The sequence below is a fragment of the Demequina sediminis genome (assembly GCF_039545075.1).
In the GTDB taxonomy this organism is placed as follows: Bacteria; Actinomycetota; Actinomycetes; order Actinomycetales; family Demequinaceae; genus Demequina; species Demequina sediminis.
In genome coordinates this window covers 171,372-215,023 of the sequence record NZ_BAABRR010000004.1, presented here as the reverse complement: position 1 = coordinate 215,023, position 43,652 = coordinate 171,372, and the positions used below count along the sequence as shown (strand labels likewise).

The window sequence follows — 43,652 nt, the reverse complement described above, 5'->3', positions numbered from 1 at the left end:
TCGTCGCCGCGGACGCGCTGACGATGAAGGTCCGCGAGGGCGGCCGCGTCATCAACGCCGTGTGCCTGGTCGCCACGGGCGTCAACGGCGACGGCCACCGCGAAGTCCTCGGACTCCAGGTCGCCACGTCAGAGACCGGCGCGGCGTGGAACACGTTCTTCGCCGACCTCGTCGCCCGCGGCCTGGCCGGCGTCCGCCTCGTCACGTCCGACGCCCACGCGGGCCTCGTGGAGGCGATCGCGGCGAACCTGCCCGGAGCGGTGTGGCAACGCTGCCGCACCCACTACGCGGCGAACCTGATGGCGGTCACGCCCAAGCACGCGTGGCCGGCCGTGAAGTCCATGCTGCACTCCGTGTACGACCAGCCCGACGCGGCATCCGTGCACGCTTGAGTATCGACCGCCTGCTGGACTACGTCGAGGACAAACTCCCCGCCGTGTTCGCCCACCTCGAGGCAGCCCGCGACGACCTCCTCGCGTTCACCACTTCACCTAAGGACGTGTGGACTTAAGAATCTGGTCCAACAACCCCGCCGAGCGCTTGAACAAGGAGATCCGTCGTCGTACCGACGCCGTTGGGATCTTCCCCAACAGGGACGCCATCATCCGGCTCGTCGGCGCAGTCCTGGCCGAGCAGACCGACGAGTGGGTCGAGACCAAGCGCTACCTCGGACTCGAAGTCCTCGCCCGCTGCCGCCTCACCGCCGTGCCCAACACCGGCATCGAGGAGGTGACCGAAACCCTCGCACTCACCGCCTGACGAAGGAACCCGCTACACCACTCCACGGGACTTGACCCCGCCCGCCGCTGCCACGACGACGCTTCGCGCCGCCGTGACTCTGACGCACAGCCTCCGCATCAGCCCGACCGGTGTTCACCTGGCAGTCGGTCTGCTGCTCCACCTGTACGCCAGAGTGGCCAGCCCGAGCACGTGGGTGCGGGCCGTCGTGCGCGATGCCCTCCACGCCTCTCGGAGCGAGGAGCTGGACGCCGCCGTGGCCGCGCACCTGCTCGGCGTCGAGGCGCGCGCGCAGGTGTCGGCGGACGCGCGCGAGCTGGCCGCGCAGATCCGCCCGCTGGCGATCAACGTCAACGACCTGGACCACCGAGCACGTGCCGGTGAGGCGGTGGCGCTGTCGTCGGAGGTGCCCGAGCTGATCGAGCTGCTGCGCGAGGTCCGCGCCCTGCTCGGTGATCGGACGGCGTCATGAGCACGACGCACTACAGCCCGAGCGCCAGCGCCGCCGACACGGAGCGCTATATCCGGGGCAAGGAGGACGAGCGGGGCGTCGCGATCACGTGCGATGTGCCGGGAGGCCCCGGCGCGTTCTCGGCGCGCTCGGGCGCTCACGCAGAACACGACGCGCGAGGTCGAGGCGCTGCACTACCGCCAGTCGTTCAGCGACGAGGAGTTCGACCCGAAGAACCCCGAACACGTGCAGCGGGTGAACGACCTGGGCTACCAGCTCGCCAAGAAGATGCACCCGGATTCCGACTGCCTCGTCGTCAGTCATGTGGATGGGCGGGGAAAGAAGCCGCACAACCATATTTTGGTTCTCAATCACAACAACCGCACGGGAAAGGCGCTCTCGGACTATCGCACGTTCCACGACCGCAAGGCCGGGAATCAGAAGGGCGTGCAGTCGGCGAACGACGAGCTGATGCGCGAGCACGGGCTCTCGGTCGTGAAGCGGCTGGAGCACGCGCCGAAGGACTGGGAGCTGCGCCGCGAAGACTTCGCCGAGGGGTCGCTCGACCGCGAGATGGGCGACCGGATGAGTGCGGCGCTGGCCGATCCCCGCGCGGTGGACAAGGCCGGTCTGGTCTCGGTGATCGAGGAGCAGAACCAGCAGCTCGGTGATGACGGGGATCGGGTGCCACGGATGCGGCTGCACAGCCCCGTCAGCAAGAAGGGCAAACGCGCCGGGCAGGAGACCTGGACGCTCTACATCGAGGACCGCCGCGGCGAGTCCGGGCGTGCCGAGCGCCGCAAGCGCACGAGCGCACTCTCGGCGGACTTCACCCCGGAGGGCGCGCAGGCGTTCTTCGACTACCACCAGCAGCAGAAGGAGCAGGAACATGAGCGCAGCACTCGACAGGCTGAAGCAGCAGAACGGGCCCGTGCAGTCGCCGCAACCGCTCGGCAGTCCGGAGACGATGGAGCTGTTGACCTCGATCCTCGCCGCCGTCGAGGCGCAGAATACGAGGATCGCCACTCTGACCGAGCAGCAGAAGAAGCTCGCGGGGTTCGTGAAGGTGGACAGCGAGGAGCAGGAGAAGCAGCTCTCCGCGATCTCGCATCAGCTGACCTCAACGTCGCCGCCGCCGGAGTCGAACGAGAACAGCGAACTGCTCGCCGGAATCGCGTCCACTCTCGCGGGTATGAGCGTGAACCTCAACGGGGAGCGTCTGAAGGGCTCAGCCTCTAAGTCCGAGGCTGCCGCCAAGCATCTCGATGAGAGCCGGGCTAAGTTCGAGCGGGCCGCGAACGGTGCGCAGAAGGCCTGGCGGGAGTCGATCACCCAAGCCAGCGCCGAGGCGACGAGCGCGATCAGCACGGCCCGGGATCAGGCTGTGCAGTCGATCGAGAGGGCCGCTGCCGACGCCGGGGCCGTGGCAACAGCCAAGATTGACGCCGCGAACGAGCGGGCCGAAAAGATCATCGCCACAACGGCCAAGCTGGAGGCCCGTCAGCTTTGGTCTGTCGCCGCGTCGATGTGCCTCGCGCTGCTGCCGGTCGCAGTGATCGTCGCGGGTGTTTGGATGGCCGTCGCCGGGCTTATCACGGGCGCTCAGTGGGCCCTCGACGTGGACGGGAGCGTGTGGCTCGGGATCGGTCGCTGGCTCGTGGTCTCCATGGGCCTCGCCGGGGCCGGCTACGGACTCTTCGCGTCCGTCCGCTGGGTCGCCGGTCTCGTGGAGACCTGGAAGGGCCGCGGGATGCCGAGGTGGCCCCGTTGGCGGTGATGGCTGGATCCGATCGAGCTACCGGTTCCGATCAGCAGTCGAAGGATTTTCGCAGCAGCCAGTCCTGCGGCCTCGGTGCCGCCGCCGTAGCCTGACGAGCATCCCGGCCGTGACGGCCATCGCGACGGCGATCCCGGCACCGATGATCCAGGGATTGCCGAGGAGCCCTCCGACGCCTGCGAGTGCTCCGCCCGCCGCGATGAGCGGCAGGCCGCAGCAGAGCAGCAACGGAAGCGCGCAGCATGCCAGTAGGAGCAGCCCGGTCCCTGCGGCGACGATGGGACCGGCGCGCCGTTCGTCGCGGTCGTGATCGGCGCTCATCGTCTGCACCTCTTCCGGATGAGATCTCCCCGATTGCATGCGTTGCCGTTCATGCGCAGCACGAGAGCAGTGACGGGTCGGTGGTGAAGGACTTCGCGGCGATCCGGATGCCTTCGGTCATGGTCAGGTAGGGGGCCCAGGCGTCGGCGACTTCGGCGATGGTCTTGCCGAGCACGTGGACGCCTGCGGCGGCGAGTTCACCGGCGTCCTTGGCGACGGCGGTGAGGCCGAGGATCTCGCTCGTATCGGCGTTCACGACGATCTTGATGAACCCGCGGGTGTCGCGGTTGATCACCGCCCGGGGCACATACTCCAGGGGCAGCACGCGGCAGTCACAGCGGATCCCCGCGGCGACGACCTCCTTCTCGGTCATCCCGACCGCGCCGATCGCCGGTCCGGTGAACGTCACCCGCGGCAGATGGGAGTAGTCGACGGACCGGTCGGCGTCGGCGAACGCGTTCTCGGCAACGAGGGTGCCGTGGTGGGCCGCGACGTAGACGAACTCCGGGTGCCCGGTCACGTCGCCCGCGGCCCAGATCCGCGGGTTCGACGACTGCAGATGGTCGGAGACGACCACCTCGCCGGAGTCCCCGGTCTTCACCCCGACCGCATCGAGGTTCAAGCCGTCGGTGACGGGACGGCGTCCGAGGGCGACGAGCACCTGGTCGGCGCGGAACTCCTGCGAGCCGCCGGACACGTCCGCGGTAACCACGACCTGCCCGGTCGCCGCGTCCCGGGACACCCGGGTCGGCACCGCGCGGCGGACCACCCGGATGCCCTCGTCGGCGAACACCTCCTGCAGTGTCCGGGACACCTCCGGCTCCTCCTTCGACGCGAGCCGGGACCGCACCAGCACGGTGACCTGGGAGCCGAGGCGGGCGAACAGCTGCGCCTGCTCCAGGGCAACGTAGCCGCCGCCGAGCACCAGCATCGACTCGGGGACCTCGGTCAGGTCCATCGCCGTGGTCGAGGTCAGGTACCCGGCCTCGTCCAGGCCGTCGATCGGCGGAGCCCACGGCCGCGCACCGGTGGCGACCAGGTAGTGCTCGGCCTCGATCGTCTCGACCGCTCCGTCTGCGGCGGTGACCTCCAACACCGGCGCGTCCGGGGTGCCCGCGAACCCGGCGTCTCCCCGCCGGACGTGCCACCCGTATGAATCGGCGACGTCGGCGTACTTCTCGCCCCGCATCGTCTCGACCAACGCCTGCTTCCCGGCGATCAGCGCGGGCATGTCCACTGGGCCTGCCGTCGTCGCGATCCCCGGGAACCGGTCGGCGGCGTCGGCGGCGACGTGCCGTGCATCGGCGGCGGCGATGAGGGCCTTCGACGGCACGCAGCCCGTGTTCACGCAGGTGCCGCCGAGCGTGCCACGCTCGATCATCACCACCGACTTCCCGAGCATGGTCGCGCGAATCGCGGCGGCGAACGCTCCGCCGCCCGATCCGATGATGGCGAGATCGTACTTCGTAGGCATCGCTGCTCCCGTCAAGGCTTGGACTTCTGTTCCGTTTCAGCCATACTGGACCTTCCAGTGCAAGGGAAGGTCAAGCGTGGCCCCTGCCGAATGATCGGAGGCCGCAATGCGCATCGGAGAACTCGCCGAACGCGCGGGCACCACCTCGAAGACGCTCCGGTTCTACGAAGAGCAGGGACTGCTGCCCCCGGCCGACCGGACGCCATCCGGGTACCGCGACTACGCGCCCGACGCCGTCGCCCGGATCGACTTCGTTCACCGTGGCCAGGCCGCAGGCCTCACCCTCGCCCAGATCCGCCAAATCCTCGACATCCGCGACAGCGGCCACGCGCCCTGCGAGCACGTGCGAGACCTCCTCGACGCGCGCCTGGCCGAGATCGAGCAGCAGATCGCCCAGCTCACCGCCCTGCACGGCACCATCGCCGACCTCCGGCACGACGCCGCGCACCCGGACCCCGACACATGCAGCCCAGACCAGGTCTGCCGGTACCTGTAGAGGGACGCGGACCGAGAAAACGAGAGCCATAACACGAACATGCGCTACGAGAACCCGTTGTACATGGCGGAGGCCGCCGCGACCGCCGACCTCATCGCGGGCGGACGGCTGCAGCTGGGCGTGAGCCGCGGCAGCCCCGAGCCCGCGGCGGACGGCCCGGCGGAGTTTGGCTATCCCCTCGCCTTCGGGATGAGCCCCGCCGAGGAGGCCGCACGTCGGATCGCGCGCTTCCGCGAGGCGATCTCGGGCGCGGGCATCGCGGAGCCCGGCTCGCACGCCCACGTGCGCGCGGGCGAGCTGCTGCCCATCCAGCCGCAGTCCCCCGGACTGAGCGAGCGGATCTGGTACGGCGCGGGCGGCATCGACTCCGCCCGTCGCGTGGGAGAGCTGGGCATGCATCTCATGTCCTCGACGCTGGTGCTCGAGGCCACCGGGGAGCCGCTCGGCACCGTGCAGTCGCGCCAGATCGAGGCCTTCAGGTCGGCGTGGCGCGAGGCGGGTCACGCGGGCGAGCCGCGCGTGTCCGTGTCGCGCAGCATCATGCCCATCACCGATGACCTCTCGCGCACCTACTTCACCCCCTACCTCGAGCGCGACCTCATGGGCGCCAACAATGACCAGATCGGCGAGATCGACAACACGCTGTCGACCTTCGGGAAGACCTACGTGGGCGACCTCGACAAGCTCGAGCGCGAGCTCCGTGAGGATGAGGCGGTGATGACCTCCGACACGTTGCTGGTCACGATCCCCAACCAGCTGGGCGCGGACTTCAACCACGGCACGTTCCGGGCGCTCGCCGAGCTGAGGGACCGTCTCGCGGCCTGACCGGCCGTCAGCGACCGCCCGCCACGCGGTTGAATGGCTCCCGTGATCGAGATCCGCACCGGCCTGCTTCCCGACGACACCGAGACCTGCGCGCGCCTGTGGGTGCGCGCGATCGAGGCCCGCGACGGCACGGTCGATGCCGCGCCCATGGCCCGGCGCGTGCGCTCCGCACTCGCCGGACCCCTCATCAGGCTCGCCGTCGCGACCGCACCCCGCGCCGGCTTCGCCCTGACGGTGCCCTCCGGGTCCGTTCGCGACGAGGCCTTCCTGCACTTCTTGGCGGTCGATCCCGGCGGCACGGGCGGAGGGGTCGGCACCGCGCTCATGACCGATGCCATCGACCATGCCAGCGCGGCGGGCTTCGCGGCGTACGGCGTCGCCCGTCCCCACGGAATCGGCGACTACGCGATGCAGCCCTACCGGCTCGCGCTCGCCTCCGCCACGCCCTCCTCCGTATAGACCAGCCGGAAACGCTCGCACACGACGGGCATGTCGGGCTCGAAGCCGCGGTCATTCCCCGAGTGCTCGCGCCAGTAGCGCTCGTGCACGGCGCGCCAGTACGCGAGCGTGAGGTCTCCCTCGCCCTCCGCGGCGGCGTGCGCGGCGTCAACCTCACCGAACGGCACGACGCGGACGCTCGTGGTCTCGATCACCGCGCGCGGCAGGCCGGCGCCGTCGAGGATGATGCTGAACTCACCCTCGCGCGGCAGCGGGTCACCCGCGGCGTCGTCGTCCCACAGGGACGATGCCGTGCCCGTCTTGATGCCGTCCAGCACCAAGGCGAGGAGCCCGTCCGCGTGGGCGGGCGTCGCGCCGAAGGCCCACGCCTCCGGCAGGGCCTCGGGCAGCCCGGGAACCCGTGCCCGGCATCGTTCCCAGAAGGCGCCAATCGTGGCGCCGGACGCGCCGACCGCATCGAGGTCGCGATAGTGGGGAACCGGGGGCACCGCGACGTAGAAGTCGTGCAGCAGCGCCCGCCACTCCTGGTAGTCCGCGGATCCTCGGAAGCCCTCGGTGTGGTCCTCGAGCGTCTCCCACTCGACAGTGAGCAGATACGTCGAGGGGTCCTCGACTCCGCGGCGCAGCGAGTGGCCCAGGTAGCCGCGCTGGCGGGCCAGCAGCGGCTCGGCAACACGGAAGGCCGCCTCGAAGTCGTCCTCGCGGCCCGCGACGACGGGCAGCACCACGCTCTCGACGATCACGGCGCACCGAGACTCAGGCGGAGGCGAGCAGGCCCTTGATCGCGGACGTGAAGAACGCGAGGCCGTCAGTGCCGGTGCGTCCCGACTCGCGTGAGTCGGGGCCAAAGCCAGCCTCGACCGCGTGCTCGGGGTGGGGCATGAGGCCCACGACGTTGCCGCGCTCGTTGGTGATGCCCGCGATGTCGCGGCGCGAGCCGTTGGGGTTCCACCCCACGTAGCGGAACGCCACGCGGCCCTCGGCCTCGAGCATGTCGAGGGTGCGCTCGTCCGCGACGTACTGGCCGTCCTGGTTCTTGAGCGGCACCACGATCTCCTCGCCCTCGCGGTACTCGGAGGTCCACGCGGTCTCGGCGTTCTCGACGCGCAGCGTCTGGTCACGGCACACGAAGTGCAGGTGCTCGTTCTTGATCATCGAGCCGGGCAGCAGGTGGACCTCGGTGAGCACCTGGAAGCCGTTGCAGATGCCCAGCACGGGCAGGCCGCCGTGAGCGGCATCCACCAGGGTGTCCATCACGGGGGCGAAGCGCGCGATCGCACCGGCACGCAGGTAGTCGCCGTAACTGAAGCCACCCGGCAGGACCACGGCGTCGACGTTCTTGAGGTCGGCGTCGTTGTGCCACAGCGGCACGGCCTCCGCCCCGGCGAGGCGCACGGCGCGCGACGCGTCGCGGTCGTCGAGCGTGCCGGGGAACGTCACGACCCCAATGCGAGCGGTCATCCGAGCAGGTCCTTGGCGCCGTTCTCGGGGGCCGGGCGGTGACCCTTGCCGCCGCCGTTGCCGCCGCAGCCGCAGCCGCCCTCGCGCACCACCTTGACCTGGACGACGTCCTCGATCACGGGGTTGCTCAGGAGCGTCTCGGCGGCCTTGCGGACGTTCGCGAGGACCTCGTCGGTCACCTCGCCGTCGACAGTGAGCTCGAAGCGCTTGCCCTGGCGGACCTGGGCGATGCCGTCGAAGCCCAGCCGCGGCAGGGCGGCACCGACGGCCTTGCCCTGAGGGTCGAGGATCTCGGGCTTGGGCATGACGTGAACGAGGATCGTGGCCATGGCGGCAGTCTACCGGCGCGCGCGGGCAGCACCGGTCGGGCGCCGACCGGGCTCCGGGCGGGCGGGGACGGCTAGGCGGCCGCGCCCTTGAGCGAGCCCGTGAGCTGCTCGCCCTCTTCGCCCACGAGGATGCACGCGAGCTGGCGGTCGCCCAGATCCCACGACGACTGGGTCGGGGTCATGGTCGTGTAGTAGTAGACGCTCTCCTCGTAGGGGACGCCCACGTAGGCCTCGTATTGCGCGTAGCAGGTCTCGTCCCCGGCCAAGAGGGCCTCCTCCGTGAGCTCGGTCATCTCCTCGACGTAGAACACCTCGCCGTCGTGCGCCTCGGCGCAGTCGACGCGCGGGAGCGAGTTCACCTCGGTCTCGCCCTCGGCAGAGACCGCGGTGTTGAGGATGCACTCGCCCACGGCGAGCTGCAGCTCCTCGACGGTCGCGCCGCCCAGCAGCGCGCAGCCACCCAGGGCGGGGAGCATCAGGATCGACGACAGGGCGAGGGCACGGCGCATGACAGACCTTCCACGAGGGCGCGAGGTTGGCGCCGCAGTGGCGCCCGCGCGCACAATCTAGCAGGAGGGACGATGCCCGTGCCGGGACCCTCGCGACGCGGCGGTATCGTGGTGCGCCGCCGCGAAGGAGACCCTCATGCAGGAGTTGCTGACGAGCGTCGACTCGGACGCGATCATCGACTACGCGTTGTCGACCCTGAGGATCGTGCTCGAGTACGTGGGCACCGTCGCCTTCGCGATCTCGGGGGCCGTGGCCGCGAGCAGGCGGCGCATGGACCTCGTGGGAGCGGTGGTGCTCGCGGGACTGGTCGCGGTGGGCGGCGGAACCCTCCGCGATCTCTTGCTGCGCCAGGACGTGTTCTGGATCGAGAACCCCACGCTCGTGCTGGTCGCGATCGCGACCGCGCTGGTGATCGCTCCGCTCGCGCGCAGACGTGACCTCGACGCGCTCGCGCGCCATCGCATCGTGGAGGCCTCCGACGCGCTCGGTCTCGCGATCTTCGTGGTGATCGGCACGGGTCTCGCGCTCGACCTGGGCGCAAGCCCCGCGGCCGCGATGATCGTGGGCGTTGCGAATGGCGTGGGGGGCGGCATCCTGCGTGACCTCTTCGCGGCGCAGGTGCCCGAGGTGTTCTGGAACGGTCAGCTGTACGCGACCGCCGCGCTGGGCGGCGCGCTCGTGTACTGGGCGCTGTGGGCGCTGGGACTGCCGCCCGAGGTGATCTTCTGGATGCCGCTGCTGGTGATCCTCGCGCTGCGCGGCCTGTCGCTCACGCTCGGCTGGGGCGTCCCCACCGTGGCCGTGGTCGAAAAGCGCGACCGCCAGACCGAGGACCACGCCTGACCCCACAAGGTCAGCAGACCCAGCTGTACTCGAGCTCCTGATCGGTCAGCCACGTCGTGAGGGCTCCGCTGTCGGAGACCCAGAACGCGAGGCCGCCTTCGTAGACGGTGAGCGTGCCGGAGTCGTCGCCCGGTCCCGGCGCTGCCACGGCGGGAAGCGCCGCCACGGCCGAAAGCGCCGCACGCATCGTCCCCCCGCCCATCCCGCCCTCACCCGCGGGCGTTGCGAGCGCCGCCACCTCGGGGAACTCGAGGAGATTCGCCGGCACGAACGGGTACCAGGTGACGCCGTCCACCGTGACGGGCTCGTTGCCGCACGCGGGGTAGAACTGCACGTCCGTCACGGTGTCGACCACGTCGCCCGGCACGCCCAGGTCGAGCGAGGACTCGGGGCCATACGGCCGCGGCGCGCAGGCGGTGAGCAGCGTCCCGACCACGATCGCGGTCACCAGCGTCAGCACTGCGGTGAGCTGAAGTCTCCCCATGCAGGTAGGACGCACCCACGCGAACAAACGTTGGGGCCGCGCACCTGGCATCGGGGCGCGTCGAGTACTCGTCAGGCGCGCGCCAGGCGATCGAAGGCCTCGACGTAGCGTGCGCGAGTGCGCTCGACCACGTCGGCGGGCAGCGCGGGCGGCGGGACGTCCGAGGACTTGTCCCAGCCCGAGTCGGGCGAGCTCAGCCAGTCGCGCACGAACTGCTTGTCGAAGCTGGGCTGGGCGCGGCCGGGCTCCCAGTCATCGGCGGGCCAGAAACGCGAACTGTCCGGCGTGAGCACCTCATCACCAAGCACGATGTCGCCCGCCGCGTCCCTGCCGAACTCGAGCTTGGTGTCCGCGAGGATGATCCCCTTCGCCGCGGCGATCGCGTGCGCACGGGCGTAGACAGCGAGCGTGAGGTCGCGCAGCGCGGCCGCGTCCTCCTCGCCGATCATGTCGACCACGGCCTCGAAGCTCACGTTCTCGTCGTGCTCCCCGACCGCGGCCTTGGTCGCGGGCGTGAAGATCGGCGACGGCAGCCGTGAGCCGTCCTCGAGACCCGGCGGCAACTCGATCCCGCACACCGTTCCCGACGCGCGGTACTCCGCCAGGCCGGAGCCGGTGAGGTAGCCGCGCGCGACGCACTCGACGGGGAACATGACGAGGCGGCTGCACACCATGGCGCGGCCCTGCACCTCGGCGGGGACGGGCGCCTCGACCGTGTGATTGGGCACGATGTCGACCAGCTGGTCGAACCACCACAGGCTCAGGCCCGTGAGGATGCCGCCCTTGCCCGGGATCTCGGTGGGCAGCACCCAGTCGTACGCACTGATGCGATCTGACGCGACCACCAGCACCACGTCTCCGCGCGGGTGCGGGGCGACCGGCTCATAGAGGTCGCGCACCTTGCCCGAGTAGACGTGACGCCACCCCTCGAGCTCGAGGTGCGTGGGTGGCGTGGCGTGGCCGGGCATCAGCGCGCGTCCTCCGCGGCGGCCGCCGCGATATCGCGGCGGTGGTGGCTGCCCTCGAGGACGATGCGGTCGACGCCCGCGTACGCGCGTTCCCTTGCCTCGGCAAGGGTCGCGCCCCGCGCCGTGACGCTGAGGACGCGGCCGCCGTTGCTCAGCAGAGTGCCGCGGTGGTCGAGCGACGTGCCGGCGTGGAGGACATGGACGGTGTCGACCGACTCGGCCGCGTCGATGCCCGTGATGGAGTCGCCCTTGCGGGGCTCCGCCGGATATCCGTGGGCCGCGACGACGACGGTGACCGCGGCATCGTTCCTCCACTCGAGGGGAGTGAGGTCGCCCAGGCGGCCCTCCGCGGCGGCGAGCAGCACCCCGGCGAGCGGGGTCGCGAGGCGCGCGAGCACCACCTGCGTCTCGGGGTCGCCGAACCTCGCGTTGAACTCGACCACGCGCACGCCCTTCGACGTGAGCGCGAGGCCGCAGTAGAGGACGCCCACGAACGGGGTGCCGCGGCGCGCCATCTCGTCGACGGTGGGCTGTGCGACCGTGCGCACGACCTCGTCGACAAGGTCCGCGGGGGCCCACGGCAGCGGCGAGTACGCGCCCATGCCGCCGGTGTTGGGACCGGCGTCGCCGTCGTACGCGCGCTTGAAGTCCTGCGCGGGCTGGAGCGGCACCACCGTCTCGCCGTCGCACAGGCAGAAGAGGCTGACCTCGGGCCCATCGAGGAAGTCCTCGACCACCACGACTCCGCCTGCATCGAGGATCGCCTCGCCGTGAGCGAGCGCCGCCGCGCGATCGTCCGTGACCACCACGCCCTTGCCTGCCGCCAGGCCGTCGTCCTTCACCACGTGCGGTGCGCCGAACGCGTCGAGCGCGTCCTCGAGGTCAGACGAGGTGCGGCACACGCGCGGCTCGGCCGTGGGCACGTCGGCGGCGAGCATGACTTCCTTGGCGAAGGCCTTCGAGCCCTCGAGCATGGCCGCGCGGCCACTGGGACCGAAGACGGGGATGCCCACACCGCGCACGGCGTCCGCGACACCCGCGACCAACGGCGCCTCGGGACCCACCACGACGAGGTCGGCCTTCACGGCCGCGGCGAGCGCCGCGACCGCCACGGGGTCGAGCGCGTCCACCCCATGGAGGACGACGGGTGTGCCGTCGACGGTCGACAGCGTGCCGATGCCGGGGTTGCCCGGGGCGGCGTGGAGCTGGCTGACGGCGGGGTCGGCGCACAGGGCGCGGGCGAGGGCGTGCTCACGCGCGCCGGTGCCGACAAGAAGGATGATCACGGGCGCGAGTCTACCGAGCCGCCGCGCGCGCACGCTGTGCCCGATAGGGTGCGAATCGGGGGCCAGGACCACGACCGGTGCGAGGGGGTCACGCGACATGGCACGCACGGTGATTCTCCGCGCGCTCGCCGCGCTCGCGCTCACCGGCGCCGTGGCCGTGCTGGGTCTCGGGGCGGGAGCGTGGCCCGCGCACGCGACGCCCACGCCGACCGCGAGCGCGACTCCCGCAGCGACCTCCACGCCGTCACCGACCGCCGAGCCCACGCCCACCACGACCCCGGCGCCGACCGCGACTCCGCTCCCCACAGCAACCGCCACCGCGACACCCACCGCTGAACCCACCGCGTCGCCCACGGCGAGCGCGAGCCCGTCCGCCGGCGCGACCCCCACGGCGTCCGCGAGCCCGACCGCCTCCCCCACGCCTTCGCCCACCGCGTCGCAGCCCACCGTGGTGGTGCCGGCTCGACAGCCGGGAATCGTGACGTCGGAGGTGTCGACGACCACGCTCGTGATCGCCCTCGCGGTGCTCGCGGCGAGCATCCTGCTGCTGTGGTACCTGGTTCGCACCCAGCGCACGCCGGACGGGGAGGACGGATGGGCGGCCGCGGCGTCGCGCTCGCGTCCCGCCCGCACCGGTCACGTGCCCGCGGGTGCGGCGCTCGAGGCGCTCACCGCGATGGGCCGCGCGATGATCGGCTCGGGCTATCCCGTCGGACTCGTCCAGGACGCACTCGAGGAGATCGCCACGGTCAACGGCCTCCCCGGCACGCACGCCGTGGTGCTGCCAACCTCGATCATCGTGTCCACGGCCGAGCGCGGTCGCACCAAGACCCGTGCGGTCTCGGCGGGCGGCGGCGCCTACACGCTCGCGCAGATCGACGCGATCGATACCTTGCAGACCCAGGCTCGCCGCGGCGACATCTCCGCGGCGGCGATTCCGCACCGCCTCACGGAGATCACCGCCGCCGATCCACCCTTCGGCCGCGCGCTGCGACTCGCGGCGTACCCCGTGCTGTCGGCGTCGATCGCGGTGCTGCTGGGTGCGTCGTGGGCCGGAGTGTTGGTCGCCGGGCTGCTGGGAGTCGGGGTCGGGCTGTTGCTCGTGTTCGCGGAGACGGTGCGGCCCAGCTATTCGGCGCTCGTGATCGTCGGCGCCGCACTGGGCGTGTCGATCGTGGGGCTGCTCGTCGCGCGCACCTCGGTCGATCCCGGCGTGCTCCCCTCGGTGGTCGCTCCCCTGGTCATGTTCCTGCCGGGAGGGCTGCTTACGACCGCGGTCATCGAGCTCGCGACGGGGCACATCGTGTCGGGAGCGGCGCGCGCCGCGGCCGGCGCGATGAGGCTGGTCCTGCTCGCGGCGGGCATCGTCGCCGCGGGCGCGCTCGTGGGCGTGCCGGAGGTCGAGCTCAGTGCGGCCGCGGATCCGCTCGGTCCGGTGGCCCCGTGGATTGCGGTCGCGCTGTTCGGGCTCGCGATCGGGGTTTTCCAGAGCGCGCGTCGCGGAGCGATCGGGTGGATCCTCATCGTTCTCTATGTCGCGTACGGAGCGCAGGTGATCGGAGACCTGTTCCTCGACGGGGTGTTGTCAGCCCTCGTGGGTGCGGCGGCGATGACCCCCGTCGCGATCCTCGTCGCGCGCCAGCGCTCGGGACCCCCGGCGATCGTGAGCTTCCTGCCCGCGTTCTGGCTGCTGGTCCCCGGCGCCCTGGGCCTCGTGGGGGTAACGGGCGTGATCGATGGCAGCGACTCGGGCGCCGCCACGCTGGTTACGACCGCGGCGACCATGGTCGCGATCGCATTGGGCGTGCTGATCGGACTCGCGGCGACGAGCTCCCTGCGTGCGGCGGGCTCGCGCAAGGCCGAGGGCGCGCAACCACCGCCGACCTAAGGGGGCGGGGCCGCCCGTCGCCCCGTCGCCCCGTCGCCCCGTCGCCCCGTCGCCCCCGAAGGCTCCCCTCCTCCTCGTCCCCTCCGGACCCCTCTCCACGCTGTTTCAGCCTTTGCTCACACAGCTCCGGCATGGCGCTCCTTCGCGACCACGAGAAGCACGACACCGCAGGTAGATGGCACCCCGCCCCGACCAACGATGGACAATGGCGGCACTGTTCGAGGAATCGCTGAAACAGCCGCGAGACAACCTCGGACGCGCGCAGCCTGACGGACGGGGAGTGGGCTGGACGGGGTCTGGGCACGACGGGGAGTGGGCTGGACGGGGTCTGGGCACGACGAGGTCTGGGCAAGACGAGGTCTGGGCACGACGGGGTCTGGGAAAGGGGGGAGAGTCGGCCGGATGGATGGGGCGCCCGTCCCCGTCCCCGTCCCCGTCCCCGTCGCCGCCCCCCGGAAGGCTCGCTCCTCCGGACCCCTCTCCGCGACATTTCAGCAATCGCTCACACAGCTCCGGCACGGCGCTCCCTCGCGACCAGGAGAAATGCGACACCCCAGGTAGATCTCTACCCACTCCCGGCGAGAGCCGACCATGGGCGCGCTGTTTGAGGAATCACTGAAACAGCCACGAGACAACCCCGGACGGACGGCGCCTGCCGGACGGAGGCTGGGCCGCACGGAAGAACCGGGGCAGCGCGCCACAGGGAGGCCGGAGCATCGGCTCTCCACAGAATCACGCGAGGCCGCCCGTCCCGGAGCTCCCCGACCTACGATGCGCAGATGCGGGACACGGACCTCTTCGACGACGCCTTCGAACTGGACGCGACGTTCCACGCCCTCGCGAGCCCCGTGCGCCGCTTCATCCTCGAGCTCCTCGAGCCCGAGTCGGCTGCGGCGGGTGACCTCGCGGCTTCGGCCGCGTCAATGTTCGGGATCTCCGCATCACGCGTCTCGCAGCACCTGACAGTCCTCGATCGCGCCGGACTGGTGGTCGTCGAGACCGAGGGCACGTGGCGGTACTACGACGTCGAGCGGGGCTCCGCCGCGGCAGCCGTCGAGTGGCTACACCGGCGGGGCCTCGCCAGTCGCTAGCAGGCCCCCGACCCGCCCGCGCCTACGCGCGGGTGTGCAGGAGGTCGTTGATCTGGATGATCTCGTCGCGGCCGGGGCCCACGCCGATCGTCGAGATGCGGCAGTCGCTCAGCTCCTCGACGGCCTTGACGTAGTCCTGGGCGTTGCGCGGCAGGTCCGAGAACTCGCGGCATCCCGAGATGTCCTCGTCCCAACCGGGGAACGTCTCGTAGACCGGCTCCGCGGCCGCGAAGGCAGCCTGGTCGAGAGGCAGATCCTGGTGGCGCACGCCGTCAACGTCGTAGCTCACGCACACGGGGATCTCCTGGATTCCGGTGAGCACGTCGAGCTTCGTGAGCACGATGTCGGTGAGGCCGTTGATGCGCGACGCGTAGCGCGTGATCACAGAGTCGTACCAGCCACAACGGCGCGGACGTCCCGTCGTGGTGCCAAACTCGTAGCCCACGTCGCGCAGGCGGTCGCCCCACTTGTCGAGCAGCTCGGTGGGCATCGGTCCCTCGCCCACGCGCGTGGTGTACGCCTTGGCGATGCCGATCACCGAGTCGATTCGGGTGGGGCCCACGCCGGAGCCGGTGCACGCACCGCCCGCGGTCGCGTTCGAGGACGTGACAAACGGGTACGTGCCGTGGTCGACGTCCAGCATCGTCGCCTGACCGCCCTCGAAGAGCACGGTCTCGCCCGCGTCGAGGGCGTTGTTGAGCACGAGTGAGGTGTCGGTGACGTGCGGCGCGATCCGGTCGCGGTACGCGAGCAGCTCGTCGGCGACCTCGTCGACCGAGATCGCGCGGCGGTTGTAGACCTTCACGAGCAGGTGGTTCTTCGCCACGAGCGCGCCCTCGATCTTGTCGCGGAGCAGCGACTCGTCGAAGAGGTCACCCATGCGCAGGCCCAGGCGGTTGATCTTGTCCGCATAGGCCGGACCGATTCCGCGTCCCGTCGTGCCGATCTTGCGCTTGCCGAGGAAGCGCTCCGTCACGTTGTCGAGCGTGCGCGCATAGGGGGCGATGATGTGGGCGGCGTTCGAGACGAGGAGGTCCGAGGTGTCGACACCGCGCTCATTGAGCGCGTCGAGCTCCTCGAACAGCACGCGCAGGTCCACGACGACGCCGTTGCCGATCACGGGCGTGCAGCCCGGCGTGAGGATTCCCGACGGGAGCAGGTGCAGCGCGAACTTCTGGTCACCGATGACGACCGTGTGGCCGGCGTTGTTGCCGCCGTTGAACTTCACCACGTAGTCGACGCGCGAGCCCAGGAGGTCCGTCGCCTTCCCCTTGCCCTCGTCGCCCCACTGCGCGCCAACGATCACTGCTCCGGGCATCGTGCCCCTCCCCTAATGTCTGTGGAAACGTGCGAAGGCCTCCGCAGTCAAACGACCGCGGAGGCCTCCCTCACGAGTCGGTCGTTCAGATCTTCTTGCCGGCCGAGCCGAGCTGCTGGCAGGCCTCGACGACGCGAGCGGCCATGCCAGCCTCGGCGAGCTTGCCCCACGCGCGCGGGTCGTAGGCCTTCTTGTTGCCCCACTCGCCGTCGACCTTGAGGACGCCGTCGTAGTTCTTCATCATGTGGTCGACCACGGGGCGCGTGTAGGCGTACTGCGTGTCCGTGTCGATGTTCATCTTGATCACACCGTGCGAGACGGCCGTGGCGATCTCCTCGGCGGTCGAGCCCGAGCCACCGTGGAACACGAGGTCGAACGGCTTCTCCTTGCCGAACTTCGCGGCGGCGGCGGCCTGGATGTCACCGAGGATCTCGGGACGCAGCTTGACGGCACCCGGCTTGTACGCGCCGTGCACGTTGCCGAACGTCATGGCGGTCAGGTAGCGGCCCTTCTCGCCGAGGCCGAGGCGCTCGATCGTGGCGATGCCGTCCTCGGGGGTCGAGTAGAGCTTGTCGTTGACCTCGGCCGAGTGGCCGTCCTCCTCGCCGCCGACGACGCCGATCTCGATCTCGAGGATCGTGTCAGCAGCCTGCGAGAGCTCGAGGAGCTCCTCGGCGATCGCGAGGTTCTCCTCCATCGGCACGGACGAGCCGTCCCACATGTGCGAGTTAAAGATCGGGCCCTTGCCCGCGGCGATCGACTCGGCCTCAAGCTTCAGCAGCGGCTTCAGCCACTCGTCGAGGTAGACCTTGTGGCAGTGGTCGGTGTGCAGCGCGATGGTGACGCCGTACTTCTCCGCGACGACGCGGGCGTACGCGGCGAGCGCGAGCGAACCCACAACCGCGTCCTTGATGGTCGAGCCGGAGGCGTACTGGCCACCGCCCACCGAAACCTGGATGATGCCGTCGGACTCGGCCTCCGCGAAGCCCTGGATGGCTGCGGTGACGGACGACGACGACGTGATGTTGATCGCGGGGAACGCGTAGCCGCCGGCCTTGGCGGCGTCCAGCATCGCGGCGTACGACTCGGTGGTGGCGATAGCCATGGGTAACTCCTGAGCTTGTGCGGATGGAACCGCGGTCCATTCTGTCAGATAACGCAGGTGTCGGGGTGGCGAAGGTCCTAGGGCGAGCGGTCAGCCGTGACCCGCGTCGACGTCACCGTGGAGGCGCACCCACGCGTGCATCGCGATGGCCGCGGCGGCCCCGGCGTTGATGGATCGCGTCGACCCGTATTGCGCGATCGCCAGCGTCGCGACCGCGCGCTCCCTCATCGCCTCGGAGAGGCCGACGGACTCCTGGCCGAAGACCAGAACGCACTCGCGAGGAAGCTCATACGTCTCAAGCGGCACCGAGCCGGGCAGGTTGTCCACGCCGACCACAGGCAACCCCGCGGCGTCGGCCCATGCGGCGAAGTCCTCGACCGTCGGATGGTGGCGAATGTGCTGGTAGCGGTCCGTCACCATGGCACCACGCCGGTTCCACCGACGGTGGCCCACGATGTGCACCTCACGCGCGAGGAACGCGTTGGCGGTGCGGACCACGGAGCCGATGTTGAGATCGTGGTGCCAGTTCTCGATCGCGACGTGGAACGGGTGACGGCGCTGATCGAGGTCCGCGACGATTGCCTCGAGCGTCCAATACCGGTAGCGGTCCACGACGTTGCGACGGTCGCCATATGCCAGCAGCTCGCGGTCGTAGCGGGGGTCGGCCGGCCACTCGCCCTCCCACGGGCCCAGCCCGTGGTGAGGCGCGAGGTCGCCTGTCTCGACCGAACTGCCGCTCACGCGAGCTCAATCCGCAGAGCCGATGCCGACGCCCTCGCCTTTTCGCGCGCCTGGGCGACGTCCTCCCCGCGCGCAAGCGTCACCGCCACCCTGCGCCGTCCTTCCACACGAGGCTTGCCGAAAAGCCGCACGTCCGTGCCCGGCTCCGCCACGGCATCGTCCACGCCCGCGAACACCGGCACGCCCGAGCCCTCGGCAAGCACCGCGCACGAGGCCGCCGCGCCGAGCGACAGCACCCCGGGCACCGGCAGCCCGAGGATCGCGCGCGCGTGCAGCGCGAACTCGCTCAGGTCCTGCGAGACGAGCGTCACGAGGCCCGTGTCGTGGGGGCGCGGCGAGACCTCCGAGAACAGCACGCGGTCTCCCGCGACGAAGAGCTCCACCCCGAAGACGCCCCGACCGCCCAGCGCCTCGGTCACCGCCCCCGCGATCCGGCGGGACTCGGCGAGCGCCGACTCGGACATCTCCTGCGGCTGCCACGACTCGCGATAGTCACCGTCGACCTGCGTGTGGCCCACGGGCGGCAGGAACGTCACGCCTCCGGCGTGGCGGACGGTGAGCAGCGTGATCTCGTAGTCGAAGTCGACGAAGCCCTCGACGATCACCCGCGAGCCGCCGGCGCGGCCGCCCTCGACGGCGTACGTCCACGCCGCGTCGATGTAGGCAGGCGTGCGCACGACGGACTGCCCCTTGCCCGAGGACGACATCACCGGCTTGACCACGCACGGCGTGCCGAGCTCGGCGACAGCCGCGGCGAAGTCATCGCGCGTGTCGACGAACCGGTACGGCGAGGTGGGCAGCCCGAGCTCCTCCGCCGCGAGGCGCCGGATGCCCTCGCGGTCCATCGTGAGGATCGTCGCGCGTGCGGTCGGGATCACGGTCGACAGCCCCGACTCCTCAACCTCCGCGAGCACCTGCGTCGCGATGGCCTCGATCTCGGGGATGACCAGGTGGGGACGCTCGGCGTCGATCACGGCGCGTAGTGCAACGGGGTCGAGCATGTCGACCACGTGGGCACGATGCGCGACGGACATGGCGGGGGCGTGCGGATAGCGGTCGACGGCGATCACCTCGACGCCCAGCCGCGCGAGCTCGATCGCCACCTCCTTGCCCAGTTCTCCCGAGCCGAGCAGCACCGCCCTGGTCGCGGTGGGCGTGAGCGGGGTGCCGAGAGTGACGGTCATGGGCTCATCCTCGCAGTGCGGACGTACGATTACCGACGTGAACACCGCCGCACTTGCCGCAAGCCTGCCCACCCTCGGACCCGGGTGGCTCGACCCCGAGACCATGATCGAGTCCTTCATCTCGAGTTTTGGCGGCTGGGCGCTCGCCGCGATCTGCGTGGTCATCCTCATCGAGACGGGGCTGCTGTTTCCGTTCCTGCCGGGAGACTCGCTGCTGTTCACGGTGGGGCTGTTCATCGGCACGGGCCTCTTGGACGTGCCGCTGTGGGTCGCGTGCCTCGCGCTGTTCCTCGCGGCCTTCATCGGCGACCAGCTCGGCTACTTCATCGGCCACAAGGCGGGGCCGGCGATCTTCAACCGGCCCGACTCGCGGTTCTTCAAGCGCGAGCACATCGACAAGACGCACGCCTTCTTCGAGCGCTACGGGGGAAGGGCGATCGTGCTCGCCCGCTTCGTGCCGTTCGTGCGCACGTACATCCCCGTGGCGGCCGGCATCGGCCGCATGCACTACGGGCACTTCATCAAGTTCAACGTGATCGGCGCATTCGTCTGGGCCGTGGGCGTGACGGTGCTCGGCTACTTCCTGGGCAACGTCGCGATCATCCGCGACAACCTCGAGGTCGCCGCGCTGGTGATCGTCTTCGTGTCCGTCCTGCCGATCGTGATCGAGACGATCAAGCACCGCCGCGAGGCGAGCCGCGCCGTCGAGGCCATCGCGGAGGACATCACCGGCGAGGACGCCGACTCCTCGCCCGCCGGGCCTCCTCAGCTGCCGTAGTCGGCGAGCACGAACGGCGGGATGAGGCCCACCAACGCCTCGAGCCGGTCAAGCGACGCGTCCAGGGTGGACAAGTCGGGACGCCCGGTGCGCACCAGCGCGAGCACGGCCCCCTCGATCACGAGGGTCGCTCCCCACCATTCCCTGCGCAACAGCTCCTCGATCACGTGGGGCGCGAGCACGGCGTGCGCGTACGCGTCGTCGCGCGCGCTGACCCGCCATCGCTGGTTGAACGCGTGCGACTCGGTGTCGACGTCGCCCCAGCCGAGCCCGGTGAGGAGCCGCTGCAGGCCGTCGTCGGGAGACAGGCGCAGCACGGGCAGCGCCCTCGCGAGCGGGATCCACACCACCTGGTGGTCCGTGCGGGTCGTGGTGCGGCGGCCCTTCGAGTCGCGCGAGTGATCGATCACCACGTAGCGAAAGGCCTGGAAAGGCCGGCCCTCGCGAGAGCCGGTGATGATCTCGCGAGCCTCGCGCTCGTCCCCGCCACCGAAGGGCCTGGTGGTGAGCCGCTCGGCAAGAGAGTCGTCCCGCGGGGTATAGACCCACCCGCGCGAGTCGACCAGCGCGCGCACGCGCGCGAGCCGTTCCTGCTCCGCGCGGTAGTAGCGCACCGCGCCGGCGACGACCACTGCCGCCGCGATCGCCACCAGCGCGATCATGACCGCGGAGGTGACCCCGTTCGAGGCATCGACCGTGAAGCCCGGCCCCACGGCTAGAACTGAACGTTGGGCGCCTGGCGCGCTGCGTCCTCGGTCTCGAAGTACTCCTCGCGAGCGAAGCCGAACATGTTCGCGATGATCACCGTCGGGAAGGTCTCGATGCGCGTGTTGAGCGTGCGCACGTTCGCGTTGTAGAAGCGTCGGCCCGCCGCCACGCGGTCCTCGGTGTTGGTGAGCTCCTGCTGGAGCTGCATGAAGTTCTGGTTGGCCTTGAGGTCCGGGTACGCCTCGGCGACCGCGAAGAGCCTGCCCAGCGCCTGGGTGAGGATGTTCTCCTGGGCGGCCTGCTCGGCGGGCGAGGAGCCCGGAGCGGCCGCGATCGTGCGCGCCTGGGTGACGGCCTCGAGCGTCTCGCGCTCGTGCTTCGCGTAACCCTTGACGGTCTCGACCAGGTTGGGAATGAGGTCGTGCCTGCGCTGCAGCTCGACATCGATCTGGCGCCACGCCTCCTGCACGAGGTTGCGCAGCGTGACCAGCCCGTTGTAGGCGGCGACGGCCCACAGCGCCACGATCACAAGAATCACCGCGAGCGCGATGAAGAACCACTCCAGCATGTGTCTCTCCTGACGTCTCTCGCGACTCTAGCGAGGAACGTCCGCGCGCGGCACCCTCACGCGCCAGACGAGGGGTTTTCCTCGGGATCGCGCCACGGGTTGAGTGGCTCGTCCTCCGCGCCGATGCCGGTGTACCGGCGAGAGGTCAGGGCGCCTGGGGTGGTGGCCCAGTCCGGGCCCGTGAGCGGGGCGTCCGGCTCGCGCATCGCGTGGCCCTGTTCCTCGTAGCGGCGCAGCACGTGGGCCGGGATGCGGCGCGCGACGCCCACCACGACGTCGAGCCGCTTGGCGAGCGTGTCGACGGCCTCGCGGCCCGGCCCCCACACCATCACCGCGCCTCCATCGATGCGGATCGACCTGCCGTGCGCGTCCCACGCGAGGAGCCGCTCGATCATCCGCGGGTCGATCACGTCGTGGCCGTACTTACGGTCGCGGGCGATCACGCGCCAGCGGGCGTTGAACTCATGAGACTCGACCTCGATGTCAATGCCGCCGAGGGCCTGGGCGACGTGATGGGCGAGGTTCTCGGGGACGATGTCGAGGCGCGGCAGCGCGACCGGCAGCTCCGCGAGCGTCACGTGGAAGGACTGCACGACCGCGCTCTCACCCTGACGCGTGGTCTCGACCACGTGGGTGAAGGCGGCGCACCGCAGCCCGGCATAGGTGCCGCGCAGCACGTCTTCTTGGCGCACCGAGTCACCCACCAGGTCGAACGGCATGCCGGTGAAGCGCGTCGAGTACGCGGCCGTGCGCGGCACGTGCTCCCAGCCGTGCGCCCGCGCGAACTTCTCGGCCTGGTCGCGGTGCGTGTACGCGGAGTACGCCTCCCACCCGCCGAGCACCACGAACGCGACCCCCGCGATGATGACCGCGGGGACCGCCGGCAGGGCGCCCGAGACGAGGGCGATAGCCACCATGCTCGCCAGCACGCCGGTGCCCACCCTCATCGACATCAGCGTGCGCATGGGGCTCACCCTAGCGGGCGGCGCCGGGCGCCAGCAGGTGCGCCCGGCATCGTTCCTACTGGAGGCCCAGGTCCTCGAGGCCGTAGAGCGCGAGATAGGGAAGGCCCGCCTCCTCGATGACCTCGCGCGCTCCGGTCGCGCGGTCGACGATCACGGCCACGGCGACCACCTCCGCACCCGCCTCGCGGAGCGCCTCGACCGCCGTCAGCACCGAGCCGCCCGTGGTCGAGGTGTCCTCGACGGCGACGACGCGCCGGCCGGCGACGTCGGGTCCCTCGATGCGGCGCTGCAGTCCGTGCGCCTTCGACTCCTTGCGCACCACGAAGGCGTCGAGGTCGAGGCCGCGCGATGCGGCGGCGTGCAGCAGCGCGGTCGCGACGGGATCCGCGCCCAGCGTGAGCCCGCCCACGGCGTCGATGTCGGCGGGGCCGTACCCGGCCTCCTCGAGAGCGTCGAGCAGGACGTGCCCCACGAGCGGGGCCGCGCGGTGGTGCAGCGTGATGCGCCGCAGGTCCACGTAGTAGTCGGCCTCGCGGCCCGACGCGAGGGTGATGCGGCCGCGCACGACGGCCAGCTCCGTGATGAGGTCGCGCAGCTGCTCGCGCGGCGTTCCCGTGAGGGCGATTCCGGTGGTCATGGCGCCCAGACTAGTGGCGTCGGTCGCGCGGACGGTGAGCGGCGGCTCAGTCCCGCTGCTGGCTGCGGCGCCCCCGCGTGAGGCGACCGGGAAGGACGCCGAGCAGCGCTCCCGCGACCGCGTACCGTGCCGAGGGGGTCACGACGGTCTGGCCGCGGCGCACCGCGGCGAGCGCGGCGGTCACGACCTGCTCGGGGTCGAGCCACGCGGCGTCGGGGAACTCGTCGCGCATGTGCCGCAGCGAGGCCGCGTCGTGAAAGCGCGTCCGCACCAGGCCGGGGAGCACCGCGGTGGCGGTCACTCCCGTGCCCGCGAGTTGGCCCGCGAGCGCCTGCGTGAACTCGACGGCCCACCGCTTGTGGGCGGCATACGTGCTGTTCGACAGGTGTGCCGCGATCGATGCGACGTTGACCACGGCGCCGTGGCCGCGCGCGATCATGCCGGGCAGCACGGCGTGCGTGAGGCGCAGCGGCGCGGTCACGTGGACGTCGAGCAGGGCGCGCTCCTGGTCCCACGTCGAGGCGGTGAAGGGGGCGCCGATGCCGTGCCCGGCGTTGTTGACGAGCAGGCTGACCGGGCGGTCCGTCGCGGACAGCCGGGCGGCCACCGCCTCGCGGCCGTCGTCGGTCGACAGGTCCGCCGCCATGACCTCGGCGGATCTCCCCGTCGCGGATCGCACGAGGTGGGCGACCTCGCTGAGCCGGTCGCGCGAACGGGCGACCAACACCACGTCGTGGCCGGCGGTGGCGAGCTGCCACGCGAACTCCTCGCCCAGTCCGGCGGATGCTCCAGTGACGAGTGCGATGGCCATGGCTCCAACCTACCGGCGGCGCGCGCGCCGGTAGGTTGGCTCCATGCGCCTCGCCACCTGGAACGTGAACTCCATCCGCGCGCGAGTCGACCGCGTGGTCGACTGGCTCGAGCGGTCCGAGACGGACGTGCTCGCGATGCAAGAGATCAAGTGCAAGCCCGAGCAGTTTCCGCGCGAGGCCTTCGAGGCCTCCGGCTACGAGCTCGCGATCCACGGTCTCAACCAATGGAACGGCGTCGCGATCGCGTCGAGGGTCGGTCTCGCCGACGTCGAGAGCGCGTTCCCCGCTCAGCCGGGCTTCGACAAGGCCGGCGTCGATCCCATCGTCGAGGCGCGCGCCCTGGGCGCCACATGCGGCGGCGTGCGGGTGTGGAGCCTGTACGTCCCCAACGGGCGCGGCCTCGCGGATCCCCACTACACGTACAAGCTCGACTTCCTCGCGCGGCTGCGCGACGCGGCCTCCACGTGGGCCGACTCCCCCACCGCCCTCGTGGGCGACTTCAACGTCGCGCCGCTACCCACCGACATCTGGTCGGAGGAGGACTCCGAGGCCGTCACTCACGTGACGCCCGAGGCCCGCGCGGCCTTCCACGCGTTCGAGGACGCCGGCTACGTTGAGCTCTCGCGCCGCTTCCTGCCCGCGGAGCGCACGTACACCTTCTGGGACTACAAGCAGCTGCGCTTCCCCAAGGGCGAGGGGATGCGGATCGACTTCGTCTACGCCTCCGCGCCGCTGGCCGCTCGCGCGACGGCCGGCAGCATCGTGCGCGACGAGCGCAAGGGCAAGGGCGCGTCCGACCACGTGCCCGTCGTCATCGACTTCGCGGACGCGTGAGCATGAGCGACGACTTCGCACCCCCGCCCGCCCTCGGGACGGCCCCCGTGCGCCCGACCCGATCGGCGGAGGCCGCCGCCCCGGCATCGGCGCTCCTCGACGGTGGGGCACCCGCGCGCCCACGCAAGCGGAGCCGGCGCGGAGTGGTGCTCGCATGGATGCTCGGCGGCGCGACCGCGCTCGCGATCGCGGGTGGGGTGGTTGCCGACGTCGTGCTCGAGGCAGGCGCGCGGTCGATCGAGCCGGTGCAGCGCGGGGCGACGGGCGCGGTGTCGGGCATGGCGGTGGTCGAGGGCCTGTGCCTCGAGGATGTGCCGGGTGACGGCGCCACGGTGGGCGAGGTCATGGCCGTGCCGTGCGCCGAGCCGCACCGTGCCGAGACCATTGCCGCGCTGACGTTCACCGAGCCCGAGTGGATCGGAGCCGGGACCATCGCGACGCGCTCGCAGGAGTTCTGCGCCGGTCGGGTCGCGTTGCTGCGCGAGGAGGCGGACGATGCCGCGGCGGGCGTGGTCGACGGCCTCGCGTGGCGCGTGTGGGCGCCGTCGCGTGAGACGTGGGAGGCGGGCGATCGCACTGCCGTGTGCGTGGTCACCTCCGCGCAGGCGTGGACCGGGTCCTTCGAGGCCGGGACCGCGTCACCGGAGTGAGCGCGGCGCCCCCTGGTGACGCAGCGGGCTGTTAGCCCAGCAGGCGCCCGCGTGCGGAGATCGCGGCAAGCACCGCGGGCTCGCCCTGCTCGGTGAGCCACTGCAGGAGGCTCGCGGGTGACGACGGGTTCGCGGCGATCGCGGTGCGCAGCTCGGGGTGTCCATACGCGAGCTCGGACAGCTCGGAGGGCGTCGCATAGGGGCTCGACGCGAGGAGTCGCTCCGCGCCCGGACCCTGCGCGCCGAACGGCGCGGGCGCGACCGGGAACTCGACGGCCGGTCGTGCAGGCACGCTCGCGGCGGGAGCCTGCCGCGCACCCCGCGGCTCGCTCACGGCAGCGCGAATCAGCACGGCGCCCACCGCAAGCGGCAGCACCGGCAGCGCCAGCACCACGGGCGGGACGGTGACGTCGACCACGTACTCGGCGACGAGTGCAAAGCCCACGAAGGCCACGGCGCCGGCGAGGAACACGATCCTCGAGCCTGGCGTCAGGGCCACGCGGGGGTGAAGAGAGGTGATGACGACGAGTGCGAGCAACCCCCCGGTGACGACGAGTGCCACTGACTCACTCGACCAGCCCACCACTCGAACCCCTCTCCACCTCCCGCGTGTACCTCACGAAGAAACTCCCACCGGCGCGCACCCCGCTCAAGCCCCCATTTATGGGGGCACCACCTCGAATACGCCTTCATCCAGGGATGACGACCGAGAATCGACTAGGATTCGGTCTCGTAGAAGGGGGTGAACCGTGGCCGCAGCGTCCGCACGCCGGGTCATCGCTTTGGTCGAGGACCACGCGCTGATCTCCTTGGGCTTCCGGGACCTGGTCGAGGGGACGCCCGATCTCGATCTCGCGGGACTCGTCGAGACCGTCGATGCGCTGCCCGGCCTGGGCCGCACCCTCGATCTCGTGGTGCTCGACCTGCGTCTCGCGGACGGGTCGACACCCGAGTCCAACATCGCCGCGATACACGCGCTGGGCGCGCACGTGCTCATCTACACCGGAGGCGAGGACCGGCGCCTCATCCAGTCGGCCGCGCGGGCCGGGGCGCTGGGCCTCATTCGGAAATCCTCCGAACCCGACGTCCTTCTCGACGCGATTCGCACGGCTGCCGCGGGCCAGGAGGTGTTCGGCACCGACTGGGCCGCCGCGATCGACTCCGACGACTCGATCGCGGACGCCAGGCTCAGCGCGCGCGAACGCGAGATCCTGTCGCTGTACGCCTCGGGCCTCACCGCCTCTTCGGTCGCGCGTCACCTGGGAGTGTCGCGCGAGACGGTGGCCGACTACGTGAGCAGGATCCGCCGCAAGTACGCCGACGCGGGCCGCCCCGCACAGTCTCGCGTCGACCTGTACAAGCGTGCCCTCGAGGACGGTCTTCTCGAGGGACCTCAGTGACCGTCGCCGAGCATCCGGCACGCGAGCGCATTCAGCGCACCCTGCTCTTCGCGCTCGGCATCGGCGGACTCATCTTCGGGGCGCTGATGGCCACCGGCGGCTCGGGCTTCCTCGCGCAGATCGGCCAGCTCCGCTCGCCGTTCGGCATCGCCACGGTCGTGGTGGGTGTGGGGATCCCCGTGGTGTACCCCGTGCTGTCGCGCACCATGCCGATCCGTCCGCTGCTGGGCCTCGCGGGCGGCACGTCGCTGGCGTTCCTCGCGATCCAGGTGGCGTGGCCCGCCTTCATGATCGACGACGTCCTCGCGGACGACACCACGCCATGGCTCCAAGGCGTGACCGCGATCCATGCGACCGCGCTCGCGATCGCGTGGCCGCGACCCCTCGTGTGGCTGTTCCCGTTGCTCCAGGGCCCGGTGGTCGCAATGGTGCAGGTCCAGGTGAGGGACGATGCCGCGCTCGAGGCCGTCCTCGACGGCCTGGGGGCGGTGATCTTCTGCCTGATCGTCACAGGGGTGTCCGTGGCCCTCATCGCCGCTGGCGATCGCCAGGACGCCGCGGCCGAGCACGCGCGCGAACAGGCCGCCCTCGAGGCCACGCGGCGCACGCGCGAGGCCGAGCAGACCCGTATCAATGCGATCGTGCACGACGACGTGATGTCGGTCCTGCTTGCCGCCTCGCGCGTCACGCCACCCGCGGAGCTCGCCGACCAGGCGCGACGCGCGATCACGCGCGTCGAGACGCTCGCGAGCGGGCGCAGCGAGTCGCGCGACTACGATCCCGAAGAATTCGTCGCGGTCGTGCGTTCGACCGCGGCGGCGCTCGCACCCGAGGTCCCCGTGCGGTACGCCGTCGACGGCGAGTCGCCGCTTCCCGCCGGGGTCGTGGCCGCCTTCGCCGAGGCGACGGCGGAGGCCATGCGCAACGCGCTCGGCCACGCCGGTCCCGACTGCGGCGCGCGCGTGGAGATCGATGTCGACGACTCCACGGCCCGCGTGGTGGTGTCCGATCAGGGGCCAGGATTCTCCCCCGCCAAGGTCTCCCAGCGACGGCTCGGCATCCGCGTGAGCATCCTCGAGCGCATGCGCGCCGTCGCGGGCGGAGACGCTGAGATCAGCTCAAGCCCCGGCACGGGAACCACCGTGACGCTCGCGTGGAGCAGGCCGTGAGTCGGGCGGATCGCGTGACGGCGCCTCAGGCCTCGCGCACGGTGGACGTCAGTAGGCTCCTCGCGCTGCGGTCGGAGGGTGCCGCGCTCATTCTCGGCGTCTTCGTCGTCACCAACATCGTCTTCACCGTCACCACGATCGACACGCTGTCGGTGGCCTGGCCCGCCTACGTGGCCGCGGTCATCGTCTCCGCCGCCGGCGTGCTGCTCGCGCGCCCCCATCCCGACCCGTTCCCCTTGCGAGACTCGTTGCTCGTGATCGGGGCGGTGATCGTGTCGACCGCGCTGATCTCCTGGTGCCTGCCCACCGAGGGTCCGACGGGACGTGCCTCGTGGCACCTGGGATCCAACACGTGGCTGCTGTGGTTCCTCATCCTGCGCGGGCGGGCCGGATTCGCATGGATGGCCGCGGGCCTCATGACCGCCATCACGGCGGCGTGGACCGTGAGCACCGGACGCTCGGTGCTCACGGGGGTGATGATGGTCGACACGCAGCTTGGGCTGCTGGTGGTCGCGACGCTGTTCGTCGCGAGCCTGCGCCGCACCGCGCATCGCATCAACGCCCTGACCGAGCGCTCCGTCGACGCCTCGGCAGCGGCGGCGGCCGCCGAGGCGGGGCGCCAGGTGCGGTTGCAGCGCGCCGCAGAGGTCGCGGTCGCCTCGAGGCCACTCCTCGAACGCATCGCCACGGGCGAGCCGCTCACAGACCAGGAACGCGCGGCGGGGCGCGAGGGCGAGGCGCGGCTACGAGACGGCGTGCGCGGACGCTCTCTCGCGACCCCGGCCGTGCTCGACGCCGCCGCGGCCGCGCGGAGCAGGGGAGTCGACGTGACACTCCTCGACGACCGCGGCACCGGCCTCGCGGGCGGCGACGCGATGGCGAGGGTCGAGACGCGCGTCGCGCGGATCCTGGGCGATGCCACCGAGACGGTCACGGTGAGACTCTTGCCTCCCGGCCGCGAGGCGGCGCTCACCGTCGTCGCGATCGCCGGCGACACGGTCACGCGGCTCGCGCTCGACGAGGACGGACGCGACACGGCGGCCTGACCCCGCAGGGCCAGACCGCCGTGACGGAGGCGTGAGGACTACGCGAGCGCGCGGGCCTTGAGCGTGTCGAACTCCGCCTGGGAGATCGCGCCAGCGTCGAGCAGCTCCTTGGCCGCCTTGATCTCCGCGGCCGGTCCGGCCTCGTCGATCAGGCCGCGCGTGTACTCGACCTGCGCGGCGCGCACCTGCTTCGCGGCGACGAGGTCGCGCTCGGCCATCCCGCGGCCCCGCGCGAAGATGTAGATGAGCGAGCCGAGGATCGGGAGGACCACCAGGAGCAGGGTCCACGCGATCTTGCCGGCGACCGAGAGCTGCTCGTCCCTGAAGATGTCCATGACAAACCGGATGACGAGGAAGATGAAGGAGATCCAGATCGCGAACCACAGCGACCACAGGAGGATGTCCACAAAGTGAGAGAGGAAGTCCATCGCAGTGCCTTTCCGCAGCGAGGACGGGCGTCCGGGCTGACAACTCGCACGCTAGACCCTGGGGGGTACCTCAGCGCCTGGCAAGCCCCGGAAAACGACGAAGGCCGGACCCTGAGGTCCGGCCTGTGGCGCGCCCGGAGGGATTCGAACCCCCAACCTTCTGATCCGTAGTCAGATGCTCTATCCGTTGAGCTACGGGCGCATGACCCTTGCGAGCCGAGACACAACTATACAGGGTCTCGAGGCGTGGTTGCGCACGCTCGCGCCGCTCGTCTCAACGATGCATCACCGCCACCACGCGGGTCTAGAGTCGAGACACCGGGACAACGACGTTCGGGAGGCGGTCATGACACAGCAGGTGAGCATTCAGGGGCCCGGCGGCGATCGCCTCAGCCTCGCCGACGACGAGCGCACGGTACTCGCCGCGGCACTCGAGGAGATTCGCGAGCACGGCTATCGCGACGGCTCCTTCGCGCGCATCGCCCGTCGCGCGAGGCTTGAGCCCGACGAGCTGTGCCGGCGGTATCCCGACGAGCGGCTGCTCCTCGTGGACGCGCTGCGGTACCGCGACGACCTCGGGATTGACCTGCTTCCCGCCGCGCAGCGGGACGGCCGAGCCCTGCTCCAGGGCTTCATCGACGTCGCGCGCTTCTCGAGCGAGACACCGGGTTCGGTCAAGCTCTTCGCGATCCTGTCCGCCGCCGCGACCGCGCCCGACCACCCCGGCCACGAGTACTTCCGCGAGCGCTACGCGTGGCTCCGCGAGCTCTTGATCGACGCGCTGCGCGAGCTCGAAGAGGAGGGAGAGCTGCGCCGCAAGTCCGATCCCGAGGAGATCGCCGCGCAGGTGATCGCCCTTCTCGACGGCTTGCAGGTGCAGTGGCTGCTCGACCGCACCGCGGTCGACCTCGAAGGGCTCGTACGGGGCTTCCTCAACCGCCACCTGCACCGGCCGCTGTCTCCCGGCCGTCCTCTCGTGCTGCCGGGAGACTGAATCGGAGCATCGTCCTCACGCAGTCGAAAGGCCCCTCCGAGGAGGGGCCTTTCTGAAGCGGAGACGGTGGGATTTGAACCCACGGAGGAGGTATAAGCCCCTCACGGTCTTAGCAGGACCGCGCACTAGACCTGACTATGCGACGTCTCCAAGGGTGCCCAGGATAGCGGGCTCGGGGTGGCGCGGGCAAAAGCCCTCCCGCTGGGTCCCGACGCGGCACGCGCGACGGGCCAGGCCGAACACTGAGCGGAGAGTGCGGGATTCGAACCCGCGGAGACGGGTTACGCCTCAACAGTTTTCAAGACTGTCACCTTCGGCCGCTCGGTCAACTCTCCTTGGCGCCTAGGCGCCGGTGACATTGTGCCAGCCCGGAGCGAGGCCCGGGCTCAGCACCTGCAGCTCGTAGAGCTCGGAGGCCCGGGCGAGCTCCGCGTCGTACGTGAGGATCGCGTGAATCTCGGGATGAGCGACGGCCGCACCCAGGTGCAGCGCCGCGAAGGGCTTGAGCACCGCAACCGCATGCGTCGACACCGACATGTTGTGCTCCGAGAACCGGATCACGGGGATCGACGCTCGCACCATCTCGACCACGTCGAAGGCCTTGGACTTCTGCTCGCGCGGATACAGCTCCGCGGCCTGGCGCAGCTCCGTGAATCCCAGCTGGGTGGTCGCGAGCTCCCCGATGCGCGGGACCGCGAAGTCGTTGAACTCGTCGAAGTAGCGCACGCCCGGCAGGAACCTGCACAGGGCCGAGCCATCGACGTAGATCACTGTGCAAGGGTAGCGCCGGACACGGGAGCGCCCCCGCAACCGGCCTCAGCCCGGATGCGGGGGCGCTCCCCGTTCATGGTGGTGGTCAGCGGTCCTTGATGCGACGCATCGCGAGCTGCACCACCGAAATGAGGGCCTGCTTGGTCGCGGCCTTCTCACGGGCGTCGGTGTACATCACCGGGACGTCGTCCGGGATGCCGAGCGCCTCGCGGACGTCCTCGAGGGTGTGGCGCGCCACGCCGTCGAAGCAGTTGACGCACACGACGAACGGGATGCCCCGGCCCTCGAAGTAGTCGACCGCGGGGAAGCACTGATCGAGACGCTCGGTGTCGACCAGCACCACGGCGCCGATCGCGCCGCGCACCAGGTCGTCCCACATGAAGAGGAAGCGATCCTGGCCCGGCGTGCCGAACAGGTAGAGCCACAGCGACCCGGGCAGCGCGATGCGGCCAAAGTCCATGGCGACCGTCGTGGTGGTCTTGCGGTCGGTGACGCCACCCGCATCGTCGACGCCCACCGAGTGCTCGGTCATGGCGGCCTCGGTATTCAGCGGGTCGATGTCGGAGATGGAGCCGATGAAGGTCGTCTTGCCGACGGCGAAACCGCCTGCAATCACAATCTTCACGACCGTGGGCGCGGCGTTGACCGCGGGAGCGGCGACCGCCGCGTTAGAGGGCTGCGATGCCATCGAGGACACTCTCCAGGAGGCTCAGGGACAGTCCGCCGGACGAGTCGTGAGTCGACTCATCCTGCGCGGTTCCGCCCACGTGGATCTTCAGATAATTGACTGCGGCAAGATCCGTCACCAGCACCCGGACCACACCCAGCGGAAGCCGGGTGTGGGCCGACAGCTCGGCCACGGACTGGTACTCCCCTGAAGCGAGCTCCAGGATCTTCTTCTTCTCAGGGGTGAGCCCCGTCAAAGCCTTGGTGTCGGTCGTGGTCTCGACCAGCGCCTCCATCGGGAGGTCCGTGCTCGCGGCGCTGACACGCCCGCCCGTCACGGCGTACGGCCGTACGGTGTAGGCCTCCTCCTCGCCGTCGTGCGGCATCGTCGCGTCGCTCATGGTTAGGCCCGCGTCTGGCCGTCCGTCGGGAGGTTCTGACGCATCTCGGTGATGAGCTGAGGCGTGAGCGCGTTCTCGAAGCGCGACACGAGCAGCGTCATCTCATAGCCCACGAGGCCCACGTCGCACGTCGAGTCGGCGGCCACCGCGAGCACCGAGCCGTTCGACACGCTCATGAGGAACAGGAATAGCTCGTCCATCTCGACGATCGACTGGCGCACCTCGCCGGCCTGCAGCTGGCGCGCGGCGCCACGCGTGAGGCTCGACATGCCCGCGACGATCGCGGCGAGCGTGTCGCCCTCCGTGCGGTCCAGGTTCTTCGACATCGCCATGAGCAGGCCGTCGGCGCTCACCACAAGCGTGTGGCGGGTGCCGGGAACGGACTCGACGAAGTTGTCCAGGAGCCACCCGAAATTGGTGGCCTCGGTGCTGAGGGCGGTCACTAGTACTCCTTGAGGGTGGTGGCCTGCGGGGCCGTGCGGGTGTGGTCGATAAGGGTCATGGTCTACTCGTTCGCCGGCTGCGGAGTCGAGCGCAGCTCGAGCTCCTCGACGTCGGAACGGGCGCGCTGCGTGCCCGAGTAGAAGCTGCTGAAGCGGTGGCGAACGGCCTCCGCGTCGCGGTCCTTGGGGGTCAGCGTGACCTCCTCGGCGATCGGGGTGACCTCGACGGGCTTCTCGGTCACCGCGCGGCGCTTCTGCAGTCCCGCGCGCGTCTTCTCCACCTTGGGGCGCGACTCCGACAGCGAGCTGAGCTCCGAGAACACCGACCTCGTGAGGTCAGCCTCCTCGTCCGCGTGGTAGCGACCCGACGGGTGGTCCGTGTCGAGCCTGGGCTCATACGTGGTCGCGGCGGCCTCGAACGTCGCCGCCTCGAGTGCCGAGGCGCCAGCGGCCTCCCAGCCGAGCGGGTTGGCAAGCTGCTCGGGCGAGAACGCCGCGGGCTGAGCCGGCGCGGGCTCGGGTGCCGCTGGCGCGGGGGTGAACGCGAAGGGCTCCGCCACGGGTGCACCGGGCTCCGGCGCGAACGATGCCGGGGGCGGTGTCGGCGCGGGCGTGGGGGGCAGATACGGCGCGGGAGCGAAGGCCGCCGGCGCCGTCGGAGCGGTCGCCTCGGGCTCGAACGCGGAGACCGCGGGCGCGGGTGCGACGGGCTCGTTCGAGATGGGGGCGAACGGTGCGCGGGTGGGCATGGCCGATGCGGGCGACGGCTCGTCGTCCTTGCGGCCACGGCCAAAGAGCCGGCCGAAGAACCCGGCGCGACCGGCCTCCTCGCCCGAGGCCTGGGCGATGATGTCGTCCATGCTCGGGTGCAGCGCGACGTAGCCGTACGGGTCGCCCAGCGCCACCTGGGTGACGCCGGCGTCCGCAGCGGCCTCGGGCTGCGGCTCGGGCGTCGTGGGACCGGTCACGAGCGGCTGATACGGGGCGGGCTCCGCGGGTGCCTCCGCGACCGCCGCCGCGGCCGTCGCGAACGCGGCCGCATCGAGCCACGGTGCGCGGGCCGACGCCTCCTCGTGCTCGACGGCGGCCTCCATCGCGGGCTCCGGCTCGTAGACGGGCTCGGCGATTGCCGCGGGCGCGGGGGCCTGGGCCCAGGGCAGGGCCACGGGCTCGGGCTCGGGAGTGGCAACCGGTGCATCGTCCTCGAGCACCGGCACGGAGGCAGGAGCGGGCTCGTGCTCGTCGGCGGCGAGCGCCGCGACCTCGTGCTCGTCGGGCTCGAGACCCGGGATCGAGGCCGGGTCGAAGGGGGCGAAAGCGTCGGGCTGCAGGGCCGGCTCGGCGGCGGCGAACGGCGCTCCATAGGGGGAGCGAGCGAACGGCGACGCGGGAGCAGCAGGGGGGTCCTCGGACACGACCTCGCGTGCCGCGGGCTCCTCGACAGCGGGCTCCTCGACAGCGGGGCTGCGGCGCGCGAGCGGCGCGAGCGGCATCTCGGAGGTGGACAGCTTGGGCATCGAGAACGTCGGCAGGGCCGGCGCCTCGGGCTCGGGGGCCACGACGGGCTCGGGGTCGGCGGCGGGCTCGGCGTCCGCCGCGGGCTGGAGATCCGTGACGGGCTCGGCGTCCGCGACGGGCTCGGCGTCCGCGACGGGCTCGGGGACGGACACGGCCTGCTGCGATGCCTCCTGCTGAGCGGCGGCGGCGCGGCGGATCGCGTCGAACGCGGCGAACGCCCCTCCCACAGAGGCCGGCGTGGGACCGGACTCGTGGACCTCGGGAGTCGGCTCGGCGGCGGGCGGCACGACGGGGACCGCGCCCGTGGTCGGCGCGGGCTCGCTCTCGCGACGCGGGCGGAACCCGCGGAACACGGAGGCGCGCTCCTCGGGCGTCTGCGGAGCGACCTCGGCGGCGGACACGGCGGGGGTGAACGCAGCCTGCTCCGCCTCGAGCGCGCTGAGCTGGTCGGCCGTGGCACGCACGGGCAGACCGATGACGTTGCGCTCCTCGCCCGACGCGGAGTCGTCGTCCTGCGAGCGGCGACGACGGGTCGGCAGTCCGACACCCGAGACACCCTCGGTGAGGTCGGCGTGCGACACCGGCGTCGCGACGGGCGCCGCGGAGGCGTCCGCGGCGATCAGCGCCTCGATGTCGGCCGGCATCGGGATCGAGTCGTCGTCCTCCTCGACCGTGCGGCCGGACAGGCTCGCGCCCTCGACCATCGCGGCGGGAGCGTACGCGTCCGCGGCAGGCACGAGCGACGCAGCGGCCGACACGGCGGGTGCCGCCGGCTCCGGCATGGCGGGCGCGGGTGCCGCCGTCTCGGACGGGGCAGAGGGGGCGGGAAGTGCGTCCGGCTCGGAGTCGTCAACGGCCTCGAAGAGCGCGGACGGCAGCAGCACGGTCGCGACAGTGCCGCGACCCTCCTCCGACGCGATCGCCACCTGCGCGCCGATACGGCGAGCAATGCGGCCGACCACGAACAGGCCCAGGCGCTGCGCACCCAGGATCTCGGAGGCCGCCGAGGACTGGACGCGGGCGTTGGCCTCCGCGAGCTCCTCCGGCGTCATGCCGATTCCGGAGTCGATGACCTCGACGGTGAAGCCGTCCACGGTGCGGCCCGTCCGGATGACGACGCGCGAGCCGGGGTCGGAGAACACCGTCGCGTTCTCGAGCAGCTCCGCGAACAGGTGCGCCGCGGTGAGGGCCTGGTGGCCGAGCATCGCGGGGTCGACGATGAGCTCGAGGTCGATCCTCTCGTACAACTCGATCTCGGACGATGCCGTGCGAACCACGTCGGACAGCGGCATGGCCCTGCGCAGGCGACGGCCCGTGTCGATGCCGGCGAGCACCAGGAGCGACTCGGAGTTTCGACGCATTCGGGTCGCGAGGTGGTCGAGGGCAAACAGGCGCGTCAGGCGGTTCGGGTCGTCCTCGGTGCGCTCCATCTCGTCGATGCTCGCGAGCTGGCGGTTGAGCAGCACCTGGTCGCGGCGCGCGACGTTGACGAACATCTCGGAGATCGATCCACGCAGGGCGGCCTGCTCACGCGCGATCTCGATGGTCGCGGCGTTGACGCCGTTGAACGCCTCTGCGAGGCGGCCCACCTCGTCCTGCGTCTCGACGGGGATCTGCACCTCGGACACGTCCACGGTCTCGCCGGGCTGGGCGACGCGCTCCACCAGGCGAGGGAGCTCCTCGCGGACCGCGGTCGCCGTCGTGGTGAGGCGGCGAAGCGGGTTGACGATCCGGCGCGCGATGGCGAACGTAATGATGAGCGAGACGACGATCGCCGCGATGCCGATCGCGATAGTGACGATCGCCTGGGTCAGCGCGCTCGACGTGGTCTCGTTGACGCGAGCCTCGGTCATCTCCCACGCCTGATCACGCAGGGGCGCGTACTGCGCGACCTCCTCGTCGACCTTCGCGGGCCAGTCGGCGGATCGCGCGGACACCAGCGACGAGTCGAGTCCGTTGAGGATGCGGTTCTGGAGCGTCGAGAACGAGTTCGCGGTCGAGCCCCCGGACGCACCCAGCGCGGGCACCTCGATCGCGGGCGACACACCCGCGCCGCGGGCCTGCGCGTCTTCAAGCGCGATACGCGTGCGCTCGACGATCGTACGAGTCTGGGCGATCTCCGCCGTGACGAAGGTTCCCTGACGGATGAGGCGGTTGAAGACGTCGCCCTCGTAGCGGATCGACTCGATGAGCTGGTCGAGCGCGCCATACGCCTGCAGGGTCGACACGACCTCGCGGTCGGGGACGGCGATCGCGACCGCGTCGGTTGCGGCGACGAAGGTGCCGATCACCTCGGTGTAGAAGTTCGTGACGGTGGCCGTGGAGGCCTGGCCCGACATGACGCCCTCGCGCACCTGCGGGAGCGCGTCGCGCAGCTCGGCACCCGTCGCGACGGCGGCGAGCGCCTGCGCGTTCTCATCGGTCACCGCGACCTTGTCGGCGGCGGCGGCGATGGCGTCGAGGCCCTCGTCGATGGTCGTGAACGTGGTCTCGAGGGTCGCCTTGTACTCCGCGGGGTCAATGAACATCGTGCGCGCATACACGCGCTCGTTCTCGATCGAGTACGACAACGCGGCGAGGGGGATGCGCAGGTCGAGCTCGTCGGGGGTGCCAGCGGCGATCTCGTCGAGACGCTCGATGGCGGCGTCATACGCCGCGATCATCGCGTCCGTCTCCTCGGTGGTCGGCAGGCCGATCCACTCACCCGCCGCGCTCGCCGGGGTGATGCTCACGGCACGCGGTGCGGCCAGCATCGCGTCGCCCGAGCCGCCGACCGCCTCGGTGGCGGCGGCCAGGATGCCCTCGGCACGCGGGTCCTCCGAGCGTCCGGCCGCGGATGCGAGGGCGTCGTAGCGGGTCGTGACCTCGTCGCGCGCCACGGCCAGCTTCTCCGTCGAGTCCTGGATCGTGTGCACGAAGTTCAGCGCGGCCTCACGCTCGAGCTGCAGGCTGTCCTGCGTCTCGCGGGCCTCACCGAGCGTGTCGACGAGCTGCTGCGCGTTCGCGGACGTGCGGTAGTCGCCGATGGCGGACAGACCGATGTACGCGACCGTCGACAGCAGCACGAGAACGGGCACCATGACGACGGCGAGGAGCTTTCCCCGAATACCGAGCCTCTGGAGCATGAAACCTTCCCCTCACGTGCCGCCGCACAGCCCTGACGTCGCTGTGCATGGATTCGAGCGGCCGATCCCCCCGTGTATCGGCGTACAACGGGGAAACCTGAGCTCTCATCCGCGCGGGATGTACGTTGAGAGGATATGCGGCGCGAACTATGACGCGAGAACCGGAGATATTTCATGAAGGTGTCATTCGCGACGGCATCGGCAGACGCGAGCGTGTCCTCCCTGGAAGAGGCCCCCGACCCGGTTCCCGCCACCGGGGAGATCGTGATGCGGATCACAGCCGCGGGGGTGAACAGGGCGGACCTCCTCCAGCGTCGGGGCCTGTATCCACCGCCCCCCGGGGCGCCCGCGTGGCCCGGGCTGGAGGCCGCTGGAGTGGTCTCGGCCGCCCCTGCATCGTCCCGATGGAGGGTCGGTCAGCGCGTGTGCGCGCTGTTGCCCGGAGGGGGCTACGCCGAGAGTGTGGCCGTCCACGAGTCGCTGGTGCTGCCGGTTCACGACAAGGTGAGTGACGTCGAGGCTGCCGCACTCGTCGAGGCGGCCTGCACGGTCGTGTCCACCCTGGATGCGGCCGATGCCGTGGCCGGGGACACCGTGCTCGTGCACGGCGGCTCGGGCGGGGTGGGGACGCTCGCGATTCAGATCGCGGCGGCGCGCGGCATGCGTGTGCTGGCCACCGCGGGCGGACCCGAGCGGGCACGCCGATGCGAGGAGTTGGGGGCGGCACGCGCGTTCGACCACCGCGGCGAGGAGTGGTCGGCGTTGGTCGAGGCGGAGGGCGGCGCCGACGTGATCCTCGACGTGATCGGCGCCGCGGCGCTGGGTGCGAACCTGCGCGCGCTGCGCACCGGTGGGCGGCTCGTCGTCATCGGCCTCCTCAAGGGCAGCCGTGGCGAGCTCGATCTGGGGATGCTGCTTGCCAAGCGCGCGAGCGTCCTCGGCACCACCCTGCGGTCGCGTCCCCTCGAGGAGCGCGCCGCGATCGTCGCTCGTGTCGCGCGCGAGGTGTGGCCGCTCGTGCCCGACGCCGTGCGCCCGATCGTGCATGCGACCGTCCCGCTCGCGGAGGCGCACGAGGCCCATCGCCTGCTTGAGTCGGGTGAGGCCTTCGGCAAGGTCGTGCTGACGATCGAGGAGGAGGGCCCTACAGGACGGCGAGCCGGTCCGGATCGATGAGGCGGTCGAGCACCGTCAGGACGCCGTCTTCCTCGACCGACCCGACCACCTCGTCGGCGGCGGCGCGCACGTGGTCGGGAGCCGTGCCCATCGCCGCCGAGTGCCCCGCCCAGCGCAACATCTCGATGTCGTTGTTGCCGTCTCCCACCGCCACGGTGTGGTCGGGGTATACGCCGAGCTGGCGGCGCAGGGTCTCGAGCGCCGAGGCCTTCGACACCCCGGGCGGGGTGAGGTCGAGCCACGCTGAATACCCCACGGCGTAGGTGACGTCGTTGAGCCCGATCCTGTGCACGAGCGTGTCGAAGTGGCTGACGTCCACGCCCGGCGCCCTGATCACCACGCGCGTAGCCTCGTCGTGGCACAGCTCGTCGAAGTCGGCGACCACGCGCTGGCGGCCCACGAGCTCGCCCTCGGGGAACTCACGGTTGACGAGGAATCCCACACCCAGGTCCTCGACCGCGTAGAACGCGTCGGGGAGCTCGGTGCGGATGAGCTCGAGCGCGGCCCGGGGGTTGAAGGTCACCCTCTCGACGATGTCGTAGCCTCCCGCCGCGCCGGGGTTGAGGCGCACCGTGACGGCCCCGTTCGAGCACACCGCCCATCCGCGCCTGATCCCCAGCTGCTGGGCGACCGGCATCATGCCGACGATGTTGCGCCCCGTCGCGAGCACCACGTGATTGCGGCACATGCGCGCGCGCTCGACCGCGTCGACCACGGCGTCGGACATGTCGCCGCCCCAGTGCATGAGCGTGCCGTCGATGTCGAGGCCCACGAGTCGCCACGCATCGTTGGTCAGCGGGGGGCGCATCTCGCGGTCGCTCATGGTCAGCGCACCGGCTCGAGCACCTCGAGCCCGCCCAGATAGGGACGGAGCAGCTCGGGGACGTAGACCGAGCCGTCGGCCTGCTGGTGGTTTTCGAGGAGGGCAACCAGCCATCGCGTCGTGCCGATCGTGCCGTTGACCGTCGCCACCGGCTCGTTGCCTTCCTCGCGGCGCTCACGAATCGCGAGGCGGCGCGCCTGATAGGTGGTGCAGTTGGAGGTCGACGTGACCTCCATCCACCGCTCCTGCGACGGCAGCCACGCCTCGCAGTCGAACTTGCGCGCGGCGCTCGACCCCAGGTCGCCCGCCGCGGTGTCGATCACGCGGTACGGCAGCTCGAGCGCCTGCAGCATGCGCTCCTCGGTCTCGAGGAAGCGCGCGTGCTCCGCGGCGGCGTCCTCGGGGCGGCAGTACGCGAACATCTCGACCTTGTGGAACTGGTGGACGCGGATGATGCCGCGCGTGTCCCGTCCGGCCGATCCCGCCTCGCGGCGGTAGCACGCGCTCCAGCCCGCGTAACGCAGCGGCCCCGGCTCGAGGTCGACGATCTCGCCGGAGTGATAGCCGGCCAGGGCCACCTCGGAGGTACCCGTGAGGTAGAGGTCGTCACGCTCGAGGCGGTAGATCTCGTCGGCGTGCTTGCCCAGAAAGCCCGTGCCTGCCATGACCTCGGGTCGCACGAGCGTGGGCGTCATCATGGGCGTGAAACCCGCGTCGAGCGCAGTGGCCATCGCGGCGTTGAGGACGGCGAGTTCGAGTCGCGCACCGATCCCGGTGAGGAAGTAGAAGCGCGCGCCCGAGACCTTGGCGCCCCGCTCCATGTCGATCGCGCGCAGTCCCTCGCCCAACTCGAGGTGGTCCTTGACCGTCACACCCTCGGCGGCGAAGTCGCGCGGGGTGCCCACGTGGCGCAGCACCGCGAAGTCGTCGGGGCCGCCGGCAGGCACGCCCGGCTCGGGGAGGTTGCCCAACGACCGGGCGAGCTCGACCGCGGTGGCCGCCGCGGCATCGGCCGCCGCCTGCAACTCCTTGACGCGCGCGGCGAGCTCCTTGGTGCGGGCCAGCAGCGCCTGCTTCTCCTCGCCCTGCGCGCGCGCCACGTCCTTGCCCAGCGCCTTCTGCTCCGCGCGGGCCGCCTCGAACTCCTGCATCGCCGCGCGATTCGCCGCGTCCGCGGCGAGCACCTGGTCGACCGTGCCGGGGTCCTCGCCTCGGGAGATCTGGCTCGCCTTGACGACGTCGGGTGCGGCGCGCAGCAGCTTGAGGTCGATCATGCGTGCCAGTCTAGAGGTGCGCAACTAGGCTCTTTCCATGACAGTCGTGGCGTTGACATTCGGAGCGGTCGCGCTGCTCCTCGCCCTGGTGGCGCTCGCGCTCGTCGTGGGGCTGGCCAGGAGGATCGGCATCCGCGACCCCGCTGCGGTGCCCCCGACGTGGCGGCGACTGCTGCGGATCCAGACCATGCGGTCGCTCGACCTGGGCGCGGCGGCCGCGCGCGCCGACGCGCACGAGCGGGTCGCGTTCATCGCGAACCCGACCAAGGCCGGCGTCGCCGAGCTCCGCGAGCACGCGATGCGCGCGTGCGCGATTCGCTATCTCCCCCAGCCGATGTGGCTCTATACGACGGCCGATGATCCCGGCGTGGGCCAGACGCGCGAAGCGCTCGCGGCGGGCGCCGATGTCGTGGTCGCCGTGGGCGGCGACGGCACGGTGCGGGCGGTCGCCGAGGCCCTCGCGGGCACCGGGACGCCCATGGGCATCCTGCCGATGGGGACGGGCAACCTCTTCGCGCGCAACCTGGACCTGCCGCTCGGCGACACCCCCGCGCTGCTGCGCACCGCTCTCGAGGGAGCCGAGCGCCGCGCGGACGTGGGCTGGCTCGAGCTCGCACGCACGCCGGACGGCGAGGGCGACGGCGAGCGACACATCTTCCTCGTCATCGCGGGTGCGGGCCTCGACGCGGAGATGGTCGCCGGTGCAGATGATCAGCTGAAGAAGCGCCTGGGCTGGGTCGCGTACTTCTTCGCGGCGATCCGCCACCTGGGCAAGCGCATGGAGGCGTCGATCTCGGTCGACGGCGGCGATCCCGTGGTGGGCCGCATGCGCACCGTGCTCATGGCGAACGTCGGACGGCTGCCCGCGGGCATCCAGCTCATCCCCGACGCGAGCTTCGACGACGGCAAGATCGACATCGCGACGCTCGACGCGCGCGGCGGCATCGTCGGATGGACCGAGCTGTTCGGGACCGTGGTCGCGCAGGGCGCCGGTCTCAAGGAGCCGCGCGTCAATCGCTTCTGGCGCAACTCGCGGATCGACCACGCGCGCGGCGAGGCCTTCGAGATTCGTGTGAAGGAGCCGCAGAAGGTTCAGGTGGATGGCGAGTCGCTCGGCCGAGCCACGCGCATCAAGGCGGAGGTTCAGGCCGATGCCCTGGTGCTGAGGGTGCCCGCATCCACGGTCGCGGGGGCCGAGGCCGTCGAGGACGCCGAGGCCAATCCCGAGGCCGAGCCGACCGAGGGCACGGAGGACGTCGCGCGCGACGAGTAAGGGGGCTAGTGGCGCCCGGAGCGCAGGCCCTGGACCCAGGCGCGGGCCTCGGAGAAGTCCTCGGCCGAGGTGCCCGGCGTGATGGGCGTCGGATAGCCGGTCGCGGCCGGATACGAACCCAGGAAGGTCACCACGGGGTTGGTGCGCCGCAGGCCCATGAGCGCCTCCGCCATGCGCGGCTCGTCGATGTGGCCGAGTGCGTCGATCGAGAACGAGTACTCACCGGGGCGGTCAGAGCGCGGGCGGCTCTCGATGCGCGAGAGGTTGACCCCGCGCGCGGCGAACTGTTCGAGCATCTCGAGCAGCGCTCCCGCACGGTCGTCCGGCAGATGCACCACGAGCGTGGTCTTGTCCGCGCCGGTCGGCGCGGGCACCGCGGTGGGTCGCCCCACCTTGACGAAGCGCGTCGCCGCGTGGGCGTTGTCGGCGACACCCGCCGCGAGCACCTCGAGCCCGAGCCGGGCGCCCAGCCCGGGAGGGGCGAGAGCGGCCTCGAACCCCGTCGCGCCCTGCGCGAGCTCTCCCGCCGCGGCGGCGTTGGACGTCGCGGACACGTGCACGGCACCCGGTAGGCGATCGGCGAGCCAGCGCCTGCACTGCGCGAGGCCGTGCGAGTGGGCCGCGACGGCCGTGACGTCCTCGATCGCGGTGCCGGGGCGCGCGACGAGTTCGAAGGACACGGGGAGCACGACCTCACCCAGAATCACCAGCGGCGCACCCGCCGCGAGCGTGTCGAGCGTCGCGGTCACGCCACCCTCGACGGTGTTCTCGATCGCCACCACCGCGTAGTCGACGTCACCGTCGCGCACGGCCGCGAGCGCGGTCAACACGTCGATCGCGGGGACGGCCTCGACCTCGGAGGGGTCGACCATCGCGAGCAGCGCGGCCTCGGTGAAGGTGCCGGAGGGACCCAGGTAGGCGTAGCGCGGAAGCGTCACGCGTCCTCCCTCGGGTCGGATGCCGCCTCGGGGCGGCGACGAACGATGGCGGCCCGGGTCGAGTCGATCGAGGCGCGCACGCGGCGCGTGCTCACCGCCGTCAGGACCTCACGGTACCGGTTGGCGCGTCCCATGGGAGTGCGGTCGTCGATCGACGGGCCCTTGTGCCTGATGTCGCACTCGACCTCCGTGATCGCGAGTCCCGCCGCGAGCACGTCGAGCGTCATGCCCGGCTCGAGACCCGATCCGCGGGCGAGCGGAAGCGACGCCTCGAGCGCCTCGCGGGTGACGCAGCGGATGCGGCTCAGCGGCTGGCGCGGCGACCATCCGGTCGCGCGCTCAACCGCGGTGCGCGCAATCCCCGAGGGCACTCCGGGGGCGACCGCCTGCGCATCGGTGAGCGCGATCGCGAGGTCGCACACGCCCTCGAGGACGGCGGGCACGAGGGGCGCCGCACCGATCGCGTAGTGGCCCAGGTTGGGGTCGAGCAGCAGGACCGCGCGGGG

46 protein-coding genes, 3 tRNA genes and 2 pseudogenes (1 of these 51 only partly in view) are annotated in these 43,652 nt (G+C 71.1%); 19 read left to right on the top strand and 32 right to left on the bottom strand.

The annotated features are described in order from the left end of the window. The 4 genes and pseudogenes from ABEA62_RS05530 to ABEA62_RS05515 form a co-directional block, all read left to right on the top strand. Positions 1-759 (top strand): annotated as a pseudogene (locus ABEA62_RS05530) (IS256 family transposase); the annotation flags it as partial. Positions 760-832: 73 nt separating this feature from the next. Next, on the top strand, positions 833-1,210 hold the full coding sequence (locus tag ABEA62_RS05525) for a hypothetical protein (RefSeq protein ID WP_425557978.1): 378 nt from the start codon (positions 833-835) through the stop codon (positions 1,208-1,210). Positions 1,211-1,303: 93 nt separating this feature from the next. Further along, a pseudogene (locus tag ABEA62_RS12690) lies at positions 1,304-1,618 on the top strand (relaxase/mobilization nuclease domain-containing protein); the annotation flags it as partial. 460 nt (positions 1,619-2,078) lie between these two features. Continuing rightward, positions 2,079-2,966, top strand: a complete 888-nt coding sequence (locus ABEA62_RS05515; RefSeq protein WP_425557977.1) for an ABC-2 transporter permease — start codon at positions 2,079-2,081, stop codon at positions 2,964-2,966. 18 nt (positions 2,967-2,984) lie between these two features. On the opposite strand, the gene ABEA62_RS05510 is transcribed toward ABEA62_RS05515, so the two are convergent. After that, positions 2,985-3,287: a hypothetical protein gene (locus ABEA62_RS05510; protein ID WP_081275423.1), complete on the bottom strand. Its 303-nt coding sequence runs from the start codon at positions 3,285-3,287 to the stop codon at positions 2,985-2,987. Positions 3,288-3,336: 49 nt separating this feature from the next. Continuing rightward, entirely contained in the window at positions 3,337-4,761 is a 1,425-nt protein-coding gene (gene merA / locus ABEA62_RS05505) for a mercury(II) reductase (RefSeq protein ID WP_061225165.1), read from the bottom strand. Between the two features lie 106 nt (positions 4,762-4,867). Between merA and ABEA62_RS05500 the strand changes: the two genes are divergently transcribed. Genes ABEA62_RS05500 through ABEA62_RS05490 form a run of 3 tightly spaced genes read left to right on the top strand, consistent with a single transcriptional unit; the run spans position 4,868 to position 6,541 of the window. Next, positions 4,868-5,257, top strand: coding sequence for a heavy metal-responsive transcriptional regulator (locus ABEA62_RS05500; RefSeq protein ID WP_042529932.1), 390 nt, complete (start codon positions 4,868-4,870; stop codon positions 5,255-5,257). A gap of 39 nt (positions 5,258-5,296) precedes the next feature. Next, a complete protein-coding gene (locus ABEA62_RS05495; RefSeq protein ID WP_286214314.1) occupies positions 5,297-6,082 on the top strand; it encodes an LLM class flavin-dependent oxidoreductase in 786 nt (261 codons plus the stop codon). 42 nt (positions 6,083-6,124) lie between these two features. Further along, positions 6,125-6,541: a GNAT family N-acetyltransferase gene (locus ABEA62_RS05490; RefSeq protein ID WP_286214315.1), complete on the top strand. Its 417-nt coding sequence runs from the start codon at positions 6,125-6,127 to the stop codon at positions 6,539-6,541. On the opposite strand, the gene ABEA62_RS12685 is transcribed toward ABEA62_RS05490, so the two are convergent. The 4 genes from ABEA62_RS12685 to ABEA62_RS05465 all read right to left on the bottom strand — a co-directional run bounded on the left by ABEA62_RS12685 (position 6,499) and on the right by ABEA62_RS05465 (position 8,840). Then, the gene (locus tag ABEA62_RS12685; RefSeq protein ID WP_425557975.1) at positions 6,499-7,284 is read right to left on the bottom strand and encodes an ASCH domain-containing protein; all 786 of its coding nucleotides are present in this window, start codon (positions 7,282-7,284) and stop codon (positions 6,499-6,501) included. The two genes, ABEA62_RS05490 and ABEA62_RS12685, sit on opposite strands and share 43 nt — an antisense overlap. 13 nt (positions 7,285-7,297) lie before the next feature. Continuing rightward, entirely contained in the window at positions 7,298-8,002 is a 705-nt protein-coding gene (gene purQ / locus ABEA62_RS05475) for a phosphoribosylformylglycinamidine synthase subunit PurQ (RefSeq protein ID WP_286214316.1), read from the bottom strand. Further along, positions 7,999-8,331 carry a phosphoribosylformylglycinamidine synthase subunit PurS gene (gene purS / locus ABEA62_RS05470; protein WP_286214317.1) on the bottom strand — a complete coding sequence of 111 codons (333 nt, stop codon included), beginning with the start codon at positions 8,329-8,331 and terminating at the stop codon, positions 7,999-8,001. Before purS ends, purQ begins: the two co-directional genes overlap by 4 nt. Positions 8,332-8,402: 71 nt before the next feature. Beyond that, the gene (locus tag ABEA62_RS05465; protein ID WP_286214319.1) at positions 8,403-8,840 is read right to left on the bottom strand and encodes a septum formation family protein; all 438 of its coding nucleotides are present in this window, start codon (positions 8,838-8,840) and stop codon (positions 8,403-8,405) included. A 136-nt stretch (positions 8,841-8,976) separates the two neighbouring features. Here ABEA62_RS05465 and ABEA62_RS05460 point away from each other — a divergent pair, with 136 nt between their 5' ends. Then, entirely contained in the window at positions 8,977-9,684 is a 708-nt protein-coding gene (locus tag ABEA62_RS05460) for a trimeric intracellular cation channel family protein (protein WP_286214320.1), read from the top strand. 10 nt (positions 9,685-9,694) lie between these two features. On the opposite strand, the gene ABEA62_RS05455 is transcribed toward ABEA62_RS05460, so the two are convergent. From ABEA62_RS05455 to purD, 3 genes are all read right to left on the bottom strand, one after another. Continuing rightward, positions 9,695-10,168 (bottom strand): hypothetical protein, encoded by a 474-nt coding sequence (locus tag ABEA62_RS05455; RefSeq protein ID WP_345378996.1) that lies wholly within the window; start codon positions 10,166-10,168, stop codon positions 9,695-9,697. 71 nt (positions 10,169-10,239) lie between these two features. After that, positions 10,240-11,136 carry a phosphoribosylaminoimidazolesuccinocarboxamide synthase gene (locus ABEA62_RS05450; RefSeq protein ID WP_286214322.1) on the bottom strand — a complete coding sequence of 299 codons (897 nt, stop codon included), beginning with the start codon at positions 11,134-11,136 and terminating at the stop codon, positions 10,240-10,242. Further along, positions 11,136-12,422: a phosphoribosylamine--glycine ligase gene (gene purD / locus ABEA62_RS05445; protein WP_286214323.1), complete on the bottom strand. Its 1,287-nt coding sequence runs from the start codon at positions 12,420-12,422 to the stop codon at positions 11,136-11,138. Before purD ends, ABEA62_RS05450 begins: the two co-directional genes overlap by 1 nt. Before the next feature lie 97 nt (positions 12,423-12,519). Here purD and ABEA62_RS05440 point away from each other — a divergent pair, with 97 nt between their 5' ends. Both ABEA62_RS05440 and ABEA62_RS05435 read left to right on the top strand, forming a co-directional pair. Next, complete coding sequence (locus tag ABEA62_RS05440) at positions 12,520-14,310, top strand: threonine/serine exporter family protein (RefSeq protein ID WP_345378994.1); 1,791 nt, start codon at positions 12,520-12,522, stop codon at positions 14,308-14,310. 779 nt (positions 14,311-15,089) lie between these two features. Next, a complete protein-coding gene (locus tag ABEA62_RS05435) occupies positions 15,090-15,401 on the top strand; it encodes an ArsR/SmtB family transcription factor (RefSeq protein ID WP_286214327.1) in 312 nt (103 codons plus the stop codon). A gap of 22 nt (positions 15,402-15,423) precedes the next feature. On the opposite strand, the gene ABEA62_RS05430 is transcribed toward ABEA62_RS05435, so the two are convergent. The 4 genes from ABEA62_RS05430 to purT form a co-directional block, all read right to left on the bottom strand. Further along, complete coding sequence (locus ABEA62_RS05430; RefSeq protein WP_286214328.1) at positions 15,424-16,719, bottom strand: adenylosuccinate synthase; 1,296 nt, start codon at positions 16,717-16,719, stop codon at positions 15,424-15,426. Between the two features lie 85 nt (positions 16,720-16,804). Further along, positions 16,805-17,824 (bottom strand): class II fructose-bisphosphate aldolase, encoded by a 1,020-nt coding sequence (gene fbaA / locus ABEA62_RS05425; protein ID WP_286214329.1) that lies wholly within the window; start codon positions 17,822-17,824, stop codon positions 16,805-16,807. A gap of 90 nt (positions 17,825-17,914) precedes the next feature. Next, on the bottom strand, positions 17,915-18,565 hold the full coding sequence (locus ABEA62_RS05420; protein ID WP_286214331.1) for a TrmH family RNA methyltransferase: 651 nt from the start codon (positions 18,563-18,565) through the stop codon (positions 17,915-17,917). Then, positions 18,562-19,749, bottom strand: coding sequence for a formate-dependent phosphoribosylglycinamide formyltransferase (gene purT / locus ABEA62_RS05415; protein WP_286214333.1), 1,188 nt, complete (start codon positions 19,747-19,749; stop codon positions 18,562-18,564). Before purT ends, ABEA62_RS05420 begins: the two co-directional genes overlap by 4 nt. Before the next feature lie 37 nt (positions 19,750-19,786). Here purT and ABEA62_RS05410 point away from each other — a divergent pair, with 37 nt between their 5' ends. Next, the gene (locus tag ABEA62_RS05410) at positions 19,787-20,527 is read left to right on the top strand and encodes a VTT domain-containing protein (protein ID WP_286214334.1); all 741 of its coding nucleotides are present in this window, start codon (positions 19,787-19,789) and stop codon (positions 20,525-20,527) included. On the opposite strand, the gene ABEA62_RS05405 is transcribed toward ABEA62_RS05410, so the two are convergent. Genes ABEA62_RS05405 through ABEA62_RS05385 form a run of 5 tightly spaced genes read right to left on the bottom strand, consistent with a single transcriptional unit; the run spans position 20,515 to position 24,216 of the window. Further along, on the bottom strand, positions 20,515-21,240 hold the full coding sequence (locus tag ABEA62_RS05405; RefSeq protein WP_286214336.1) for a type III secretion system chaperone family protein: 726 nt from the start codon (positions 21,238-21,240) through the stop codon (positions 20,515-20,517). The two genes, ABEA62_RS05410 and ABEA62_RS05405, sit on opposite strands and share 13 nt — an antisense overlap. 2 nt (positions 21,241-21,242) lie before the next feature. After that, positions 21,243-21,803 carry a LemA family protein gene (locus tag ABEA62_RS05400; RefSeq protein ID WP_286214337.1) on the bottom strand — a complete coding sequence of 187 codons (561 nt, stop codon included), beginning with the start codon at positions 21,801-21,803 and terminating at the stop codon, positions 21,243-21,245. A gap of 56 nt (positions 21,804-21,859) precedes the next feature. Continuing rightward, positions 21,860-22,768, bottom strand: a complete 909-nt coding sequence (locus tag ABEA62_RS05395; protein WP_286214338.1) for a hypothetical protein — start codon at positions 22,766-22,768, stop codon at positions 21,860-21,862. Positions 22,769-22,823: 55 nt separating this feature from the next. Beyond that, entirely contained in the window at positions 22,824-23,405 is a 582-nt protein-coding gene (pyrE, locus tag ABEA62_RS05390; protein WP_286214339.1) for an orotate phosphoribosyltransferase, read from the bottom strand. Between the two features lie 46 nt (positions 23,406-23,451). Further along, entirely contained in the window at positions 23,452-24,216 is a 765-nt protein-coding gene (locus ABEA62_RS05385; protein WP_286214340.1) for an SDR family NAD(P)-dependent oxidoreductase, read from the bottom strand. Positions 24,217-24,259: 43 nt separating this feature from the next. Here ABEA62_RS05385 and ABEA62_RS05380 point away from each other — a divergent pair, with 43 nt between their 5' ends. Both ABEA62_RS05380 and ABEA62_RS05375 read left to right on the top strand, forming a co-directional pair. After that, positions 24,260-25,051, top strand: coding sequence for an exodeoxyribonuclease III (locus ABEA62_RS05380; protein WP_286214341.1), 792 nt, complete (start codon positions 24,260-24,262; stop codon positions 25,049-25,051). 2 nt (positions 25,052-25,053) lie between these two features. Further along, the gene (locus ABEA62_RS05375; RefSeq protein WP_286214342.1) at positions 25,054-25,701 is read left to right on the top strand and encodes a septum formation family protein; all 648 of its coding nucleotides are present in this window, start codon (positions 25,054-25,056) and stop codon (positions 25,699-25,701) included. A gap of 31 nt (positions 25,702-25,732) precedes the next feature. Here the strand turns inward: ABEA62_RS05375 and ABEA62_RS05370 are convergent, their stop codons facing one another. Continuing rightward, a complete protein-coding gene (locus tag ABEA62_RS05370; RefSeq protein WP_345378980.1) occupies positions 25,733-26,263 on the bottom strand; it encodes a variant leucine-rich repeat-containing protein in 531 nt (176 codons plus the stop codon). Positions 26,264-26,450: 187 nt separating this feature from the next. On the opposite strand from ABEA62_RS05370, the gene ABEA62_RS05365 reads away from it, so the two are divergent. The 3 genes from ABEA62_RS05365 to ABEA62_RS05355 are packed head-to-tail and all read left to right on the top strand — an operon-like array spanning position 26,451 to position 29,316. Further along, entirely contained in the window at positions 26,451-27,101 is a 651-nt protein-coding gene (locus ABEA62_RS05365; protein WP_286214344.1) for a response regulator transcription factor, read from the top strand. Next, positions 27,098-28,270, top strand: a complete 1,173-nt coding sequence (locus ABEA62_RS05360) for a sensor histidine kinase (protein WP_286214345.1) — start codon at positions 27,098-27,100, stop codon at positions 28,268-28,270. The genes ABEA62_RS05365 and ABEA62_RS05360 overlap by 4 nt, the downstream gene beginning before the upstream one ends. Further along, positions 28,267-29,316, top strand: a complete 1,050-nt coding sequence (locus ABEA62_RS05355) for a hypothetical protein (protein WP_286214346.1) — start codon at positions 28,267-28,269, stop codon at positions 29,314-29,316. The genes ABEA62_RS05360 and ABEA62_RS05355 overlap by 4 nt, the downstream gene beginning before the upstream one ends. 38 nt (positions 29,317-29,354) lie before the next feature. Here ABEA62_RS05355 and ABEA62_RS05350 read toward each other — a convergent pair whose 3' ends face one another. Further along, positions 29,355-29,744, bottom strand: coding sequence for an SHOCT domain-containing protein (locus tag ABEA62_RS05350; protein WP_286214347.1), 390 nt, complete (start codon positions 29,742-29,744; stop codon positions 29,355-29,357). 126 nt (positions 29,745-29,870) lie between these two features. Continuing rightward, a tRNA-Arg gene (locus ABEA62_RS05345) sits at positions 29,871-29,946 on the bottom strand. A 144-nt stretch (positions 29,947-30,090) separates the two neighbouring features. Here ABEA62_RS05345 and ABEA62_RS05340 point away from each other — a divergent pair. Continuing rightward, a complete protein-coding gene (locus tag ABEA62_RS05340) occupies positions 30,091-30,738 on the top strand; it encodes a TetR/AcrR family transcriptional regulator (protein WP_345378976.1) in 648 nt (215 codons plus the stop codon). Positions 30,739-30,796: 58 nt separating this feature from the next. Here the strand turns inward: ABEA62_RS05340 and ABEA62_RS05335 are convergent. The 7 genes from ABEA62_RS05335 to ABEA62_RS05305 all read right to left on the bottom strand — a co-directional run bounded on the left by ABEA62_RS05335 (position 30,797) and on the right by ABEA62_RS05305 (position 37,662). Continuing rightward, positions 30,797-30,888 (bottom strand) — tRNA-Ser (locus tag ABEA62_RS05335). Positions 30,889-30,985: 97 nt separating this feature from the next. Continuing rightward, positions 30,986-31,073: transfer RNA gene (locus ABEA62_RS05330), tRNA-Ser, on the bottom strand. A gap of 7 nt (positions 31,074-31,080) precedes the next feature. Then, positions 31,081-31,509: a hypothetical protein gene (locus tag ABEA62_RS05325; protein ID WP_286214350.1), complete on the bottom strand. Its 429-nt coding sequence runs from the start codon at positions 31,507-31,509 to the stop codon at positions 31,081-31,083. Between the two features lie 85 nt (positions 31,510-31,594). Next, on the bottom strand, positions 31,595-32,197 hold the full coding sequence (locus tag ABEA62_RS05320; protein WP_286214352.1) for a GTP-binding protein: 603 nt from the start codon (positions 32,195-32,197) through the stop codon (positions 31,595-31,597). Continuing rightward, entirely contained in the window at positions 32,178-32,576 is a 399-nt protein-coding gene (locus ABEA62_RS05315) for a DUF742 domain-containing protein (RefSeq protein ID WP_286214354.1), read from the bottom strand. Before ABEA62_RS05315 ends, ABEA62_RS05320 begins: the two co-directional genes overlap by 20 nt. Before the next feature lie 2 nt (positions 32,577-32,578). Further along, on the bottom strand, positions 32,579-33,019 hold the full coding sequence (locus ABEA62_RS05310) for a roadblock/LC7 domain-containing protein (protein WP_286214355.1): 441 nt from the start codon (positions 33,017-33,019) through the stop codon (positions 32,579-32,581). Between the two features lie 62 nt (positions 33,020-33,081). Continuing rightward, the gene (locus ABEA62_RS05305; RefSeq protein WP_345378970.1) at positions 33,082-37,662 is read right to left on the bottom strand and encodes an ATP-binding protein; all 4,581 of its coding nucleotides are present in this window, start codon (positions 37,660-37,662) and stop codon (positions 33,082-33,084) included. A gap of 174 nt (positions 37,663-37,836) precedes the next feature. On the opposite strand from ABEA62_RS05305, the gene ABEA62_RS05300 reads away from it, so the two are divergent. Beyond that, positions 37,837-38,838 carry an NAD(P)H-quinone oxidoreductase gene (locus tag ABEA62_RS05300; protein WP_345378968.1) on the top strand — a complete coding sequence of 334 codons (1,002 nt, stop codon included), beginning with the start codon at positions 37,837-37,839 and terminating at the stop codon, positions 38,836-38,838. On the opposite strand, the gene ABEA62_RS05295 is transcribed toward ABEA62_RS05300, so the two are convergent. Together ABEA62_RS05295 and serS are read right to left on the bottom strand one after the other, a co-directional pair. Further along, positions 38,807-39,661, bottom strand: a complete 855-nt coding sequence (locus ABEA62_RS05295) for an HAD family hydrolase (RefSeq protein ID WP_345378966.1) — start codon at positions 39,659-39,661, stop codon at positions 38,807-38,809. The two genes, ABEA62_RS05300 and ABEA62_RS05295, sit on opposite strands and share 32 nt — an antisense overlap. Positions 39,662-39,663: 2 nt before the next feature. Next, entirely contained in the window at positions 39,664-40,935 is a 1,272-nt protein-coding gene (gene serS / locus ABEA62_RS05290) for a serine--tRNA ligase (protein ID WP_286214359.1), read from the bottom strand. Between the two features lie 37 nt (positions 40,936-40,972). Here serS and ABEA62_RS05285 point away from each other — a divergent pair, with 37 nt between their 5' ends. Then, the gene (locus tag ABEA62_RS05285) at positions 40,973-42,208 is read left to right on the top strand and encodes a diacylglycerol/lipid kinase family protein (RefSeq protein WP_286214361.1); all 1,236 of its coding nucleotides are present in this window, start codon (positions 40,973-40,975) and stop codon (positions 42,206-42,208) included. A gap of 5 nt (positions 42,209-42,213) precedes the next feature. On the opposite strand, the gene pheA is transcribed toward ABEA62_RS05285, so the two are convergent. Next, on the bottom strand, positions 42,214-43,146 hold the full coding sequence (pheA, locus tag ABEA62_RS05280; protein ID WP_286214363.1) for a prephenate dehydratase: 933 nt from the start codon (positions 43,144-43,146) through the stop codon (positions 42,214-42,216). Beyond that, a protein-coding gene (locus ABEA62_RS05275) for a glycosyltransferase (RefSeq protein WP_286214364.1) crosses the window boundary here: on the bottom strand, positions 43,143-43,652 show its 3' portion. It continues 357 nt past the right edge of the window; only the last 510 of its 867 coding nucleotides appear in the window; its start codon lies beyond the right edge, outside the window; it ends in the stop codon at positions 43,143-43,145. Before ABEA62_RS05275 ends, pheA begins: the two co-directional genes overlap by 4 nt.

What these genes read in the sequence shown, in the direction of transcription:
- ABEA62_RS05515 (WP_425557977.1), top strand. Translation starts at nt 2,079, where the DNA reads ATGAGCGCAGCACTCGACAGGCTGAAGCAGCAGAACGGGCCCGTGCAG.
- ABEA62_RS05510 (WP_081275423.1), bottom strand. Translation starts at nt 3,287, where the DNA reads ATGAGCGCCGATCACGACCGCGACGAACGGCGCGCCGGTCCCATCGTC.
- merA (WP_061225165.1), bottom strand. Translation starts at nt 4,761, where the DNA reads ATGCCTACGAAGTACGATCTCGCCATCATCGGATCGGGCGGCGGAGCG.
- ABEA62_RS05500 (WP_042529932.1), top strand. Translation starts at nt 4,868, where the DNA reads ATGCGCATCGGAGAACTCGCCGAACGCGCGGGCACCACCTCGAAGACG.
- ABEA62_RS05495 (WP_286214314.1), top strand. Translation starts at nt 5,297, where the DNA reads ATGCGCTACGAGAACCCGTTGTACATGGCGGAGGCCGCCGCGACCGCC.
- purQ (WP_286214316.1), bottom strand. Translation starts at nt 8,002, where the DNA reads ATGACCGCTCGCATTGGGGTCGTGACGTTCCCCGGCACGCTCGACGAC.
- purS (WP_286214317.1), bottom strand. Translation starts at nt 8,331, where the DNA reads ATGGCCACGATCCTCGTTCACGTCATGCCCAAGCCCGAGATCCTCGAC.
- ABEA62_RS05465 (WP_286214319.1), bottom strand. Translation starts at nt 8,840, where the DNA reads ATGCGCCGTGCCCTCGCCCTGTCGTCGATCCTGATGCTCCCCGCCCTG.
- ABEA62_RS05460 (WP_286214320.1), top strand. Translation starts at nt 8,977, where the DNA reads ATGCAGGAGTTGCTGACGAGCGTCGACTCGGACGCGATCATCGACTAC.
- ABEA62_RS05455 (WP_345378996.1), bottom strand. Translation starts at nt 10,168, where the DNA reads ATGGGGAGACTTCAGCTCACCGCAGTGCTGACGCTGGTGACCGCGATC.
- ABEA62_RS05450 (WP_286214322.1), bottom strand. Translation starts at nt 11,136, where the DNA reads ATGCCCGGCCACGCCACGCCACCCACGCACCTCGAGCTCGAGGGGTGG.
- ABEA62_RS05440 (WP_345378994.1), top strand. Translation starts at nt 12,520, where the DNA reads ATGGCACGCACGGTGATTCTCCGCGCGCTCGCCGCGCTCGCGCTCACC.
- ABEA62_RS05435 (WP_286214327.1), top strand. Translation starts at nt 15,090, where the DNA reads ATGCGGGACACGGACCTCTTCGACGACGCCTTCGAACTGGACGCGACG.
- ABEA62_RS05430 (WP_286214328.1), bottom strand. Translation starts at nt 16,719, where the DNA reads ATGCCCGGAGCAGTGATCGTTGGCGCGCAGTGGGGCGACGAGGGCAAG.
- fbaA (WP_286214329.1), bottom strand. Translation starts at nt 17,824, where the DNA reads ATGGCTATCGCCACCACCGAGTCGTACGCCGCGATGCTGGACGCCGCC.
- purT (WP_286214333.1), bottom strand. Translation starts at nt 19,749, where the DNA reads ATGACCGTCACTCTCGGCACCCCGCTCACGCCCACCGCGACCAGGGCG.
- ABEA62_RS05400 (WP_286214337.1), bottom strand. Translation starts at nt 21,803, where the DNA reads ATGCTGGAGTGGTTCTTCATCGCGCTCGCGGTGATTCTTGTGATCGTG.
- ABEA62_RS05395 (WP_286214338.1), bottom strand. Translation starts at nt 22,768, where the DNA reads ATGCGCACGCTGATGTCGATGAGGGTGGGCACCGGCGTGCTGGCGAGC.
- pyrE (WP_286214339.1), bottom strand. Translation starts at nt 23,405, where the DNA reads ATGACCACCGGAATCGCCCTCACGGGAACGCCGCGCGAGCAGCTGCGC.
- ABEA62_RS05385 (WP_286214340.1), bottom strand. Translation starts at nt 24,216, where the DNA reads ATGGCCATCGCACTCGTCACTGGAGCATCCGCCGGACTGGGCGAGGAG.
- ABEA62_RS05380 (WP_286214341.1), top strand. Translation starts at nt 24,260, where the DNA reads ATGCGCCTCGCCACCTGGAACGTGAACTCCATCCGCGCGCGAGTCGAC.
- ABEA62_RS05375 (WP_286214342.1), top strand. Translation starts at nt 25,054, where the DNA reads ATGAGCGACGACTTCGCACCCCCGCCCGCCCTCGGGACGGCCCCCGTG.
- ABEA62_RS05350 (WP_286214347.1), bottom strand. Translation starts at nt 29,744, where the DNA reads ATGGACTTCCTCTCTCACTTTGTGGACATCCTCCTGTGGTCGCTGTGG.
- ABEA62_RS05340 (WP_345378976.1), top strand. Translation starts at nt 30,091, where the DNA reads ATGACACAGCAGGTGAGCATTCAGGGGCCCGGCGGCGATCGCCTCAGC.
- ABEA62_RS05320 (WP_286214352.1), bottom strand. Translation starts at nt 32,197, where the DNA reads ATGGCATCGCAGCCCTCTAACGCGGCGGTCGCCGCTCCCGCGGTCAAC.
- ABEA62_RS05315 (WP_286214354.1), bottom strand. Translation starts at nt 32,576, where the DNA reads ATGAGCGACGCGACGATGCCGCACGACGGCGAGGAGGAGGCCTACACC.
- ABEA62_RS05305 (WP_345378970.1), bottom strand. Translation starts at nt 37,662, where the DNA reads ATGCTCCAGAGGCTCGGTATTCGGGGAAAGCTCCTCGCCGTCGTCATG.
- ABEA62_RS05300 (WP_345378968.1), top strand. Translation starts at nt 37,837, where the DNA reads ATGAAGGTGTCATTCGCGACGGCATCGGCAGACGCGAGCGTGTCCTCC.
- ABEA62_RS05295 (WP_345378966.1), bottom strand. Translation starts at nt 39,661, where the DNA reads ATGAGCGACCGCGAGATGCGCCCCCCGCTGACCAACGATGCGTGGCGA.
- serS (WP_286214359.1), bottom strand. Translation starts at nt 40,935, where the DNA reads ATGATCGACCTCAAGCTGCTGCGCGCCGCACCCGACGTCGTCAAGGCG.
- ABEA62_RS05285 (WP_286214361.1), top strand. Translation starts at nt 40,973, where the DNA reads ATGACAGTCGTGGCGTTGACATTCGGAGCGGTCGCGCTGCTCCTCGCC.